Annotated in this window: 51 protein-coding genes and 2 tRNA genes (2 of these 53 running past the window's edge); 25 read left to right on the top strand and 28 right to left on the bottom strand. The window is 67.7% G+C overall.

Annotated elements, in window-relative coordinates; genetic code table 11:
• The 3 genes from uvrA to ACORQU_RS15565 all read left to right on the top strand — a co-directional run.
• Positions 1-1675, top strand: partial view of an excinuclease ABC subunit UvrA gene (gene uvrA / locus ACORQU_RS15575; RefSeq protein WP_491641989.1) — the 3' portion only. It extends 1271 nt beyond the left edge of the window; 1675 of the gene's 2946 nt are visible here — the last part of the coding sequence; its start codon lies off the left edge, out of view; it ends in the stop codon at positions 1673-1675.
• Positions 1675-2103, top strand: a complete 429-nt coding sequence (locus ACORQU_RS15570) for an acyl-CoA thioesterase (RefSeq protein WP_491641987.1) — start codon at positions 1675-1677, stop codon at positions 2101-2103. Before uvrA ends, ACORQU_RS15570 begins: the two co-directional genes overlap by 1 nt.
• Before the next feature lie 95 nt (positions 2104-2198).
• Positions 2199-2981, top strand: a complete 783-nt coding sequence (locus tag ACORQU_RS15565) for an enoyl-CoA hydratase/isomerase family protein (RefSeq protein ID WP_491641986.1) — start codon at positions 2199-2201, stop codon at positions 2979-2981.
• Here ACORQU_RS15565 and ACORQU_RS15560 read toward each other — a convergent pair.
• The 3 genes from ACORQU_RS15560 to ACORQU_RS15550 all read right to left on the bottom strand — a co-directional run bounded on the left by ACORQU_RS15560 (position 2965) and on the right by ACORQU_RS15550 (position 5456).
• Positions 2965-3831 carry a sulfurtransferase gene (locus tag ACORQU_RS15560; RefSeq protein ID WP_491641985.1) on the bottom strand — a complete coding sequence of 289 codons (867 nt, stop codon included), beginning with the start codon at positions 3829-3831 and terminating at the stop codon, positions 2965-2967. The two genes, ACORQU_RS15565 and ACORQU_RS15560, sit on opposite strands and share 17 nt — an antisense overlap.
• Positions 3828-4628, bottom strand: coding sequence for a CoA pyrophosphatase (locus ACORQU_RS15555; protein ID WP_491641984.1), 801 nt, complete (start codon positions 4626-4628; stop codon positions 3828-3830). The genes ACORQU_RS15560 and ACORQU_RS15555 overlap by 4 nt, the downstream gene beginning before the upstream one ends.
• A 96-nt stretch (positions 4629-4724) precedes the next feature.
• The gene (locus ACORQU_RS15550) at positions 4725-5456 is read right to left on the bottom strand and encodes an FKBP-type peptidyl-prolyl cis-trans isomerase (protein WP_491641983.1); all 732 of its coding nucleotides are present in this window, start codon (positions 5454-5456) and stop codon (positions 4725-4727) included.
• A 171-nt stretch (positions 5457-5627) separates the two neighbouring features.
• Between ACORQU_RS15550 and ACORQU_RS15545 the strand changes: the two genes are divergently transcribed.
• From ACORQU_RS15545 to nth, 3 genes are read left to right on the top strand one after another with little or no spacing between them, the layout of a single operon-like run.
• A complete protein-coding gene (locus ACORQU_RS15545) occupies positions 5628-6410 on the top strand; it encodes an enoyl-CoA hydratase/isomerase family protein (RefSeq protein WP_491641982.1) in 783 nt (260 codons plus the stop codon).
• A 4-nt stretch (positions 6411-6414) separates the two neighbouring features.
• Positions 6415-6789 carry a hypothetical protein gene (locus ACORQU_RS15540; protein ID WP_491641981.1) on the top strand — a complete coding sequence of 125 codons (375 nt, stop codon included), beginning with the start codon at positions 6415-6417 and terminating at the stop codon, positions 6787-6789.
• On the top strand, positions 6786-7469 hold the full coding sequence (gene nth, locus ACORQU_RS15535; protein WP_271646286.1) for an endonuclease III: 684 nt from the start codon (positions 6786-6788) through the stop codon (positions 7467-7469). Before ACORQU_RS15540 ends, nth begins: the two co-directional genes overlap by 4 nt.
• A gap of 119 nt (positions 7470-7588) precedes the next feature.
• On the opposite strand, the gene ACORQU_RS15530 is transcribed toward nth, so the two are convergent.
• The 4 genes from ACORQU_RS15530 to ACORQU_RS15515 all read right to left on the bottom strand — a co-directional run bounded on the left by ACORQU_RS15530 (position 7589) and on the right by ACORQU_RS15515 (position 11723).
• Complete coding sequence (locus ACORQU_RS15530) at positions 7589-9151, bottom strand: SulP family inorganic anion transporter (protein WP_491641980.1); 1563 nt, start codon at positions 9149-9151, stop codon at positions 7589-7591.
• A gap of 13 nt (positions 9152-9164) precedes the next feature.
• The gene (locus ACORQU_RS15525) at positions 9165-9857 is read right to left on the bottom strand and encodes a carbonic anhydrase (protein ID WP_491641979.1); all 693 of its coding nucleotides are present in this window, start codon (positions 9855-9857) and stop codon (positions 9165-9167) included.
• A 139-nt stretch (positions 9858-9996) separates the two neighbouring features.
• Positions 9997-10389, bottom strand: coding sequence for a hypothetical protein (locus tag ACORQU_RS15520; protein ID WP_491641978.1), 393 nt, complete (start codon positions 10387-10389; stop codon positions 9997-9999).
• A gap of 122 nt (positions 10390-10511) precedes the next feature.
• Positions 10512-11723 carry a porin gene (locus ACORQU_RS15515; protein ID WP_271646290.1) on the bottom strand — a complete coding sequence of 404 codons (1212 nt, stop codon included), beginning with the start codon at positions 11721-11723 and terminating at the stop codon, positions 10512-10514.
• Between the two features lie 273 nt (positions 11724-11996).
• Between ACORQU_RS15515 and pstS (ACORQU_RS15510) the strand changes: the two genes are divergently transcribed.
• The 7 genes from pstS (ACORQU_RS15510) to rnt all read left to right on the top strand — a co-directional run bounded on the left by pstS (ACORQU_RS15510) (position 11997) and on the right by rnt (position 18944).
• The gene (gene pstS, locus ACORQU_RS15510) at positions 11997-13013 is read left to right on the top strand and encodes a phosphate ABC transporter substrate-binding protein PstS (protein ID WP_491641976.1); all 1017 of its coding nucleotides are present in this window, start codon (positions 11997-11999) and stop codon (positions 13011-13013) included.
• A gap of 362 nt (positions 13014-13375) precedes the next feature.
• Positions 13376-14473: a phosphate ABC transporter substrate-binding protein PstS gene (gene pstS / locus ACORQU_RS15505; RefSeq protein ID WP_491641975.1), complete on the top strand. Its 1098-nt coding sequence runs from the start codon at positions 13376-13378 to the stop codon at positions 14471-14473.
• A 123-nt stretch (positions 14474-14596) separates the two neighbouring features.
• The gene (pstC, locus tag ACORQU_RS15500; RefSeq protein ID WP_491641974.1) at positions 14597-15562 is read left to right on the top strand and encodes a phosphate ABC transporter permease subunit PstC; all 966 of its coding nucleotides are present in this window, start codon (positions 14597-14599) and stop codon (positions 15560-15562) included.
• Positions 15562-16410 carry a phosphate ABC transporter permease PstA gene (gene pstA / locus ACORQU_RS15495; protein WP_271646293.1) on the top strand — a complete coding sequence of 283 codons (849 nt, stop codon included), beginning with the start codon at positions 15562-15564 and terminating at the stop codon, positions 16408-16410. The genes pstC and pstA overlap by 1 nt, the downstream gene beginning before the upstream one ends.
• Before the next feature lie 19 nt (positions 16411-16429).
• A complete protein-coding gene (pstB, locus tag ACORQU_RS15490) occupies positions 16430-17260 on the top strand; it encodes a phosphate ABC transporter ATP-binding protein PstB (protein WP_491641973.1) in 831 nt (276 codons plus the stop codon).
• A 134-nt stretch (positions 17261-17394) separates the two neighbouring features.
• Entirely contained in the window at positions 17395-18105 is a 711-nt protein-coding gene (gene phoU / locus ACORQU_RS15485) for a phosphate signaling complex protein PhoU (RefSeq protein ID WP_271646295.1), read from the top strand.
• Positions 18106-18296: 191 nt separating this feature from the next.
• Positions 18297-18944: a ribonuclease T gene (rnt, locus tag ACORQU_RS15480; RefSeq protein ID WP_271646296.1), complete on the top strand. Its 648-nt coding sequence runs from the start codon at positions 18297-18299 to the stop codon at positions 18942-18944.
• Between the two features lie 28 nt (positions 18945-18972).
• On the opposite strand, the gene rhtA is transcribed toward rnt, so the two are convergent.
• The gene (gene rhtA / locus ACORQU_RS15475) at positions 18973-19857 is read right to left on the bottom strand and encodes a threonine/homoserine exporter RhtA (RefSeq protein WP_491641972.1); all 885 of its coding nucleotides are present in this window, start codon (positions 19855-19857) and stop codon (positions 18973-18975) included.
• Between the two features lie 100 nt (positions 19858-19957).
• Between rhtA and ACORQU_RS15470 the strand changes: the two genes are divergently transcribed.
• Both ACORQU_RS15470 and ACORQU_RS15465 read left to right on the top strand, forming a co-directional pair.
• On the top strand, positions 19958-20500 hold the full coding sequence (locus tag ACORQU_RS15470) for a helix-turn-helix domain-containing protein (RefSeq protein WP_491641971.1): 543 nt from the start codon (positions 19958-19960) through the stop codon (positions 20498-20500).
• Between the two features lie 46 nt (positions 20501-20546).
• Entirely contained in the window at positions 20547-21050 is a 504-nt protein-coding gene (locus ACORQU_RS15465) for an O-acetyl-ADP-ribose deacetylase (protein ID WP_271646299.1), read from the top strand.
• A gap of 6 nt (positions 21051-21056) precedes the next feature.
• Here the strand turns inward: ACORQU_RS15465 and ACORQU_RS15460 are convergent, their stop codons facing one another.
• The 4 genes from ACORQU_RS15460 to rnr are packed head-to-tail and all read right to left on the bottom strand — an operon-like array spanning position 21057 to position 27957.
• Positions 21057-24095 carry a ligand-binding sensor domain-containing diguanylate cyclase gene (locus tag ACORQU_RS15460; protein ID WP_491641970.1) on the bottom strand — a complete coding sequence of 1013 codons (3039 nt, stop codon included), beginning with the start codon at positions 24093-24095 and terminating at the stop codon, positions 21057-21059.
• Between the two features lie 22 nt (positions 24096-24117).
• The gene (gene rlmB, locus ACORQU_RS15455; protein WP_491641968.1) at positions 24118-24864 is read right to left on the bottom strand and encodes a 23S rRNA (guanosine(2251)-2'-O)-methyltransferase RlmB; all 747 of its coding nucleotides are present in this window, start codon (positions 24862-24864) and stop codon (positions 24118-24120) included.
• A gap of 23 nt (positions 24865-24887) precedes the next feature.
• The gene (locus ACORQU_RS15450; RefSeq protein WP_491641967.1) at positions 24888-25361 is read right to left on the bottom strand and encodes a GFA family protein; all 474 of its coding nucleotides are present in this window, start codon (positions 25359-25361) and stop codon (positions 24888-24890) included.
• Between the two features lie 13 nt (positions 25362-25374).
• Positions 25375-27957, bottom strand: coding sequence for a ribonuclease R (gene rnr, locus ACORQU_RS15445; protein ID WP_491641966.1), 2583 nt, complete (start codon positions 27955-27957; stop codon positions 25375-25377).
• 91 nt (positions 27958-28048) lie between these two features.
• Between rnr and ACORQU_RS15440 the strand changes: the two genes are divergently transcribed.
• Positions 28049-28135, top strand: a tRNA-Leu gene (locus tag ACORQU_RS15440).
• Between the two features lie 48 nt (positions 28136-28183).
• Here the strand turns inward: ACORQU_RS15440 and ACORQU_RS15435 are convergent.
• On the bottom strand, positions 28184-29398 hold the full coding sequence (locus tag ACORQU_RS15435) for an ISL3 family transposase (RefSeq protein ID WP_491641965.1): 1215 nt from the start codon (positions 29396-29398) through the stop codon (positions 28184-28186).
• Positions 29399-29831: 433 nt separating this feature from the next.
• Between ACORQU_RS15435 and ACORQU_RS15430 the strand changes: the two genes are divergently transcribed.
• From ACORQU_RS15430 to ACORQU_RS15410, 5 genes are all read left to right on the top strand, one after another.
• A tRNA-Leu gene (locus tag ACORQU_RS15430) sits at positions 29832-29918 on the top strand.
• A gap of 153 nt (positions 29919-30071) precedes the next feature.
• Positions 30072-31901 (top strand): SLC13 family permease, encoded by a 1830-nt coding sequence (locus ACORQU_RS15425; RefSeq protein ID WP_491641964.1) that lies wholly within the window; start codon positions 30072-30074, stop codon positions 31899-31901.
• Positions 31902-31994: 93 nt separating this feature from the next.
• Positions 31995-34241, top strand: coding sequence for a DNA topoisomerase IV subunit A (gene parC / locus ACORQU_RS15420; RefSeq protein WP_491641963.1), 2247 nt, complete (start codon positions 31995-31997; stop codon positions 34239-34241).
• A gap of 51 nt (positions 34242-34292) precedes the next feature.
• On the top strand, positions 34293-34826 hold the full coding sequence (locus tag ACORQU_RS15415) for a DinB family protein (RefSeq protein WP_491641962.1): 534 nt from the start codon (positions 34293-34295) through the stop codon (positions 34824-34826).
• A complete protein-coding gene (locus ACORQU_RS15410) occupies positions 34826-35482 on the top strand; it encodes a thiopurine S-methyltransferase (protein WP_491641961.1) in 657 nt (218 codons plus the stop codon). Before ACORQU_RS15415 ends, ACORQU_RS15410 begins: the two co-directional genes overlap by 1 nt.
• A 171-nt stretch (positions 35483-35653) precedes the next feature.
• On the opposite strand, the gene bfr is transcribed toward ACORQU_RS15410, so the two are convergent.
• The gene (bfr, locus tag ACORQU_RS15405; protein ID WP_271646308.1) at positions 35654-36136 is read right to left on the bottom strand and encodes a bacterioferritin; all 483 of its coding nucleotides are present in this window, start codon (positions 36134-36136) and stop codon (positions 35654-35656) included.
• Between the two features lie 147 nt (positions 36137-36283).
• Between bfr and ACORQU_RS15400 the strand changes: the two genes are divergently transcribed.
• On the top strand, positions 36284-38725 hold the full coding sequence (locus ACORQU_RS15400) for a penicillin acylase family protein (RefSeq protein ID WP_491641960.1): 2442 nt from the start codon (positions 36284-36286) through the stop codon (positions 38723-38725).
• Here ACORQU_RS15400 and ACORQU_RS15395 read toward each other — a convergent pair.
• The 7 genes from ACORQU_RS15395 to ACORQU_RS15365 are packed head-to-tail and all read right to left on the bottom strand — an operon-like array spanning position 38722 to position 45127.
• Positions 38722-40086, bottom strand: a complete 1365-nt coding sequence (locus ACORQU_RS15395; RefSeq protein WP_491645151.1) for an ATP-binding protein — start codon at positions 40084-40086, stop codon at positions 38722-38724. The genes ACORQU_RS15400 and ACORQU_RS15395 overlap by 4 nt on opposite strands.
• Positions 40087-40103: 17 nt before the next feature.
• Positions 40104-40793, bottom strand: a complete 690-nt coding sequence (locus ACORQU_RS15390; RefSeq protein WP_491641959.1) for a response regulator — start codon at positions 40791-40793, stop codon at positions 40104-40106.
• Between the two features lie 22 nt (positions 40794-40815).
• Positions 40816-41484 carry a hypothetical protein gene (locus ACORQU_RS15385; RefSeq protein ID WP_491641958.1) on the bottom strand — a complete coding sequence of 223 codons (669 nt, stop codon included), beginning with the start codon at positions 41482-41484 and terminating at the stop codon, positions 40816-40818.
• The gene (locus tag ACORQU_RS15380) at positions 41465-42304 is read right to left on the bottom strand and encodes an SDR family oxidoreductase (protein ID WP_491645150.1); all 840 of its coding nucleotides are present in this window, start codon (positions 42302-42304) and stop codon (positions 41465-41467) included. The genes ACORQU_RS15385 and ACORQU_RS15380 overlap by 20 nt, the downstream gene beginning before the upstream one ends.
• Positions 42304-42978, bottom strand: a complete 675-nt coding sequence (locus ACORQU_RS15375) for an iron-containing redox enzyme family protein (protein WP_271646313.1) — start codon at positions 42976-42978, stop codon at positions 42304-42306. The genes ACORQU_RS15380 and ACORQU_RS15375 overlap by 1 nt, the downstream gene beginning before the upstream one ends.
• Complete coding sequence (locus ACORQU_RS15370) at positions 42975-44465, bottom strand: AMP-binding protein (protein ID WP_491641957.1); 1491 nt, start codon at positions 44463-44465, stop codon at positions 42975-42977. The genes ACORQU_RS15375 and ACORQU_RS15370 overlap by 4 nt, the downstream gene beginning before the upstream one ends.
• Positions 44462-45127, bottom strand: a complete 666-nt coding sequence (locus tag ACORQU_RS15365) for a thermostable hemolysin (protein ID WP_491641956.1) — start codon at positions 45125-45127, stop codon at positions 44462-44464. The genes ACORQU_RS15370 and ACORQU_RS15365 overlap by 4 nt, the downstream gene beginning before the upstream one ends.
• Positions 45128-45308: 181 nt before the next feature.
• Between ACORQU_RS15365 and ACORQU_RS15360 the strand changes: the two genes are divergently transcribed.
• Complete coding sequence (locus tag ACORQU_RS15360) at positions 45309-46937, top strand: histidine kinase famiy protein (protein WP_491645149.1); 1629 nt, start codon at positions 45309-45311, stop codon at positions 46935-46937.
• Between the two features lie 3 nt (positions 46938-46940).
• Here ACORQU_RS15360 and ACORQU_RS15355 read toward each other — a convergent pair whose 3' ends face one another.
• Positions 46941-47141, bottom strand: a complete 201-nt coding sequence (locus tag ACORQU_RS15355; RefSeq protein ID WP_271646317.1) for a hypothetical protein — start codon at positions 47139-47141, stop codon at positions 46941-46943.
• Between the two features lie 194 nt (positions 47142-47335).
• Between ACORQU_RS15355 and ACORQU_RS15350 the strand changes: the two genes are divergently transcribed.
• A complete protein-coding gene (locus tag ACORQU_RS15350) occupies positions 47336-47713 on the top strand; it encodes a response regulator (protein ID WP_271646319.1) in 378 nt (125 codons plus the stop codon).
• Positions 47714-47832: 119 nt separating this feature from the next.
• A complete protein-coding gene (locus ACORQU_RS15345; RefSeq protein ID WP_491641955.1) occupies positions 47833-48888 on the top strand; it encodes a right-handed parallel beta-helix repeat-containing protein in 1056 nt (351 codons plus the stop codon).
• A 70-nt stretch (positions 48889-48958) separates the two neighbouring features.
• Here ACORQU_RS15345 and asnB read toward each other — a convergent pair whose 3' ends face one another.
• The 6 genes from asnB to glnD form a co-directional block, all read right to left on the bottom strand.
• Positions 48959-50650 carry an asparagine synthase B gene (asnB, locus tag ACORQU_RS15340; protein ID WP_491641954.1) on the bottom strand — a complete coding sequence of 564 codons (1692 nt, stop codon included), beginning with the start codon at positions 50648-50650 and terminating at the stop codon, positions 48959-48961.
• A 228-nt stretch (positions 50651-50878) separates the two neighbouring features.
• Entirely contained in the window at positions 50879-52036 is a 1158-nt protein-coding gene (gene dapE / locus ACORQU_RS15335) for a succinyl-diaminopimelate desuccinylase (protein ID WP_491641952.1), read from the bottom strand.
• A 234-nt stretch (positions 52037-52270) separates the two neighbouring features.
• Positions 52271-52627: an arsenate reductase gene (locus tag ACORQU_RS15330; protein ID WP_491641951.1), complete on the bottom strand. Its 357-nt coding sequence runs from the start codon at positions 52625-52627 to the stop codon at positions 52271-52273.
• 43 nt (positions 52628-52670) lie between these two features.
• Positions 52671-53669 carry a glycoside hydrolase family 43 protein gene (locus ACORQU_RS15325; protein ID WP_491641950.1) on the bottom strand — a complete coding sequence of 333 codons (999 nt, stop codon included), beginning with the start codon at positions 53667-53669 and terminating at the stop codon, positions 52671-52673.
• Positions 53670-53832: 163 nt separating this feature from the next.
• Positions 53833-54681, bottom strand: a complete 849-nt coding sequence (gene dapD / locus ACORQU_RS15320) for a 2,3,4,5-tetrahydropyridine-2,6-dicarboxylate N-succinyltransferase (protein ID WP_491641949.1) — start codon at positions 54679-54681, stop codon at positions 53833-53835.
• A 57-nt stretch (positions 54682-54738) separates the two neighbouring features.
• Positions 54739-56809 carry the 3' portion of a [protein-PII] uridylyltransferase gene (gene glnD / locus ACORQU_RS15315; protein ID WP_491641948.1) on the bottom strand. It continues 515 nt past the right edge of the window, so only the last 2071 of its 2586 coding nucleotides appear in the window; the start codon falls outside the window, past its right edge; it ends in the stop codon at positions 54739-54741.

The raw sequence follows: 56809 nt of genomic DNA, 5'->3' as shown, positions 1-56809 counted from the left end.
CGACCGCGCGCTGCCGGAAATCGCGGTGATGCCAGTGGACCACGCCCTGGCCTTCTTCCGTGAGATGAAGCTCACCGGCTGGCGCGGCGAGATCGCCACCAAGATCGTCAAGGAAATCGGCGAGCGGCTGGGATTCCTGATCGACGTAGGCCTGGATTACCTGACCCTGGAGCGCAAGGCCGACACCCTGTCCGGCGGCGAGGCCCAGCGCATCCGTCTGGCCAGCCAGATCGGCGCCGGCTTGGTCGGGGTGATGTACGTGCTGGACGAGCCTTCCATCGGCCTGCACCAGCGCGACAACGAGCGCCTGCTCGGCACCCTGACCCGCCTGCGCGACCTGGGCAACACGGTGATCGTGGTCGAACACGACGAGGACGCGATCCGCGCGGCCGACCACGTGCTCGACATCGGCCCCGGCGCCGGCGTGCATGGCGGCGAGATCGTGGGCGAAGGCTCGGTGCAGGACCTGCTGGACGCCCCGCGTTCGCTCACCGGCCAGTACCTGTCCGGCAAGCGCCGCATCGAGGTGCCCAAGATCCGGCACAAGGCCAACCCCAAGATGGTGCTCAAGCTCACCGGGGCGCGCGGCAACAACCTCAAGGGCGTGGATCTGGAGATCGCCTCGGGGCTGTTCACCTGCATCACCGGCGTGTCCGGCTCGGGCAAGTCCACGCTGATCAACGACACCTTGTTCTCGCTGACCGCCAACGAGATCAACGGCGCTTCGCATCCGGTGGCGCCGTACGGCGAGATCACCGGGCTGGACCTGTTCGACAAGGTGGTGGACATCGACCAGTCGCCGATCGGGCGTACGCCACGCTCCAACCCGGCGACCTACACCGGACTGTTCACCCCGCTGCGTGAGCTGTTCGCGCAGGTCCCCGAGTCGCGTGCGCGCGGCTACTCACCCGGCCGTTTCAGCTTCAACGTGCGGGGCGGCCGCTGCGAGGCCTGCCAGGGCGATGGCCTGATCAAGGTGGAGATGCACTTCCTGCCCGACGTCTACGTGCCCTGCGATGTGTGCCACGGCAAGCGCTACAACCGCGAGACGCTGGAGATCCTCTACAAGGGCTTCAACATCAACGACGTGCTGGAAATGACGGTCGAGGACGCGCTCAAGCTGTTCGAGCCGGTACCCTCGATCGCGCGCAAGCTGGAAACGCTGATGGACGTGGGCCTGAGCTACGTCAAGCTCGGCCAGAGCGCCACCACGCTGTCCGGCGGCGAGGCCCAGCGGGTGAAGCTGTCCAAGGAACTCTCGCGTCGCGACACCGGGCGCACGCTGTACATCCTGGACGAACCGACCACCGGCCTGCACTTCCACGACATCGAACACCTGCTGGCAGTGCTGCACAAGCTGCGCGACGACGGCAACACCATCGTGGTGATCGAACACAACCTGGACGTGATCAAGACCGCCGACCAGGTCGTGGACCTGGGACCGGAGGGCGGCCATCGCGGCGGCACCATCGTGGCCACCGGCACGCCGGAGGAGATCGCCGCGCATCCTGACTCGTACACCGGCCACTTCCTGGCCAAGCTGCTGCCCGACACGGCCGCCAAGGCCAGCAAGCCGGCGGCCACCGCCAAGGATGAGGTCCTGCCGCCGCGCATGGCCGCCAAGAAGGCCGCGAAGGCCGCGCGGAAGTCCACCAAGAAGAAGGTTGCCTCCTGATGAGCGAATCCCCCGACACCCCAGCCGCGCACAAGGTGCTGGCCCGCATTCCGATCAGCGTGCGCTGGCGCGACATGGACGCCTACGGCCACGTCAACAACGCCAAGTACATCTCCTACCTGGAAGAAGCCCGCGTGCGCTGGATGCACGGCGTCACCGGTGGCGCCCGCATGGGCAGCGGCATCTCGCCGGTGGTGGCCAACACCCACGTCAATTACCGCCTGCCGATCGTGTGGCCCAACGACCTCGTGGTGGAGCTGTTCGTCGAGCGCCTGGGCAACTCCAGCGTGACCATCGGCCATCGCATCGTGGCCGACAACGACGACACCGTGCTGTATTCGGACGGCCACGTGGTGGTGGTGTGGATCGACACGGCCACCGGCAAGAGCGCGCCGATCCCCGAGGCCGTGCGCGCAGCCTCGAGCTGACCTGCGAGCCAGGCGGCGGGGAGCAGCCGCGCCGCACCATACGCAGCCGCACGGGCCCGTTATCATGCGGGCCTTGTTGCATGGGAGACGCCCTGATGTCCGAGCTTGTCCACGTCCAGTCCCACGGCCCGGTGCGCGAGCTGCGCCTGGCGCGCCCGCCGGTCAATGCGCTCGACGATGCGCTATGCGCGGCGCTGCTGCGGGCGCTCGCCGATGCGTTCGCCGATGACGCGGTGTCCGGCGTGGTGCTCTCGGGAAACGACAGCGTGTTTTCCGGCGGCCTGGATGTGCCGCACCTGATCTCGCATGGGCAGGACCGCGCCGCGCTGCACGCGACCTGGTCTGCCTTCTTCGACGTGGCCAAGGCCATCGCCGCCGCGCCGGTGCCGGTGGCGTTTGCTCTCACCGGCCACGCGCCGGCCGGCGGTTGCGTGCTGGCGTTGTGCGGCGACTACCGGGTGATGTGCCGCAGCGCCGACCCGGCGCGCCCATTGCAGATCGGCCTCAACGAAACCCAGGTCGGCCTGGCCGTGCCGGACGGCATCCAGCACCTGATGCGGCGCGTGATCGGCGCACACCGCGCCTCCCTGCTGCTGGTCCCCGGCGCCATGGTCAGCGCCGAACACGCCCTGCAGATCGGCCTGGTCGATGCGCTGGCCGACGATGCCGCCGCCACCGTGCAGCACGCCGTGGATTGGCTGCGGTCGCTGGCGCGCCTGCCGCAGACGCCGTTGCGCAAGACCCGTCAGGTCGCCCGTGCCGATCTGGGCATCGCGCTGGACAGCGTGGTGCTGGATGATTTCATCGACGACTGGTTCGGCCCGGACACCCAGGCTGCGCTCCAGGCGATGGCCGCAAGACTCAGGAAGTCGCGATAGGCCGGGCCGGATCGGAAATCCAGCCGCTCCACGAGCCTGGATAGAGCTTGGCGCCCGGCAGGCCGGCATGTTCGAAGGCCAGCAGCTGATGGCAGGCGGTGACGCCGGACCCGCACATCAGCACGACTTCATCGGCGCGATGCGGCCCGCGCTGCGCCAGCAGTTCCAGCAGTTCCATGCGGATGGCCTGCGCGTCGCGGAATCGCCCATCGGCCACGTTGTCCGCATAGGGACGATTCACCGCGCCCGGCACATGCCCGGCGACCCGGTCCACGTGCTCGTGCTGCCCGCTGTAGCGCTCGAACGCCCGCGCGTCGATGAGCCAGCCGGGAGACTCGGACAGGCGCGCGGTCACGGCCTGGGCATCGACGATCTGGCTGCGGTCGAACCGGCCTGGATACGCAGGGCTCGCCGGATCCGGCTCGGGCAGGTCCGCCGTCTCGGGCAAGCCCGCGCCGCGCCATGCGGCCAGTCCGCCGTCGAGCACAGCCACGCGCGCATGCCCCAGCAAGCGCAGCATCCACCACAGGCGCGCGGCGGCCATGCTGCCGTCGGTGGCGTCATAGACCACCACTTGATGCCGTGGCTCGATGCCCCACTGCCCCAGCCGCGCGGCAAAGGCCGCTTCGTCGGGAAGCGGGTGCCGTCCCTCGCCCGCCGCGACCCGCGACAGGTCGGCCAGGTCCTCGTTGAGATCGGCGTAGGCCGCATGTGGCAGGTGCGACTGCGCATAGCCGGCGCGTCCTGCGGCCGGATCGGTCAGGACGAAACGCGCATCGACGATCCGCAGGTCCGGATCATGCAGGTGCAGCGCCAGCAGCGTGGGGTCGACCAGCGTGTTCCAGTTCATCGGCTTTTCTCCAAGCGTCTGCGCAAGTTGTAGAGGATGCCAGCCGTGGCGCCCCAGATGCGCTGCTGGGCCCAGTCGTACTCCAGCACCGTCCGCGCACGTCCCTTGAACTCCAGTTCCACCGTGCGCAGGTTGCGCGGCTCCATCAGGTAGTCCAGTGGCACTTCGAACACTTCGGCCACCTCGCCCGGGTTGGGGATCGGCACGAAGGCCGGATCGATCACCGCCACCACCGGTGTCACCAGGAAGCCGCTGACCGTGGCGAAGGTGTCCAGCAGTCCCAGCGGCATGACTTGGCCTGCCTTGAGCGCGATCTCCTCGTCACTCTCGCGCAATGCCGCGGCTACCGCATCGGCATCGCCCGGATCCACGCGGCCGCCGGGAAAGCTCACCTGCCCGGCGTGGTGGCGCAACCCGTCATGCCGGCGGGTGAGCAAGACCGTGGTGCCGTGCGCGCGCGGGACCAGCCCCGCGAGCACCGCCGCAGCAGCGGGCGGTCCCGGTGGCAGGAGGTCTTCCAGCTCGCCATGATTCCAGCCATGCGTGGCCGGCGGCGTCTCCAACGGATGCAGCGCCCTGGCGAGCGCGGTGTACTCCGGCAGGCGTGATGCGAGTTCCAGTGACATGGGCGGACGTCTTCCAGGCAAGCGCTCCATCAGGGCCCTGCGGGCATCATCGCCCATCCGCGACCAGGCGGCGATTTCTTCCAGCGTGCGCAGGCATCCCGTGCACACGCCCTCATGTAGTGCGCACACACCGATGCAGGGCGACAGCTGGGTTAAAGGGGGGGATGGCATCGGCGATACGGGGGGATCGGGCGAAAAACACGCGCCTGAAACGACGATGCGCCGGACAGGCCGGCGCATCGCACGATCAAGCTTCGCGGAAGCGGATTACTTGACGCTGATCAGCTTGACGTCGAACACCACGGCCTGGTTCGGGCCGATCGGGGACTGCGGGGTGTTGCCGTAGGCCTTCTCCGGCGGCAGGGTCACTTCCCAGCGCGAACCGGCCGGCATCTGCACCAGCGCATCGCGCAGGCCCGCCAGCGGAATCTCGCTGACCTTCAGGCTGGCCGGCGGCGGCGGGGTGGTCTGGCCCTGCTGCGGGCTGAAGGTATCCACGAAGGTCCGGCCGTCGGCCAGCGAACCCTTGTACTGGATGGTCACGGTGCTGGCCTGGGTCGGCTTGGCGCCGCTGCCCGACTCCTCGACCCGGTACTGGACGCCGCCCGGCAGGGACTGCACGCCAGCCTTGGCCTTGTTCTGGGCCAGGAATGCGTCGGACTTGGACTTGTTGGCAGCCGCGGCCTGCTCGAACGCCGCCTTGGCCTTGGCCTGCTGGCGCTGCTCCATCTGCTGCACGGCGGTGCGCAGCTGGTCGACCGGGACGCTCGGCTCCTTCTTGGCATAGCCTTCCTGGAGGGCCTTCTGCACGGTAGCCAGGTCGACGGACTCACCGCTCTCGATCAGGTTGCGGCCCAGGTCGTAACCCAGGGCGTAGCTGAGCGCGTTGCGATCCGGCGCCGGGGTGGAGGCGGCAGCGGAGTTCGAGGTCTGTGCGGCAGCGGTGCCTGCGGCCAGAGTCATGGCCAGCACGCTGGCAGAGAGCAAACGCAACTTCATGTCTTACAAACCTCCAAGGGTTATTGGTGAGGGTCGCAACAGGCGGCCCAGGTTGACGCGCTAGGATAGCCCCGCCTGGACTTAACGGCCAGTGAGGCATTGCGGGCTCTGACAGGGGTTCGTGACGGAAAGTTCCGGATTTACCTTTTATTTACGAAACAAGGGCGTTCCATGGTGCATTCCCCGGTCCTGATCGACGATGCCGGCGCGGTCCGCCGCATCACCGTCAATCGTCCCGACAAGCTCAATGCGCTGAATGCGCACACGATCCAGGCCCTGACCGAGGCCTTTCTCGCGGCCGATGCCGACCCGGCCGTGCGCGTGGTCGTGCTCACTGGCGCTGGCGCGAAAGCGTTCGTCGCCGGGGCGGATATCGCCGAGATGGCCGACCTGGACGCGATGGCCGGACGCGCGTTTGGCCTGCGCGGACAGACCTTGATGCGCACGGTGGAGACCCTGTCCAAGCCGGTGATCGCGCGGATCAACGGCTTCGCCCTGGGCGGCGGCCTGGAGTTGGCGATGGCCTGCCATCTGCGCATCGCTGCCGAGACCGCCAGGGTCGGCCAGCCTGAAATCAACCTGGGCCTGATCCCCGGCTTCGGCGGCACCCAGCGCCTGCTGCGATTGAGCAGCCGCGCGGCCGCCTTGGAACTGTGCCTGCTCGGTGCGCCGATCACCGCGAGGCGCGCGCTGGCATTAGGCCTGGTCAATGACGTCGTGCCTGCCGATGAACTCGACGCTCGCGTCGATGCGCTGACCGCCCAGCTGGCCAACGCCGCGCCCCTGGCGTTGCGCGCCATCCTGGAGTGCATCGTCCACGGCGGCGAATCGGCACTGGGCGAAGGCCTGCAGTACGAGGCGGCGCAGTTCGGCCTGATGTTCGCCACCGCGGACATGCGCGAAGGCACCGCGGCGTTTGTCGGCAAGCGCAAGCCGATCTTCGAGGGGCGTTGAGGCGATGTCGCACGCTGGAGACCCCACGGCTGCCTGCACGCGGGTGCTGGCCCTGGATGCACTGCTGGCCGAGGACCGGCTCGACGACGCCATCGAGGCCGGGCTGATGGAACTGGACCTGGAAGCATCCGTGGACGCGCGCTGCCAGGACGCCCTGCCCCGCGTGGCCGCGATGCAGCGACAGTTGGCCGCGCAATGGGCGGCCCGCGCACGCTACGAGGCGCGCATCGCGCGCCTGCAGCGCCGTGCCGCCGAACGTCAGGCCCGTCGCACGCCGCCGCCGGCACCGGCACCGGCCAGCAAGCCCGCACTGCCGCCCGCCGTGGCCGCCGCGCTGGCCCGCGCCAAGGCCCGCGCCGCCGGACCCTCACGCACGTGAGCGCCACGGTCGCACGCCGCGGCCGCACGCTCACGCGCGCGGAGATCGCCGAGCTGTTCTCGCGCCTGGCCGAACTCAACCCGACCCCGACCACCGAGCTGGAATACACCACGCCGTTCGAGCTGCTGGTGGCCGTCACCCTCTCGGCGCAGGCCACGGACGTGGGCGTCAACAAGGCCACCCGCCGCCTGTTCCCGGTCGCCAACACGCCCCAGGCCATCCTCGATCTGGGCGAGGAAGGGCTGAAGCGCTACATCTCCACCATCGGCCTGTTCAACGCCAAGGCCAGGAACGTCATCGCCGCGTGCCGGATCCTGGTCGAGCAACACGGCGGCGAAGTGCCGCGTTCGCGCGAGGCCCTGGAGGCACTGCCCGGCGTCGGTCGCAAGACCGCCAACGTGGTGCTCAACACCGCTTTCGGCGAATCGACCATGGCGGTGGACACGCACATCTTCCGCGTCGCCAACCGCACCGGGCTGGCGCCTGGCAAGGACGTGCGCGCGGTCGAAGACACCCTGGTCAAGGTGATCCCGGCCAATTACCTGTACAACGCGCACCACTGGCTGATCCTGCACGGGCGCTACGTCTGCAAGGCCCGCAAGCCGGACTGTCCGCAATGCGTGATCCGCGACCTGTGCCGGTTCAAGGACAAGACGCCGGACAGCGACGCGGTGCGCTGAGCCGACCTCCGCAACGGCGGCGATGCAGCACCGCAAGGGCGCCGGACGATCGGTCCGGCGCCCCGCGCTTAGAAGACCTCCCGCAGCCCATGCGATTCGGGCAACGGGAACGCGCGGCGTCAGGCCGGCTTGAGCCCGACCCGCGAGGCGCCGGTGCCTTCGGTCCGCGTTCCGAGCGCCTGCCAGTCGACCACCAGCGCATTGCCGCGTGCGGCGGCGTTGCGGGCAAAGTCGCGCAGCAGCTCCAGACAGGCATGGTCCACGTGCCGTAGCTTGCTCACGTCCAGGTGCAGCTCACGCCCTGGCGGCACGCGCTCCAGCGTGCGCGCCATCTCCGGCACGCGCAGGAAGGTGGCCGAACCATCCAGGGCCAGCACCAGCCGGTTGCCCTCGCCTTCCGGCTCGTGCACGTCGACCTTCAGGCGCGAGGAATGCAGCGACAGGCGCAGCAGCGACAGCGCGAAGCCCACGATCACCCCGGTCAGCAGGTCGGTGGCGACGATCACCGCCGTGGTCGCCAGATAGACCGCCGCGGTCCCACGGCCGTAGGCGGCCAGCGACTTGACCTGCTTGAGGTTGATCATCTTGATGCCGGTGAACACCAGGATGCCGGCCAGGCAGGCCACCGGCGTCATCCGCAGCAGCCACGGCACCAGCATGGCGAACACCAGCAGCCAGCATGCGTGCAGGATGGCCGACATGCGCGTGGCCGCGTTGGCCTGCACATTGGCCGCGCTACGCACGATCACCCCGGTCATCGGCAAGGCACCGAGGAACCCGCACACCATGTTGCCCACGCCCTGCGCGGCCAGCTCGCGGTCGTACCGGGTCCGCACGCCGGTATGCATGCGGTCCACCGCCGCGGCCGACAGCAACGTCTCGGCACTGGCGATGAAGGCGAAGGTCAGCGCCGAGACCAGCAGCGTCGTATCCAGCAGGCCTGCGAGATCGGCCACGCTGGGCATCGCGATGGCCGACAGCAGATTGGTGGGGACGTCGACCTTCTTCACCTCCACGCCCATCAGTTGCACGGCGGCAGTGATGCCGACCACGGCCAGCAGCGCACCGGGTACGAAACGCAGCCTGGCCGGCCGCAGCTTTTCCCAGCCCAGCATGATCGCGATGGTGCCCAGGCCCACCAGCAGCGCCGCGGAGCCTGCGCCGCCGGTGAGCGCCTGGCACAGCACGGCTGGCAAGGCCGCGAAGTTCTCCAGGCCACGGGCCTTGGGACTGGCGTCCATCAACACGTGCGACTGTGAGGCCACGATCAGGATGCCGATCCCTGAAAGCATCCCGGCCACGACCGCCGGTGAGGTCATGCGGAACCAGACCCCGGCGCGGCATAGCCCGGCCACGAGCTGGATCAACCCGGCCAGCAGCACCACCGGCCCGAGCGCGGCCACCCCGTGCTGGCGCACCAGTTCGAACACCAGCACCGCCAGGCCGGCGGCGGGCCCGCTGACCTGCAGCGGCGAGCCGGCGATCATGCCGACCAGCAGGCCGCCGACGATGCCGGTGATCAGGCCCGAGGCCGGTGGCATGCCCGAGGCGATGGCGATGCCCATGCACAGCGGCAGCGCGACAAGGAAGACCACGATCGAAGCCAGCAGGTCGCGGCCGAACAGGCCCTGGGAGAAGTAGCCGGCACGCGCCGGGGGCGCGGAAGGCGTCGAAGCGCTCATGATCCGGCCTCCTTCACGCGGCAACGTCTTGGAACTGCGTGAGCAGGCCCAGACGCGCTGGCGGCGTCGCTTCCGGCGCGGCGCCGTCCACAGCCGAGAGCAGCGGCGCGAAGCGCCCCGTGGCCGCATCGAATGCGCGGATGTCGCCGGCAGCGATGTCGTAGATCCAGCCGTGGATACGCAGCGTGCCGTGGGCCAGGCGCGTAGCCACCAGCGGCTGGGTGCGCAGGTGGTCCAGCTGGGAAATGATGTTTTCCTCGGTCAGGCAGGCCAGGCAGTCGCTGGCGTGCGCATGGCCGTGCGAAGCCGCCACGTGGCGGGCGGTATCGGCATGGCGCAGCCAAGCAGCCACCGATGGCAGTCCCTCCAGCGATTCGGGCTTGAGCACGGCCTTCATCGCACCGCAGTCGGTGTGCCCGCACACCACGATATTGGACACGCCCAGCACGCCCACGGCGTACTCGATGGCCGCAGTCACACCACCGACGTGGTTGGAATACGGCGGCACGATGTTGCCGATGTTGCGCAGGACGAACAGTTCGCCCGGACCGGCGTTGAACATCAGCTCGGGCATCACCCGTGAGTCGGCGCAGGTGATGAAGAAGGTATGCGGGGTCTGGCCCGAGGCGAGGCGTTCGAAGACCTCTTGCTGTTCGGGATAGATGTGTTCGCGGAAATGGCTGAAACCTGCAAGCAAGGCTTCCATGGGGGGCACCTCTTTTGGGGGGACGCAGCGGACCACGCGGCAACGCGATGCGTGCCGGCGGCAGGAAAGTGGGAAAGCAGATGGACGACGGCGCACGACGACCGCGCCACCAGGGCGTCAGCCAGTCAAGCGGCGGGGGTCAGGCCCACGGTGGGCGCAGCAGGGTGTCGGGCAATGCGCCGGCGGCGAGGATCGCGGTGGTACGCGCATGCGTCGGATCCACGGCACAGACGGACCACACGAACGGCGGCAATGGATACCCGTCGTCGGGGATGTCTTGACCGGCCGCCCAGGCGCCGCCCTCCTCCACCGGAACGCCCAAGCCGTCTTCGGATACGCCATGCAGGTCAGCACGACCGCTTGGGACGTCCAGCTCGAATGCACGCGCCTGTCCTGGCAGCTGCAGGCATGCGAATGCCAGCAAGAGTGTCATGCAGGCAAGGCGGCAGCGGTGGACAAGGCCGACGGTCATGTCATGGACCGTAGCGAATGCGTCAATTTTGTTGCAAGTGCTGCACAGCACAAAATTCATCTTCCGGCTGGCGCGCGCAGGGACGCCTGGAACCGGGATCACATTGGAAGGCGCTAAAAACAGGCGGCGGCGGGACTTGCGTCCCACCGCCGCCTGCGGATCACGATTGGATGACGATGTCGTTAGAAGGACACATCGCCCCACACACCGAACTCCTTGGTGTGCAGATCCAGGGTGGTGTCGTTCTCGTTCTTGGTGTCCTTGTACACGGCAGCCAGCTTGAAGCCCTTGGTGATCGGGAACTCGACACCCAGGTCGAAGTACTTGTTCTCACGACTCGGGTCGACATCCTTGCTGGTGTTGGCCTTGTCGTAACGGGCGAAGGCATTGATGCCAGAAGCCGTCAGCGGAACCGCGCCCCACACCGACCAGCCATCGGCCTTGTCGTCGACCACGTTGGTCACCGCCCAGTTCTTGGCCTGGAACCACTCGGCACCCAGGCGATAGCCCGACGGCGCGGCGTAGGCGACCATGGCGTTGACGCGCTCTGCGGTCTGCGGCGGATCGACGTTCTCGGTCTCCTGGCCGCGCTTGCCGTTATAGCCACCCACGGCGATGATCATGTTGTCCATCGGCGCGAAGCCAACGCGTGCTTCCACGTCCACGCCCTTGCTACGGCTGAAGTTGCGATAGCCGCGGCCGTTGACCACCGAAACCGCGTAGTTGGCCATGCCACCGGCCAGCTCGCCGCTGGCGTGCACACCCCAGTCAGACGAGGTGCCGTAGGACAGGCGATCGGTCAGGGTGTTCTCGACATAGCGGTAGCCCCAGAACTTCTCGGCGTACGGGATCCACGGCATGTCGGTGGCACCGACGCGGAACACGAAGGCGTCGTCGAACTTGCCCTGCAGGTAGGCCTTCTTGACGAACACTTCGGTGTTGCCGATGGCCGACAGGTACTGGAAGTCGGTCGTCAGGTTGGCCGACCAGATGTCATTGAACTTGTGGTCGACCGTCAGGTAGAAGCGCTTGACGTCGAAGCCGGTGCCGGTGGCGTCGGTCTTGGAGCCGTTGTCCTTTTGATCGATGCTGGTGGCATCGAAGAACATGCGTCCGCCAATCTTGGTGTCGTTCACCAGCTTGGCCAGCTTGTCGACGGTCTTCTGGGTCTCGGCCACCGACTCAGTGGCCTTGGCCTGGACCACGTTCACATCGGACTGCGCATCGGCCTGCGCCTGCAGCGCGTCGATCTGCGCCTGCAGCTGGGCGACCTGCGCCTGCAGCTGCTGCAACTGTTCGGCCGACACCTGCTGGGCACTGGCGGAACCACTAAGGGCAAGGCCGGTCAGGCCGAGACTCGCGACGATGGCGGTTGCGAGCAGATTGGAACGCATGGGAAGGTCTCCACGAGGTTGGGTTGAATGCAGCGATGCAGACCCCGCTTCAGGAGGGGGTCGGCGTGTGAACGAAGTGAAGATTCCGTCAAGTCGATGACAGCCCGGCGTCATCTTTGTGTCAGTCAAAAGACAGCCGAGGACTGGATCCCAGACGATCTCGGCGCGTCACATTTCTGCAACGCCACTGCCGCGGAACCATCATGGAACCGTCGTGGAATAGCGCCGGGCGCCCCACATGGCGCCGTCACCTTTCCACTCGAGGACTCAACCGTGACTTCCTTTCCCAAGGCCCGCCTTGCACTGGCCTTTGCCCTGGCTTCCAGCGTGTTCGCCGCCAACGCGACCGACGTGACTGGCGCAGGCTCCAGCTTCGTGTATCCCGTGCTGTCCAAGTGGTCGGCTGCCTATGCTGAAAAGAGCGGCAACCATGTGAACTACCAGTCCATCGGTTCCAGCGGCGGCATCGCGCAGATCAAGGCGGCCACGGTCGACTTCGGCGCCTCGGACAAGCCGCTGGACGCCGCCGACCTGGCCAAGTCCGGTCTGGGCCAGTTCCCGGTGGTCATCGGCGGCATCGTGCCGGTGTTCAATGTCCCGGGCGTCGCGCCGGGCGCGATGAAGCTCGACGGCACCACCCTGGCCGCCATCTTCATGGGCTCGATCACCAAGTGGAACGACCCGGCCATCGCCGCGCTCAACCCCGGCGTGACCTTGCCCGAGCTGCGCATCACCGTCGTGCACCGCTCCGATGGTTCGGGCACCAGCTTCAACTTCACCAACTACCTGTCCAAGGTCAGCCCGGAGTGGAAGTCCAAGGTGGGCGAAGGGACCTCGGTCACCTGGCCGACCGGCATCGGTGGTAAGGGCAACGAAGGCGTGTCGGCCTACGTGCGCCAGATCAAGGGTGGCGTCGGCTATGTCGAATACGCCTACGCCCTGCAGAACAAGCTCTCCTATGCCGCCATGCGCAATGCGGCCGGCAAGGTGGTGATGCCCGACGACCAGACCTTCTCGGCCGCCGCGGCGACCGCCGACTGGGCTTCGGCCAAGGACTTCAACCTGATCATGACCAACGCCCCGGGCGCCAACGCGTGGCCGATCACCGCCACCACCTGGGCGATCATGTACAAGAAGCCCAAGAACGCCGCCCAGTCCAAGGCCGCGCTGGACTTCTTCAAGTGGTCTTTCGAGCAGGGCCAGGCCCAGGCCAAGGCGCTGGACTACGTGCCGCTGCCGGCCGAGCTGGTGCAGAAGATCGAGGCCTACTGGGCCAGCAGCATCAAGTAAGCGCCGTCGGTGGACCGGTGCCAGCGTGCACCGGTGCCTCCTTCGCGTGTCAGGCGGGCCCGGGATCACTCCCGGGCCCGCATCGTTTCCAGTCGGTCATCAGACTGTCACGATCCCGTCCGGGGCATTGGCTAGCGCGCATCCTGGAGTGGAGTCGCGTTAGCCTCACGCCACCGCAGATGCGGTCGATATTCAGGGAAATCCCGCCGAATCCCTATGGAATCAGGCGCTCCGGTGCGGTCCATGCCGCGCTTGGGAGGCGTCGCCGGTCACGTCGTCATGACCCTGTAACAAAACCATCATCCAATAGCGTCAGCTGCCGGCCAGAACCGGCATCCGTGTCCCATTGACTGGAGTTGCTGATGAACCTCAAGCCGGCCCGCGTGGCCCTGCTTTCCCTGTCCGTCGCCCTGGCCATTGCCGCCTGCGGCAAGTCCGGCGACCAGGCCAACACCACCGCCACCGCGCCCGCCGACGGTGCCGCCGCCCAGGCGCCCGCCGCTGACAACCCCAATGCCGCGCAGATCTCCGGCGCCGGCTCCTCGTTCGTCTACCCGCTGGTCTCGCGCTGGTCGGCCGACTACGCCGGCATCTCCGGCAACAAGGTCAACTACCAGTCCATCGGCTCCGGCGGCGGTATCGCCCAGATCAAGGCCGGCACCGTCGACTTCGGCGCCAGCGACAAGCCGCTGACGCCGGAAGAACTGGCCGAAGCCAACCTGGCCCAGTTCCCGGTCGCCATCGGCGGCGTGGTCCCGGTGGTCAATCTGGAAGGCGTGGACGCCGGCAAGCTGCGCCTGACCGGCCCGCTGCTGGCCGACATCTTCCTGGGCAAGGTCACCCAGTGGAACGATCCGGCCATCGTGGCGGCCAACCCCGACCTCAAGCTGCCCGATACCAAGATCAGCCTGGTCCACCGCTCCGACGGCTCGGGCACCAGCTACAACTTCACCAACTACCTGTCCAAGGTCAGCCCGGAGTGGAAGGACAAGATCGGCGAAGGCACCTCGGTGCAATGGCCGGGTGGCGTGGGCGGCAAGGGCAACGAAGGCGTGGCCTCGTACGTGAAGCAGATCAAGGGCGGCATCGGCTATGTCGAGCTGGCCTACGCGCTGCAGAGCGCCATGCCCTACACCGCCATGCAGAACGCCGCCGGGCAGTGGGTGCAGCCGAACGCCGAGACCTTCGCCGCCGCCGCCGAAAGCGCTGAGTGGGCCAATGCGAAGGACTTCGACCTGGTGATCACCAACGCGCCGGGCGAGCAGTCCTGGCCGATCACCGCCACCACCTTCGTGCTGATGCGCAAGCAGGGCGATGCCAAGCACAACGCCGATGCGCTGGCCTTCTTCAAGTGGGCCTTCGCCAACGGTCAGAAGCAGGCCGACGAGCTGCACTACGTGCCGCTGCCGCAGCCGCTGGTGGACCAGATCTCCACCTACTGGGGCACTACGTTCAAGTGATGTCTTAGGCGGCCGTGCGAACGCACGGCCGCCTGTCCGGCATGACCCGACGTTCCGCCCGCGGCGCCTTGCGCGCCCGGGTCCGCAACACCCAGGACCGATGCGTCCTTCCACGGATTTCCCATGAACGCAGCCACGCTCCCCGCCCAAGGCAGCTCACGCGACGTCCGCGACGCGCGCGCCGACCGCATCTTCCGCTGGATCCTGGTTGGCACCGTGGCCTTCGTCCTGGTGGCCCTGGCCAGCGCCGCGCTGTCCATGCTGTGGGGCGGCCGCCACGTCCTGCTCACCCAGGGCTGGCACTTCATCACCTCCACCGAATGGAATCCGGTGGAAAACCGCTACGGCGCCCTGGCCCCCATCTACGGCACGCTGGTCACCGCGGTCATCGCGATGGTCATCGCCGTGCCGGTGAGCTTCGGCATCGCCTTCTTCCTGACCGAGGTGGCACCGCGCTGGCTGCGTGGGCCGATCGGCACGGCCATCGAACTGCTGGCCGGCATCCCTTCGATCATCTACGGCATGTGGGGCCTGTTCGTGCTGGTCCCGGTGATGACCGAATACGTCACCCCCTGGCTCAACGACCACCTGGGCACCCTGCCGGTGATCGGCCCGGTGTTCCAGGGCCCGCCGCTGGGGATCGGCATTCTCACCGCCGGCTTCGTGCTGGCGATCATGGTCATCCCGTTCATCTCCTCGGTCATGCGCGAGGTGTTCCTGACCGTGCCCACCCGGCTGAAGGAATCGGCCTACGCCCTGGGCTCGACCAAGTGGGAAGTCAGCTGGGACATCGTCCTGCCCTACACCCGTTCGGCGGTGATCGGCGGCATCTTCCTGGGACTGGGCCGCGCCCTGGGCGAGACCATGGCCGTGGCCTTCGTGGTGGGCAACAGCGTGACACTCTCGGCCTCGCTATTGATGCCTGGCACCACCATCGCCGCGCTGATCGCCAACGATTTCGGCGAGGCCACCGAAACCTACCGCTCGGCCCTGCTGCTGCTGGGCTTCGTGCTGTTCGTGGTCACCTTCATCGTGCTGGCCCTGGCCCGCCTGATGCTGATGCAGATGGCCCGCAAGGAGGGCACCTGATGTCCACTGTGCTCTACACCCGCCGCCGCCTGGTCAACATCGTGGCGATCTTCGTTTCATGCGCCACGGCCGCCTTCGGCCTGCTGTTCCTGGCCTGGATCCTGTGGACGCTGCTGGCCAAGGGCCTGCCGGGCATCGACCTGAACCTGTTCACCAGGAACACCCCGCCGCCGATGCAGGAAGGCGGCCTGCTCAACGCCTTCTTCGGCAGTGCACTGATGTGCGCGCTGGCCATCGTGATCGGCGCGCCGCTGGGCGTGATGGCCGGCACCTGGCTGAGCGAGTACGGCAACGCGCGCAAGGCCGGCACGGTGGTACGCTTCGTCAACGACATCCTGCTCTCGGCCCCGTCGATCGTGCTGGGCCTGTTCGTGTACGCGATGGTGGTGTCGCTGATCGGCTTCTCGGCGCTGGCCGGCGCGATCTCGCTGGCCTTCATCGTGCTGCCGGTGGTAGTGCGCACCACCGACGAGATGCTGCGCCTGGTGCCGGCGCAGATGCGCGAGGCGGCGCTGTCGCTGGGCATCCCGCACTGGAAGGTCATCATGCAGGTGCTCTATCGCAGCGCCTCGGCCGGCATCGTCACCGGCATCCTGCTGGCCCTGGCGCGCATCTCCGGCGAGACCGCGCCGCTGCTGTTCACCGCCTTCGGCAACCAGTTCTGGAGCACCAACATCTTCCGCCCGATGGCCTCGGTCCCGGTGGTGATGAACCAGTTCGCCGGCAGCCCGTACGAGTCCTGGCAGACCCTGGCCTGGGCCGGCGCCCTGGTCCTGACCCTCTTCGTGCTGCTCGTCAGCCTTGGCGCGCGCTTCTTCCTGCTGCGCAACAGGATCTCCAATGACTGATCTTTCGACGGACCCCACCATGAACGACGTCCAGAACGCCTCGCCCGCCAAGCGCCTGACCCAGGTCACCACCGACCGTGGAGAGCTGCCACCTGCCGAGGTCAAGCTCGAGGCCCGTGGCCTGGACTTCTACTACGGCGGCTTCCATGCCCTGAAGAACATCAACCTGCAGATCCCGGAAAAGCGCGTGACCGCGCTGATCGGGCCCTCCGGCTGCGGCAAGTCCACGCTGCTGCGCGTGTTCAACCGGATCTATTCGCTGTATCCCAAGCTCAAGGGCACCGGCGAGGTCTTGCTGGACGGGGAGAACATCCTCTCGCCCAAGTACCCGATGAACCGCCTGCGCAGCAAGGTCGGCATGGTGTTCCAGAAGCCGGTGCCGTTCCCGATGACCATCTTCGAGAACGTGGCCTACGGCATCCGTCACCACGAGCGCCTGTCCAAGACCGACATGAAGGAACGCGTCGAGCTTGCGCTGCGCCAGGGTGCGCTGTGGGATGAGGTCAAGGACAAGCTGGGCCAGAGCGCGCTGGGCCTGTCCGGCGGCCAGCAGCAGCGCCTGTGCATCGCCCGCGCCGTCGCCCTGCGCCCGGACGTGCTGCTGCTGGACGAGCCGACCTCCGCGCTGGACCCGATCTCCACCAGCCGCATCGAGCAGCTGGTCGAGGAGCTCAAGCACGACTACACCATCGCCATCGTCACCCACAACATGCAGCAGGCCGCGCGCGTGAGCGACTACACCGCCTTCATGTACCTGGGCGACCTGATCGAACACGACGTCACCTCCACGATCTTCTCGCGCCCCACCAAGCAGCAGACCGAGGACTACATCACCGGTCGGTTTGGGTGAGGAACATGCTCGTCTGATGCCACATCACGCGTCAGCAGGCAAGTCATCCGCACGCGTACCAGCCTCCACCACGCCACTTCCTCGCTGTGCCGAAGATCCCGGTACGCCGACCGCCTCTCAGCAGAGACACCGCCATGAATAACCTCCCGCACGAACACATCGTCAAGAGCTATGACGAAGAGCAGCGTCGCCTGGCGCGCGAGATCCTGCACATGGGCGAGATCGCCGTGGCCCAGTTGGAAGCGGCGATGGACGTGGTCGATCGACGCGACGATCGCGCCGCCGAACGCATCATCGCCAACGACGAGGCGATCGACACGCTGGAGGACAAGGTCAGCCAGGACGTGATGCAGCTGGCGCTGCGCGGCCCGATGGCGCGCGACCTGCGCGAAATCCTCGCGGCGCTGCGCATCCCCACCGACCTGGAGCGCATCGGCGACTACGCCGCCAACGTCGCCAAGCGCTCGATGGTGCTCAATACCCTGCCCCCGGTCCCGCACGCCACCGGCCTGCGCACCCTGGGCCAGCTGGCCGTGGGCCTGGTGCGCGACGCGATGGAAGCCTATCGCGGCAACGACGCCGCCTTGGCTATCCAGGTCCGCGACCGTGACGCGGAGCTGGATGCGCAATACACCGCGCTGTTCCGCGAACTGCTGACCTACATGATGGAAGACGCGCGCAACATCACCCCGTGCACGCATCTGCTGTTCATGGCCAAGAACCTGGAACGCATCGGCGACCACGCCACCAACATCGCCGAGAACGTCTGGTTCCTGGTCCAGGGCGACGCACCGCTGCCGCCGCGCGACAAGCGCGACGAAACGCCGTTCACCGGGGCGAGCTGAGCCGGCAGCTCGCGCCTGGCACAGGCTCGACCACGATTGCGTGCTGTCCGCAGTGGCCACCGGCCTCATCACCCGCGTGATCGCCGCCGACCACTGATCTCAGCCTCGCGATGAAGTGAAACAGCGTGCGCCGTGCAAACGGCGCACTTTTTTGTGGGAGGCTGCCTGGCACGGTCTGCTAGGCTTCCTGGATGCAAGACACCCCCGCAACGCCCTCGCCCGCTCCCGTCACCCCCATGTCCCGTCGCTTTCGCGGCTTCCTGCCCGTTGTGGTGGACGTGGAGACCGGCGGCTTCGACTGGAATCGCCATGCCCTGCTGGAGATTGCCGCCGTTCCGATCGACTTGGACGCGGAGGGCCGCTTCATCCTCGGACAAACCGCCTGCGCCCATCTGGAGCCGGCCCCTGGCCTGGAAATCGACCCCAAGTCGCTAGAGGTGACCGGGATCGTCCTGGACCATCCCTTCCGCCTGGCCAAGCCAGAAAAGGAAGCGCTGGATCATGTGTTCGCCCCGATCCGCGCGGCCATGAAGCGGCACGGCTGCCAGCGCGCCATCCTGGTCGGCCACAACGCGCATTTCGACCTGAATTTCCTCAATGCCGCAGTGGCGCGCACCGAGCACAAGCGCAATCCGTTCCATCCCTTCAGCGTCTTCGACACCGTGAGCCTGGGCGGACTGGCCTACGGGCAGACGGTGCTGGCGCGCGCGGTCCAGGCCGCCGGCATGGAATGGGATTCGGCCCAGGCCCATTCGGCCGTCTACGACGCCGAGCAGACGGCGCGACTGTTCTGCACGGTCGCCAACCAGTGGCCCCAGCCGGCAACCGCCACGGCCTGAGCGCCGGGTCGACCGCCGCTCCAGCGACCTAGTCCGGCGTTGGCGACATGACCTGGGCCGCGCCCGAAAGCGTCGAACCGGCCGAGGCGACAATCACCGCCCCGATCGCCAGCCACTGCAGCCCACTCAGGCGCTCGTGCAGCAGCAGCCAGCCGCACAGCGCGGCCACCGCAGGCTCCAGGCTCATCAACATGCCGAAGGTGCGTGTGGGCAGGCGGGTCATGGCCACCATCTCCAGCGAATACGGCAGCGCCATCGACAGCACTGCCACGCCCAGCGCGACCGGTAGCAGTGCTGGCTCCAGCAACGTGGCGCCTGCGTGGGCCACGCCCCAGGGCACGGCGACCAGCGCGGCGATGGACGCACCCAGCGCCACCATGCGCGGTCCGTGGTCCGCGCCGGCCTTCTGCCCGAACACGATGTACAGCGCCCAACAGACCCCGGCCGCCAGCGCACAGCCCATGCCGACCGGATCCAGGGCCGTGTCCTTGCCCGGCCAAGGCACCAGCAGCAACAGGCCGGCGATGGCCAGCACGGCCCACACCAGATCCAGCCAGCGCCGCGACCCCAACAGCGCCAGGGCCAGCGGACCGGTGAACTCCAACGCCACCGCCAGGCCCAGCGGGATGGTCTGCAGGGCGATGTAGAAGACCGTGTTCATCGCCCCCAGGCTGATCCCGTAGCCCAGCAGCATAGGCCATGGCAGCGCGCGCCAGCGCAGCGTCCAGGGGCGGAAGACGCACCACAGCAGCAGCGTGCCCAACCCAAGGCGCAGCGCGGTCGCACCGGTGGCGCCAACCAGGGGAAACAGCCCCTTGGCCAGACTGGCACCACCCTGGATCGAGAGCATGGACGCCAGCAGCAGGAGCACCGGAAACAAGACTGACGAGGGAGCACGGGAGGAGGTGGACACGCAGGGCCTGCGGCTGGAAAGAGGGATAATTGCGCACTATATTGCGCAATATGAACAGTCTAGCGGCGTGCAATATAGTGCGCAATCTCGCGAGGTCGGCATGAGCGTGCTCGAGCATGTCGCCGGCAATCTGCGCCGCTTGCGGCTGCGCGACGACTTGAGCCAGCAGGCGCTGGCCGAGGCCGCCCAGGTCAGCCGGCGCATGCTGGTGGCGATCGAGTCGGGCGACGCCAATGTCAGCCTCAATACCCTGGACCGGCTGGCCGATGCGCTCGGCGTGCCCTTCGCCGAGTTGCTCCGGGCCGACACCGGCGGCGAACCAGCCCAGGTGGACGCGCTGGCTTGGCGCGGCCGTGATCCCGCTTCACGCGGCGTGCTGCTCTCCAGCGTGGCCGCCGCGCGCCAGGTCGAACTCTGGGACTGGACCCTGATGCCCGGCGAGCGCTATGCCTCGCAGGCCGATCCGCCCGGCTGGCGCGAACAGCTGCTGGTCCTCGCCGGCACGCTGACCCTGGAGAGCGTTGACGGCGCGCGCCAGGTCTTGGCCGGGCAGCACCTGGTGTTCGCCAGCGACCGCGGCGCCTATGCCTACCGCAACGACGGCGACACGCCGCTGCGCCTGCTGCGCAACGTGGTGTATTGAAGGTCCTTCGCACCGGCACCACACCGACGGACACACGCTTGGCGTCATGACACTCCGAGTCCACGCCCTGCACGCCGACATCACCACGCTGGCCGTCGACGCCATCGTCAATGCCGCCAACTCCAGCCTGCTGGGGGGAGGCGGCGTCGATGGCGCCATCCATCGCGCCGCCGGCCCGGGATTGCTGGACGAGTGCCGCGCGCTTGGCGGCTGTCCCACCGGGCAGGCACGCATCACCGGCGGCCATCGCCTTCCGGCACGGCATGTGATCCACACCGTCGGCCCGGTCTGGCACGGTGGCCAGCAGGGGGAGCCCGCGCTGCTGGCCGACTGCTATCGCAACAGTCTCGCACTGGCCGGCGAGTACGGATTGGGCACCCTCGCCTTTCCATGCATCAGCACGGGCGTCTACGGTTATCCGGCCGAGGCTGCCGCGCGGATCGCCGTCGAAACAGTACGGACGCACGCTCCGCAGGCCGGCCTGGAAGAGATCACGTTCTGCTGCTTTTCAGAGGCAGACCGCGGGCGCTATGCGGCGCTGCTCGCCTGAGCGGGCCTATTCACCAGCCGGCAGCGCGCGCTCGATCCGGTCGCGGCCGTTGCGCTTGGCCTGGTACAGCAGCCGATCGGCGCGCTGGTAGAGCGAGGCGACCGCCGTATCGCTGCCCGGGGTCCACTCCACCAGCCCCGCGCTGAAACGCACGTCCAAACCCTCGACCCCGCCCCAGTCGCGATGCGCATGGAACGCGGCGCGCAGCCGCTGCAGGGCCTGCTCGGCCGCCTCCAGCGTGGCCCCCGGGAACAGCAGGCAGAACTCCTCCCCGCCGGTGCGCGCCGCCATGTCCGTGCGCCGGGCCTGCGCGGCCAGCAGCGTGGCCACCTCCTTGAGCACCGCATCGCCGACCACGTGCGAATACTGGTCGTTGACCCGCTTGAAGTGGTCCACGTCCAGCAGGGCAAGGCATAACGGCGTCCCCTGGCGGCCGGCCAGCGCGATCTCGCGCGTCAGCCGCTCCTCGAAAGCACGTCGGTTGGGCAGCCCGGTCAATGCATCCTCGTGTGCCTGACGCTCGAAGGCCTCGGCGTGCAGGCGCAGCTGCTGCAGCAGGCCGGTCTTTTCCTGGTCGGCACGGCGCAGCTGCCGGGCCTGGGCCTGCAGGTCGCGCGTGCGTTCGTCCACCAGCCGGCGCAGGCGTCGGGCGCGAGCATGGAAGCGATGCACCCGGTAGCGGTACAGGCCGTAGAGCAGCAGCAGCAAGGCGGCAGCCGCCGCGGCCTGCACCCAATGGCGTTGCCACAGGAAGGGCTCGATGACGAAGGCCAGCCGCGCTTCGCGCTGGCTCCATGCGCCGTCGGGATGGGCCGCCGACACGCGCAGGGTGTAGCGTCCCGGCGGCAGGCGCACGAACTCGACGCTGCGCTGTCGGCCACGCGTGACCCAGTCGGTGTCCAGTCCCTCCAGCAGGGTCCGGTACTCGGTGCGTTCGGGCAGCAGGTAACTCAGGCCGACGAAACTCACCGTCAGCCGGTGGCCCCCTTCCAGGCGCAACGGCTGCTGGTCGCGCCAGGGCAGCGCAACCGAATCCTCCTGAACGCTATCGATCACCACCGGCGGCGCCGGACGCTCGCGGAACCAGTGCAGGCGTGTCGGGTCCACGGCCGAGATCCCGCCAGCCGTCGCGATCCACACCGTGCCGTCGGCGCGCAGCACTTCGGTCGGTCCCGAGCTGCCGTTGGCCTGCGAGTTGGCCATGCCGTCCATCTCGTTGTACTGGATCACTGCCAGCCGCGCCTGGCGGCCGTCGGCCACCGCTTCCAGGCTGGCCAGGTCGGTGCGCAACATGCCCCGATTGCTGGTGATCCACAGGTGTCCGGCCCGGTCCGGCAGCAGTTGGAACACCGCATCCACCGGCATGCCCTGTTCCAGCCCCACGCGCGCCAGCCTGCCGTCGCGCCAGCGATACAGACCGCGATCGGATGCGATCCACATCGCCCCGCCCAGGCGCGAGAAACCGAAGACCGAGCGTCCGCCGCCGAGCGCTTCGAGCGACAGCCGTTGCACCTGGTCCCCACGGAGCACGCGGGCGCCATCCAGGCTGCCGAACCACACCGCGCCGGGCTCGCTGTAAACGGCGGTGATCAGGGCTTCCTCCAAGCCGGGAAGCCGTGGGCGCACCACACGCGCGCCATCGACATAGCCCAGCCCGCGCTGGGTCGCCAGCCACACCACCCCATCAGGCCCGATGCTGATCCCGCGCACGGTGCCGGCGGGCAGCCCTTCCTGCGGCCCATAGCGGCGCACGCCGCCGTCGGTCGCCACGCGATAGAGCCCGTCGTTGGCCGTGCCCACCCATAATGCGCCGTCCCGCCCCCGGGCCAGACTCAGGACCGAAGGCGGCCGGCCCGTCGTGGTCGGCAAGGGATGCGGGCGGATCCGGCCGTTGGTGCCCACGCGGTCCAGGCCCGCCGCATGGCCGACCCACAGCGCGCCGTCGGGATCGGCCAGCACCGCGCGCACATAATCCGAGCCCAGCCCATCGCGCGCGGTGAGGTTGGTGAAGAGTGTTTCGCGCAGGCGGAACAACCCGCCATTGGCACCCACCCAGATACTGCCCTCGGCATCCTCCTTCAGGCTGGTGATGCGCCCTCCCGGCAGCGGCAGGCCGGAGGTGAGGCGCTCGAGTCCGTGATGTCCCACCCGTAACAAGCCGCTGGCCTCGGTACCCAGCCACAGATCGCCGTGGCGATCCTGCAGCATCGCGGTGATGCGCCCCACGCCAGGCAGCCGATGGGCCAGGACCAGGCGTCCGTCCTGGCGTCGATACACGCCGTCCCCGGCCACGATCCAGACCGTGCCGTCATCGGCCCGGTAAGGCCAGGCATTGCCGGGCGGCAGGCCGAACGCCTTGGAGGCGTCACGCAACGTGCCATCGGCCTGGCGGATCACCAGGCCCTCGTTGGTCCCGACCCAGACCAGGCCGTCGTCATCGATCATCATCCGCGCATAGGCGGTGCGCAGCGGCGAATCAGCCGGCGGCGGGGTGTAGAGATAGCGACCGTCCGCGGTCAGGCAGGCCAGGCCATTGCCCTCGAACAGCATCCACAGCCGTCCCTGCTGGTCCATGGCCATGGCCGGTAGCAGCACCTGTGGCACCTCGGGAGGGCGCTTCCAGATCTTCAGCTTGCCGTCGGCCGTGTAACGGCTGACGTTGCCGCGCGAATCGCTCAGCCACAGCGCGCCACTGGGATCGACATACAGTCCACCGATGCCATTGTCGGCCAGCGCCGGGGTAGTGCTGCGATCGAAGGTGACGAAATCCAGCCCGTTGTAGCGCACCAGGCCTTCCCAGGTGGCGAACCACAGGTAGCCGTCGGCGGTCTGGGCGATATCGCGGATGGAGTTGTGCGGCACGCCGTCGCGCGAGGTCCACAGGTCGATCGCGTAATCGTGCAGCGGGGGCGGCGGGGCCAGCTTGGACGCCGCCAGGCCCGGCATCGCCAGCAACAGGCCCAGCAGGGCCACGCACAGGCGCAACGACCACGGCCTCCCACGCCGCAGCCCATCCGTTTCGTGCGCGCATCCCCCGAGCCGCATCGTCTCCCCCACCGCGAGCGGCTTACGCGCTGCGCTGGCGCACCGCCTCGAACAGGGTCACGCCGGTGGCGACCGAGACATTGAGACTCTCGATGTTGCCCGGCATGGGGATCCTAACCAGCCCGTCGCAATGCTCGCGGGTCAGGCGACGCATGCCGTCGCCCTCGCCACCCAGCACCAGCGCCACGTTGCCGCGCAGGTCGATCTTGTACAGCGAGTCCTGCGCTTCACCGGCCAGGCCGTAGATCCACACACCGGCTTTCTGGATCTCGCGCAGCGCGCGCGCCAGGTTGGTCACCGCGATCACCGGGATGCGATCGGCCGCGCCGGCCGAGGTCTTGCGCACGGTGGCGTTGAGACCGACTGACTTGTCCTTGGGGATCACCACCGCGGTCACGCCAGCGGCCGCGGCGCTGCGCAGGCAGGCGCCGAGGTTGTGCGGATCCTGCACCCCATCGAGCACCAGCAGCAGCGCACGACCTTCGGCCGCTTCGATCAGGCCGCGCAGCTCGCCCTCGTCCCAGGTCCGGGCAGCGGCATAACGCGCGGCCACGCCCTGGTGGCGCACCTGGCCGCCCACGCCATCCAGCGCCTGGGTGGTGACCCGGCGCACGTCGATGCCCTTGCGCCGCGCGTTCTCTTCGATCTCGGTCAGGCGCGCGTTCTTGCTGCTGCCGTCGATCAGCACTTCGCGCACGTTGTCCGCGTCGTTTTCGATGGACGATGCGACGGCGTTGACGCCGACGATCCATTGGTTCTGTTTGCTCATGATGCTCGTGTCGTGCTGGGCGATCAGCCGCGCGCAGGCGGCCAGTGCTCGGTGTCGTGATCGGGATGCTGGAAGGATTCGATCCGCGAGAGAAACGCCAGCGAGGCAGCGTCCTCCTCGGTGCGCCGTACCGGCAGCGTATGCACGCTGTCGGTGAACGGCAGGCGTACTTCGACGCCGTACTGGATGTGCGGCGCGAACAGCGCCGGCTGGTCGAAGGCACCGGCCGCCAGGGCCAGTCCATCGGGCGCCTCATAGGTGAGCGGCGTGCCGCACTGCGCGCAGAAACCACGCGCCACCAGATTGGAGGACTGATAGCGCGTGGGCGTGCCGCGGGTCCAGGTCAGCGTGGCGCCACGCGTGGACACCAGCGGCGCGTAGTACCCGCCGAAGGCTTTCTGGCACATCCGACAATGGCAGACCGACGCATCGTCCAGCGTGCCGGAGACATGGAAACGTACCGCGCCGCACTGGCAGCCACCACTGTATTCACCCACGACGCAACCCTCTTCAGGATTTCTGTTTCTTGCGCTTGGCCGGGAAGGCGCGCGGCGCTTGGTCGCCCGCGTCCTGCCCGTCCTGGCGCTCGACCAGCCGGAAATCGATCTTGCGCTCCTCCATGCTGGCCTTCATGACCTGCACGTGGACCGCATCGCCCAGGCGGAACTCGACCCCGCGCCGCTCTCCCGACAGCGTCTTGCGGATGGGATCGAAGTGGTAATAGTCGTGCGGCAGCTGGGTGACGTGGACCAGGCCGTTGACCTTGGACTGGTTCAACTCCACGAACAGGCCAAAGCTGGTCACCCCACTGATGACGCCGTCGAAAATGCCACCGACATGCTGCTCCATCCATGCGGCCCGGTAGCGCTCGTCGACCTCGCGCTCGGCCTCGTCGGCGCGACGCGAACGCTCCGAGCACTGCAGTGACAGCGCCGCCATCTCGCGCGGCGAGTACTGGAACTTCTCCACCTTGCCGCCGGTGAGCGCGTACTTGATCGCTCGGTGTACCAGCAGGTCCGGGTAGCGCCGGATGGGCGAGGTGAAGTGCGCATACGCATCCAGCGCCAGGCCGAAATGGCCCGCGTTGTCCGGCGTATACACCGCCAGGCTCTGGCTGCGCAGCAGCACCGACTCCAGCAGCGCCACGTCTGGCCGCTGGCGGATCTTCTTGAGCAGGGCGGTGAAATCGCGTGGCTCGACCTTGCTCCAGGCCGGCATCGACAGCTTGAACTCCTTGAGGAACTCCAGCAGGTCGGCGTACTTGGACTCCGGCGGACGCTCGTGGACGCGGTACGGGGCCGGGATGCCCTTGGCCAGCAGATACCGGGCGGCCTGCACGTTGGCCGCGATCATGCATTCCTCGATCAGCTTGTGCGCGTCGTTGCGCACCTGCATGCCGGCCTGGGTGACCTCGCCGCGGTTGTCCAGGACGAAGCGCACTTCGCTGGTCTCGAACTCGATCGCCCCGCGCTTCTCGCGCGCCTTGGCCAGCAGGCCGTAGAGCTCGTGCAGGCGCTTGACGTGCGGCAACACGTCCGGACCGATCTGCGCCTGGGCTTCGGCATCGTCCTCGCCCACGGCCTTCCAGACCTGGTCGTAGGTCAGCCGTGCGTGTGAGCGCATCACCGCCTCGTAGAACTTCGCGCTGGTGACCTCACCGCTCTTGTCCACCTGCATATCGCAGACGAAACACATGCGGTCGACCTTGGGATTGAGCGAACAGATGCCGTTGGAAATGGTCTCCGGCAGCATCGGCACCACGAACCCGGGGAAATACACTGAAGTCGCCCGCAATTGGGCTTCCTCGTCCAGCGGCGTGCCGGGGCGCACGTAGTGCGAGACGTCGGCGATGGCCACCACCAGGCGATAGCCCGAGCGGTTGGCGATGCGCAAGCCCTTGCGATTGGACTCGCAGTAGACCGCGTCGTCGAAGTCCTTCGAGTCGGCGCCATCGATGGTGACCAGCGGCAGGTCGCGCAGGTCCACGCGGCCGCCGATCATCGACGGCTCGACGCTCAGCGGCACCGAGGCCGCCTGGTCCAGCACTTCCTGCGGGAATTCGTAGGGCAACTCGTGGCCGTGGATGGCGGTTTCCACCACCAGCGAGGGGGTCAGCTTGTCGCCCAGCACGGCGATGATCTTGCCGATCGGGTCGCGGCGGCCGTCCGGCGCGTGGGTCAGTTCGACCACCACCAGCTGGCCGTCGTGCGCATCGCTGCGCGCGTCCGGGGGAATCATCACGTTGCGCTGCATGCGCTTGTCGTCGGGCACCACGAAACTCACGCCCGACTCCATGGCAAAGCGCCCGATCAGCCGGTTCACCCGGCGCTCGAGCACCTCGACGATGGCCCCTTCGCGGCGACCACGGCGATCCAGCCCGGTGACGCTGGCCAGCACCCGGTCGCCATGCATGACCTTGCGCATCTCGAAGGGCGGCAGGAACAGATCATCGCCACCGGCCTCCGCGCGCAGGAAGCCGAAGCCTTCCGGATTGGCGATCACCACACCGGGCACCAGGTCCATCTGCTCGGCCGGTGCATAGCCGCCACGGCGGTTGAGCAGCAACTGGCCGTCGCGGACCATGGCCGTCAGGCGCTTGGTCAGCGCCTCGAACCGCTCCGGCGCGGTCAGGTCCAGCTTGCCGGCCACTTCCTCGGCGGTCAGCGGACCATCGCTGGCGGCCAGCACGCCCAGGATGACCTCCCGGCTCGCGATCGGTTGGGCATAACGCTCGGCCTCGCGCGCGGCATAGGGATCCTTGAAACCGGCCTTGCCGGCGCCTTCCACCGGCACCACCACGCGCGGGGCGCTCTGGCTGCGGCGATCGAAGGGACGCGGGCCATCGCCGTCACGACGTGGTCCCTGGCGTCCTGGTGCCCCGGACTTGGCGCCACCACGAGCGCCGGACCTATTACCGCCGCGACCGCTCTTGGGCGGTGCAGTCTCAGCGGCGGTCATCGATTCGGGCATCCAGGGCGGAAGCTTGGACTTGCCGGCGCCTTTGTTCCCCCCTGTGCCCTGCGCTGCCTTTTTGGAGGCCGGAGCCTTGTCGGTTGGGGGTTTACGCCCGCCTGTTCCAGTCTTTTTCGTCATTGGTGAATGGTACACCCCGGCAGGCGCCCGCCCTTCGCATGCGGTTCGCGTTGACATTCGCCAAACCGCACTGCAACATACGCGCCGCTTTGCCCAGGTGGCGGAATTGGTAGACGCACTAGCTTCAGGTGCTAGCGGGGGCAACTCCGTGGAGGTTCGAGTCCTCTCCTGGGCACCAAAGACGAAAGAAGGACCCGCGAAAGCGGGTCTTTTTTTTGGTTCTTCGCTAAATACCGGGGAAGGCTGAGCGGATCTTGAGGAAGAAGTACTCCTGGTCGCGGTAGCCGTAGGCCCTGCGCTTGATGACCTTGATGGTGTTGTTGATGCCTTCGACGATGCTGGTATTGAGCGGGTGCCGGCATCGGGACAGGATCCCGTTCAGGTAGGCCCTGAGCCGTTGTGCAAAGAGGGATAGCGAGGCGATGCCGCTGCCCAGGGCCTGCTCCAGCCAGTGATCCCAGGCCTTTCTGGCATAGCCGGGATGGCGGTAGAACCACAGGCGCTTGAGCTCGTCTCGCATCAGATAAGCGGTGAGTAGCGGCTGGTTGGCTTCCAGCAACTCGTCCAACTGCACCGTCTGGCGTCGGTCCAGGTTCTCCCGGTTGCGCAACAGCAGCCAGCGGCTGGACTTGATTACCCGGCGGGCCGGCTTGTCGCTCCGCAGCTGGTTGGCCTGGTCTACCCGCACCCGATCGATTACCTCGCGTCCGTACTTGGCCACGACATGGAACAGGTCATAGACGATCTCCGCGTTGGGACAGTTGGCCTGGATCTCCAGCTCGTAGGCGGTGGTCATGTCGATGGCCACCGCCCGGATCTGCCTGGCAACCCCCTCGGGAAGCTGCTCGAAGAAGGCCCTGGCAGTCTCGCGCGATCGGCCGTTGCCGACCCACAGGACCTGGCGACGGATCGGATCGACCACCACCGTGGCATAGCGGTGGCCTTTGTGCAGGGCGAACTCGTCCATCGCTAGATAGTGGATCTGGCTCCAGTCCGGCTCCTGGATCATCTGGCGCAGCCTAGCCTTGTCCAGCGACTTGACCGTGTGCCAGCCCAGCTGGAAGAAGCGCGCCACAGCGATGATGTTGCTGGATACAAGCAATTGGCTGACCGCCTCGGCCAACCGGTCGGTGACCCGCTGGTAACGCCCCAGCCAGGCCAGCTTCTCCAGCCGCGGCCCGCCACACTGCTCGCACCAGACCCGCCGGCGCGGCACCACCAGCCTCACCTGAAGCGCCATCAGTGGCAGGTCCCGAACCCGGCGAACGGTCGTCTCATGGACCTGGCGGCACCGGCTGCCGCACTGCTCGCAGTACATCGTGCGTCCCGATGGCTTGAGGTAGATGGTGACGGTTCGGCTCTCGCCTTCCGGCCAGACGATCCGCTCCACCCGGTAGCCTTCCCAGCCGCCCAGCCTCTCTATCGTCTTCCGGTCCAACATGACCCACCCTCGAGCCCTGAAAGTCAGTCGTCGAGGGTACCGATAGGCAGGAAAAGCTCCACGCTAATCAGCGAAGAACCTTTTTTTTGCGCTCCCGGCTGTAAGGAAGCGGAAGACGTTTCCTGTCGCGCGGCGCTTGCTCCGCGGCCGTGCGGTGAGGTCACAGGGAAAGCCCAAGCGGAGCGAGCTCCGCGCTATCCAGGCCAGGCACCGCACCGCAAGCCAGGACATCCGATCCAGTGCGCCAGGCCCGTGCGGGAGAAGACGCATCTTGCCGCGCTCCGCGCATGCCACTGGCAGGCCTCCCTCATCCCTGCCTCGAGCACGCTGGCGTGCTCAGGCAGCCATCCCGCCCGCGACACCGTCGCGCGCAGCTGCGATAAAAAACATTTGACACCCTCGACGACTGCCTCCAGAATGCGCGCCCTGAGTCGCCCAGGTGGCGGAATTGGTAGACGCACTAGCTTCAGGTGCTAGCGGGGGCAACTCCGTGGAGGTTCGAGTCCTCTCCTGGGCACCATGACTCAAGAAAAACCCCGCCACAAGCGGGGTTTTTTGTTGCCCGCAAGGACGGCACACCATGTGCCAGGCAACGCTTCACCCCAGACGCCGACACGTGGTATTTCCAATGGGCCTGCAATAACGCCTTTTCTTCCTGCGAGCCATCGACGCTGTGGAACCCCAACAGATCCTGTTCCTGGTCATCCTGGCCGTCACCCTCGGCCTGTTCGTCAGCGAGAAGCTGCGCGTGGACCTGGTGGCGATGCTGGCCATGCTGGCGCTGACCCTGACCGGCATCCTCAACCCGCGCGAAGCGCTGTCCGGTTTCTCCAGCGAACCGGCGATCATCGTGGCCGCGGTGTTCGTGCTGTCCTCCGGTCTGGCCGCCACCGGCATCACCGACCGGATCGGCCACGCGATCGGCAAGGCCGCCGGCGGCAGCGAGTGGCGCACCATCGCCGTGGTCATGCCGGCGACCGCGGCCCTGGCCGCGTTCTCGCACCACCTGATGGTCACCGCGATGATGTTGCCGATCCTGATGCGGCTGGCACGCGACCAGAAGCTGGCCGCCTCGCGCCTGCTGATGCCCATGTCGCTGGCCGCCTCATTGGGCACCACCCTGACCCTGATCAGCGCCCCGGCCTTCCTGCTGGCCAACGACCTGCTCAAGCGCTCGGGCAGCGAAGGCCTGGGCTTTTTCACCATCACGCCCATCGGTGCGGTGCTGGTCCTGCTGGGCACCAGCTACATGCTGTTGGGACGCTGGCTGGTACCCAAGCGCTCCGGCGAATCCAGCAGCGACAGCTACATGCGCCTGGAGCGCTACTACACCGAGTTGGTGGTGGACGAGGACTCCCCGTGGATCGGCAAGACCTATGGCGAGTTCCGCGAGAACTTCGACGAGCGCCTGCAGGTGGTGGACTGGCTGCGCTACGGCATGCGCCGCCGCTACCAGCGCGAGGACAGTCCGCTGCAGCGTGGCGATGTGCTGTTGGTACGCGCCTCGCCCGATGAGATCGCCTCGATCAAGGACGAGCCGGGCCTGTCGCTGCACGCGGTGGTCAAATACGGCGAGAAGCCCAAGGAGGACGAGCAACGCAAGACCGAGCTGCTGGGCGAGGAGCAACTGGTCCAGGCGGTGGTCTCGCCCAATTCCGAATTCGTCGGCCGCTCGGTGGCCAGCATCGACTTCCTGCACACCTTGGGCGTGGTGGTGGTCGGGCTATGGCGCAAGGAAGGCTGGCTGCATGGCGAGCTGTCCGAGCTGGTGCTGGAGGAAGGCGACCTGTTGGTGCTGTGGGGACGCCAGCACACCTTCGGCAAGCTGGCCCAGCACCATGGCTTTTTGATGCTGATGCCGTTCGAGGCGCAGAAGCGCACCCGCAAGCGGGCGCCGCTGGCGCTCGGGATCATGGTCGGTGCAGTGATCGCCGCGGCCACCGGCTGGCTGAGCCCGCAGATCGCGTTCCTGGCCGGCGCGGCGGCCATGGTCCTGACCCGCTGCGTGGACATCGAACACGCCTATCAGGCCATCGACGTGCGCATCTTCGTGATGATCGCCGGGGTGATCCCGCTGGGGCTGGCGATGGAAAAGACCGGGACGGCTGCCTGGCTGGCGCAACTGCTCAACGAGCACGCGCAGAACTGGAGTGCGCTGACCCTGCTATTGGTGATGTTCTCGGCGGCCGCGCTGTTGACCCAGGTGCTGTCCGATGCGGCCACCACCGTGCTGCTCACCCCCATCGCCCTGGCCATGGCCCAGAGCCTGGGCGAGACGCCCACGCCCTTCGTGATGTGCATCGCGATGGGCGCGGTGGCCTCGTTCCTGACCCCGATCGGACATCACGGCAACCTGCTGATCCTCAACCCGGGCCAGTACACCTTCGGCGACTTCCTGCGCGTGGGCGTGCCATTGACCACGCTGATCGCCATCGCCACGGCCTGGATGGCGCGCTGGCTGTGGCTGGGCGGTCCACTGCTGCCCTTCGGCTGGGGCGGCTGAAGCCCGGATCGACGATCTTTCGCCCGCGGTCGCGGGCGCTGCGACGGTGGGCCGGCTAAAATTGGTCCGGTTCACCCCTGAAGCAGTGCCCGCATGACCGAAGAGACGATCCGCCCCACCTTCCACGGCTTCGAGCAGATCCCGCTGCGCGAGTACGCTGAGCGCGCCTATCTGGACTACTCGATGTACGTGGTCCTGGACCGCGCGCTGCCCTTCATCGGCGACGGGCTCAAGCCGGTGCAGCGCCGCATCATCTATTCGATGAGCGAACTGGGGCTCAACGCGGCCGCCAAGCCGAAGAAGTCCGCGCGCACCGTCGGCGATGTCATCGGCAAGTTCCATCCGCATGGCGACAGCGCCTGCTACGAGGCGCTGGTGCTGATGGCCCAGCCGTTCTCCTATCGCTATCCGTTGATCGATGGCCAGGGCAACTTCGGCTCGTCCGACGACCCCAAGTCGTTCGCGGCCATGCGCTACACCGAGTCCAAGCTGACCCCCATCGCCGAGGTGTTGCTGGGCGAACTGACCCAGGGCACGACCGACTGGTCGCCGAACTTCGACGGCACCCTGGAAGAGCCCACCTGGCTGCCGGCACGCCTGCCGCACCTGCTGCTCAACGGCACCACCGGCATCGCCGTGGGCATGGCCACCGACGTGCCGCCGCACAACCTCAATGAGATCGTCAGCGCGCTGATCCGGCTGATCGACGACCCTGACGCGACGGTGGCCGACCTGTGCGAGCACGTGCGCGGGCCGGACTACCCGACCAGCGCGGAGATCATCACCCCGGCGTCCGACCTGCGGCAGATGTACGAGACCGGCCATGGCAGCGTGCGCGCCCGGGCGACCTTCACCCGCGAGCACGCCAACATCGTGGTGACCGCGCTGCCCTTCCAGGTCTCCCCGTCCAAGGTGATCGAGCAGATCGCCACCCAGATGCGGGCCAAGAAGCTGCCCTGGCTGGAGGACATCCGCGACGAGTCCGACCACCAGAACCCGGTGCGCGTGGTCCTGATCCCGCGCTCCAACCGGGTGGATGCCGAGCAGCTGATGGGGCATCTGTTCGCCACCACCGACCTGGAGAAGAGCTACCGGGTCAACCTCAACATCATCGGCCTGGATGGGCGCCCGCAGGTCAAGAACCTGCGCAGCTTCCTGTCCGAGTGGCTGGGGTTCCGCTACGACACGGTCACCCGCCGCCTCAAGCACCGCCTGCAGAAGGTCGAGCGCCGCCTGCACCTGTTGGAAGGCCTGCTGACCGCGTTCCTCAACCTGGACGAGGTCATCCGCATCATCCGCAGCGAGGACGAGCCCAAGCCGGCGCTGATCGCGCGTTTCGCGCTGTCCGAAGACCAGGCCGACTACATCCTGGAAACCCGCCTGCGCCAGCTGGCCCGCCTGGAAGAGATGAAGATCCGCGGCGAGCAGGACGAGCTGGCCGTCGAGCGCGAGAAGCTGCTGGCCACGTTGGAGTCCAAGGCCAAGCTCAAGAAACTGGTGAAGGACGAGCTGCTGGCCGATGCCAAGAAGTTTGGCGATGAACGCCGCTCGCCCCTGGTCGCCCGCCAGGCGGCCCAGGCGCTGGACGAGACCGAGCTGGTCGCCAGCGAAGCGATGACCGTGGTGGTGTCGGAAAAGGGCTGGGTGCGCGCGGCCAAGGGCGGCGACATCGATACGACCAAGCTGTCCTACCGTGATGGCGACGGCCTGCTGGCCGCGGTGCGCGCACGCAGCAATCACCAGGTCGCCTTCCTGGATTCGACCGGGCGCAGCTATTCCACCGCCGTGCACACCCTGCCCTCGGCACGTGGCAACGGCGAGCCGTTGACCGGGCGCTTCTCCCCGGCGGCCGGCGCGTCGTTCCAGGCCCTGGCCTCGGGTGAGAACGACACCCGCTTCGTGCTGGCCTCCTCGCACGGCTACGGCTTCGTCACCCGCTTTGAGAACCTCACCAGCCGCAACAAGGCCGGCAAGGCGATGCTCAACCTCACGCCCAATGCCAAGGTGCTGCAACCGGCCCTGGTCGCCAACCTGGAGACCGACCGCATCGTGGCGGTGACCAGCGCCGGCAACCTGCTGGCCATCGCCGCCACCGACCTGCCCGAGCTGGACAAGGGCAAGGGCAACAAACTGATCGACATCCCCAAGTCCAAGCTGGGCACCGAGCGGGTGGTCGCCATCGCCGCCATTGGTCCCGGGGCCACCCTGCAGATTCAGAGCGGCGCGCGGACCATGACGCTGTCGTTCAAGGACCTGGACGTGTACACCGGCACTCGCGCCACGCGCGGCATGCTGTTGCCGCGCGGCTGGCAGAAGGTCGATGGACTGGATGTGGCGTGATCCGTCGCGGTCTGTGATGACCGCGACGCCGTCCGCCCAGGGTCGGTGCGGATGACACCGCAAGACGCCAAGCTGATGGCCGCCTACAACCGCTGGATGAACCAGCGGATGTACGCGGCGGCCGGCACCCTGACCGAGGATGCGCTCGCGCAGGAGCGTGGCGCGTTCTTCGGCTCGATCCTGGCCACGCTCAACCACATTGCCGTGGCCGATACGATCTGGCTGCATCGCTTCTCCAGCCCTGAAAGCGCGGTCGCCCTGCGCGCGGCCCTGGTGGACTTCCCCCTGCCGACCTCGCTGCGCCAGCCGCTGGCCGGCTCCTTCGCGCAGTTGCGGCAGCATCGCGCCGCGCTGGACCAGGTCATCACCGACTGGGTCGGTACGCTGGATGCCGTCGCGCTGGCAGGATCCTTGTCCTATCGCAACACCGCCGGCACGCCGTTCACTCGCGGCTGGCATCAGCTGTTGGCGCACTTCTTCAACCACCAGACCCATCACCGTGGCCAGGCCAGCACCCTGCTCTATCAGGCGGGCGTGGATGTCGGCGTCACCGACCTGATCGCCCTGCCCGACGAGGCGCTCTGATGGATCCGGCGTTCTGGCACCAGAAGTGGCAGGCCAACCAGATTGGCTTTCATCAGGACCAGGTCCTGCCGTTGTTGCGCAAGCACTGGCCTGCCCTGGCGCTGCCGACGGGCAGCCAGGTGTTCGTGCCGCTGTGCGGCAAGTCGCTGGACCTGGCGTGGCTGGCCGCACAGGGCCATCGCGTGCTCGGCGTGGAGCTGTCGGCACTGGCGATCGAGCAGTTCTTCGACGAGCACGATCTGGTACCGCGCACGCATGACAGCCGCTACGGCACGCACTTCGTGGCCGGTGACATCGAACTGATCTGCGGTGACGCCTTCGCCCTGGACGCGCAGGCGCTGGCCGGCTGCGCGGGCGTCTATGATCGAGCCGCGCTGGTGGCCCTCCCGCAGGCGATGCGCCAGCGCTACGCCACTCAGCTTTACGGCGCCCTGCCCGCGGCCTGTCAGGGACTGCTGGTCACGCTGGAATACCCGCAGGCGCAGAAGGCCGGACCGCCGTTCTCGGTGGTGCCGGAGGAAGTCGACACGCTGTTCGCCGCGCAGTGGCGGATCGATGCGTTGGAACGGCGCGACATCCTGTCTCACGAGCCACGTTTCGCCGCGGCCGGGGTCAGTGCGCTGGAGACCGCTGTGTACCGTTTGCGGAAGCGCTGAGGAGTTCAGCCGCTTCCTGCGACATGTGGGTCAGGTCTGCGGGGATATCGCGCGAGTGCCTTATCGCCGCCGTGGCGGCTCCCACAGGTGTGGTGCACGCCTGACACGAAAGAGGCGCGACACCTTGTGATGTCGCGCCTCATCGAATCGGCTTCACCGCGAGCACGTGGCTCAGTCGGCGGACTTTCCGTCGATCTTGGAGGTCTGGTAGAGCTCCAGGCCAATGCGCTTGATCAAGCCCAATTGCTGCTCCAGCCACCAGGCGTGGTCTTCCTCGGTGTCGCGCAACTGGGCCAGCAGCATGTCGCGGCTGACGTAGTCGCGCTTGTCCTCGCACAGCTTCATGGCCGCGGCCAGGTCGGCGCGCACCTTGTATTCGGTCTGCAGGTCGGCCTCGAGCATTTCCACCACGGTCTTGCCCGGGGTGAACGGATGCGGGCGCATGTCCGGGTCGCCTTCCAGGAACAGGATGCGGCGCAGGATCGCGTCGGCGTGCTCGGTCTCCTCCTCCATCTCGTGGCCGATGCGCTCGTACAGCGCCATCAGCCCCTGATCCTCGTAACGGCGTGAATGCAGGAAGTACTGATCGCGGGCGGCCAGCTCGCCGCGCAGCAGTTCGATCAGGCAGGCGACGACTTCGGGATGACCTTTCATGGGGAGAACTCAGTGTTTGGTGCAGCGCGCATGGTGCCGCAAAGACGCGGCCGGTGTTCTAATCGGAATCACTATCACTCGCGGGTGCGGCTTTGCCGCGATGTCACCGGCCTGCGCATGCCTCCCTCTCTTTCCACACGCCCCCACATGACCCGCTGGATTGGACGGATTGCCCTGCTGCTGTTGGTCCTTGGACTGCTCGCAGCACTGACCGGATGGTGGCTGTTGCGAGGCAGCCTGGCCTCTCTTGACGGTCGCCAGACGCTGCCCGGATTGTCCGCTCAGGTCCAGATCGTGCGCGACAGGCACGGCGTGGTCACCATCGACGCGGCCAACGCCGCCGATGCGGCGCGCGCGCTGGGCTATGTGCACGCCCAGGAGCGTTACTTCGAGATGGACCTGATGCGGCGAACCTCCGCGGGCGAACTGGCCGCGCTGTTCGGATCGCGGGCGCTGCCGGTCGACCGACGCCACCGGCTGCACCGGATGCGCGCACGGGCGCAGGCCTCGCTCCCCGATTTCGCCGGCGCGCATCGGCCCGTGCTGGATGCCTATGTCGCCGGGGTCAATCGCGGGCTGACCGACCTGCGCAGCCGGCCTTGGCCTTACCTACTGCTGCGCCAAGCGCCCAAGCCATGGACGGCGGCCGACAGCGTGCTGACCGGCGATGCGATGTATTTCGACCTGCAGGACGCAGACGATACGCGCGAGCTGGGCCTGTGGGACCTGCAGCAGCACCTGCCCCCGGCGCTGTACGCGCTGCTGACCCAAACGGGCACGGCGTGGGACGCCCCGCTGCAGGGCGGGCCGCGCGATCCGGTGACGCTGCCTGAGGCCACGCAGGTGGACCTGCGCCAACTACCCTTCCCTGCAGCGCACGACAAGGTCCCGGCAGCGCCAGCGCTGGCGCCGGGCAGCAACAACTTCGCGGTCTCCGCCGCCCACACCCGGGACGGGCGCGCCATCCTCGCCGATGACATGCACCTGGCCCTGCGTGCGCCCAACCTGTGGTTCCGCGTGCGCCTGCGCTATCCCGACCCGCACGCCGCGCGCGGCCGCGTGGACGTGACCGGCTTCAGCCTGCCCGGGCTGCCGGCTGTCATCGTCGGCAGCAACACGCACGTGGTCTGGGGATTCACCAACGGCTACGCCGATACCGCCGATCTGTTCCGGGTCCATCCCTGCGCGTCCGGGGATCAGGCCACCTGCGCCCCGGTCACCGTTCGCAAGGAGCGGATCGAGGTGGCCGGCGGAGCGGACGACACGCTTGAAGTGCGCGAAACACCCTTCGGTCCCCTGGTCCGCGATCTGCCCGATGGCCAGGCGCTGGCCCTGCGCTGGGTCGGGCACCTGCCCGGAGCACTCAACCTGGGCCTGCTCGACCTGGCCGGCGCGGGCGACCTGGAAGCGGCGCTCAAGGTGGCCGACCACACCGCCGTCCCGGCGCAGAACCTGCTGCTGGCCGATGCGCATGGACGCATCGCCTGGCGCCTGCTCGGCCCGCTGCCGCAGCGTGCACCAGGCTGCGACGCCAGCCAGTTGGTGCTGCCCACCGCGTCGGCGGCATTCGACCAGACCGGGCAAGGAGCGTCCCCTTGCGCACCGTGGGCACTCTCCACCCGGTTGGCCCAACCGCTGATAGACCCGGCCGAGGGCCGCCTGTGGACGGCCAACAACCGGGTCGCCGACGGCCCCCTGCTGGCCACGCTCGGCGATGGCGGCTATGCCCTGGGCGCGCGCGCGCAGCAGATCCGCGACGACCTGCGGCGTAACGAGCAGTTGGACGAGCCGGCGCTGCTCGCGGTCCAGCTGGACGACCGCGCGGTGTTTCTGCAGCGCTGGTGGGCCCTGCTGCGAAGCGAAGCCCGCCAGGCGCCGGAAGATTCCGCACTGCGCGCACTGGCCCGCGCGGCAGCGCACTGGGATGGCGCAGCAGTGCCCGGTTCGGTGAGTTTCCGCCTGGTCCACGATTGGCGCCTGGCCGTGCAGGCGCGGGTGGAGGACGGCCTGGAAGCGCCCGCGCTGGCGGCCCTGGGGCCGACATTCGCGCGCCCGTCGCTGCCGCAACTGGAAGGCGTGACCTGGGCGCTGCTCGAACAGCGCCCGGAACATCTCCTGCCGGCCAGCCTGTCCTGCGCCGCCCTGCATCCCGCCCCGGCCGGCTGCAACGACCGGGACGGCTGGCACCGGCTACTGGAAGCGGCCGCCGACGATGTGCGCGCGCGGCTCGAACCCCCGGACAAGCCGCTGTCCACGCGCACCTGGGGGGAGCGCAACACCGCGCGCATCTGCCACCCGCTCGCCTCCGCGCTGCCGTGGCACGCCAAGCGCCTGCTGTGCATGCCGGCCGAAGCTCTGCCGGGCGCCAGCGACATGCCACGGGTCCAGGCCCCCTCCTTCGGCGCATCCGAGCGCATGGTGGTCTCGCCCGGGCACGAAGCGCAGGGCATCGTGCACATGCCGGGCGGACAGAGCGGGCATCCGCTGTCGCCGTACTGGGGGGCCGGCCATGAAGACTGGGTGCACGGCAAGCCGACGCCCTTCCTGCCCGGCCCGGCCGAGCACCGCCTGGTGCTGGAGCCGCGCTAGGCGCGCGGCAGCGAGACTTCGACGGCCAGCCCGCCCAGCGTGGACGAAGTGGACAACACGATCCCGCCGGCGTGCGCATCGACCACCTCGCGCACGATCGCCAGACCCAGGCCACTGCCTTCCTCGCCGCTGCCCAGTTCGCGGTGGAAACGATGGAACACGCGTTCGCGCGCCACTTCGGGGATGCCCGGGCCGCTGTCCTCCACGCTCAGCAGCGCCGCGCCGTCGCGTACCTGGGTGCGGATGGCGATCCGGCCGCCGGTCGGGGTGTAGCGCACGGCGTTCTCGATCAGGTTGCGCACCAGCAGCCCCAGGCCCAGCTCGTCGCCGAGGGCTTGGACGCCCCCCAGATCCGTGCTCAGTTGTTGGCGTTTGCAGTCGGCCATGGCCGCCAGTTCCTCGACCTCGACCATGACCAGCGCGTCCAGGTCCAGCAACGCGGGAGCCGACAGACCGGCGCTGCGTTCGCTTCGGCTCAACGAGAGCAGTTGCGCGACCAGGCGCTCAACCCGGCTCACGCTGGCGTCGAGCTGGGCCTGCGAATCGCGTCGTTCCTGTCCGTCCTCGGCCTGGCGCAGATTACCCGCATGGACCTTGAGTGCGCTGATCGGGGTCCGCAGCTCATGGGCCGCGTCGGCGATGAAGCGCCGCTCGCGCGCCAGGGCCGAATCCAGCCGCTGCAACAGCCCATTGACCGCCCGCACCAGGCCATGCACCTCGCGTGGCAGGTTGGACAGCTCCAGCGGCGTCATCCGCTCGGGGTCGCGTTCGCCGATCTGGTCGGACACACGCACCAGCGCGCGCGTCGCCCAGCGCACCACCACCCAGATCAGCAAGACCATCAGCGGCAGGGCCAGGGCCATCGGCAGCAACGTGCCCTCGGCGATGTCCTCGGCCAGTTCGGCGCGGATATCGGCACGCTCGGCCGACTGGAACCAGCGACCCGATGGCGAGCGTAGGGTGAACACGCGCCAGTCGTAGCCGGCCAGCCGCACATCGGCATAGCCAGGCGACAGCGCGGCGAAGGCATGCGTGGGCGCACTGTCCGAGCGCAGCAGCAGGTGGCCGTCGTGACTCCAGGCCTGGAAGGCCAGCTTGGTCTCGTAGGCATGGCCGTTCTTGAAGGCCAGCGCCTCGCCAACCCCCTGTGCCTGGCCATGCCAGCCCTTGAGCACGACCGCTTCGCCCGGATGGGCTTCCAGGTCGGCGAGCGGTTCGTCCATCAGACTCATCACCACGCGGGCCGACTGCGCCAGGCGTGCATCGAACATCTCCCCGGCCTCCTGCAGGCCGGCGTGGTAGCTGAAGACCGCCGCCAGCGCCAGCAGCACCGACAGCAGGCCCACCAGCGAGACCATCAACACGCGGCGGATGGAGTTCAAGGCGACGCTCCCCCGGCCTTGGCCGCGGCTTCCTCGTCCAAGGCGTAGCCGATGCCGCGCACGGTCCGGATCAGCCCGGGGTCGAGCTTGCGGCGGAGCTGGTGGACGTGCACGTCCACCGCGTTGCTGGCCACGTCCTCGTCCCAGCCGTACAGGTGCTGCTGGATGGTCTCGCGTCCCAAGGGGCGTCCGTGTTGCTCCATCAGCAGGCGCAGCAGGGCGAACTCGCGTCGGGTGAGGTCCAGCCCGCGACCACGCCAGGTCACCGACAGGCGCGCCGGATCCAGGTGCAGCGCCCCGGCATCCAGGGTGGGCTGGGCACGGCCGGCACTGCGCCGCAGCAGCGCGCGGATGCGAGCCTGCAGTTCGGCGGTATCGAAGGGCTTGCCCAGGTAGTCGTCGGCGCCCACGTCCAGGCCCAGGGTGCGGTCGGCGGCGCGCTCGCGGGCACTCAGCACCAGGATCGGCACGTTGCTCCCGGAGGCGCGCGCCTGGCGGATGACCTCGATCCCGTCCAGGCGTGGAAGCCCCAGGTCCAGCACGACCAGGTCAAAGCCACCGTCGCGCACCGCCATCAATGCCGCGGCGCCATCGCGGACCCAGTCCACCGCAAAGGCACCGCGCCGCAAGGCGGTGCAGATGCCCTCGCCCAGCGAGACGTCGTCTTCGACCAGCAGGATGCGCATGGTCCCAGTCTGGGCCGGGCTCTCACTGGCTGGCAAGGTGGGCGCGGACCTCCTTCAGCTTGGCGGCCGCTTCAGCCCGGCGTCCGCGATCGGCCAGCTCGCGCCCCGGCCGCGCCGGGGCATCGATCGCCTTCTGCAGAGCACTGGCCGCGCCGGGCCAGTCCTTCTGGTCGCGCAGGAAGTCCCCGTAGAAATAATTGGCGTCGATGCCGTTCGGATTGATCGCCAGGCCCTTGCGCAGCATCTCGCGCGCCTTGTCGTCATTGCCGAATCCGATCGGCCAGCCCGGGACCTGGTAGTACAGCGCGCCCAGGCTGGTATAGGCCGAACCCTCCAGTGCGTCGGGGTCCAGCTTGAGCGCGGCCTCCAGATCGCCGCGGGCCCGCTTGACCAGGGACAAGGCCCCCATGCCGCCTTTCTCGCCGGCCCAGCTGGACAGCACGATGCCTTCCCAGATCAAGGCAGCGGCATCGCGCGGCTTTGCCTGCGCGGCCTGTTCGGCCTGCTTGGCCAGGGCCTCGAAGGCGGCCTCGCGCTGCGGCTTGGGGGTCTGGTAGCTGATCTGCGCCCAGCGATCCCGGACCTGCCCGACCTCCGGCGACACGGCCTGGGCCGTCGCGGTCCCGGCCCCCACCATCAGCAGGGCGGCCAGCATCAGCCCATGGCCGGGCTTACGGGGATGAAGGTTCATGGGCGGGCTCCTGGATGAGCGAATGGGCCTGGCCGCGGGCGTGGCGCCGGATCGTGGTCAACTGCGCGCGCAGGCTGCGATCGACCAGTGCCGGAAATGCACCGTTGAGACGGGCGAAGAATTTCTCCGGCCAACCCAGCTGGCGGCGCGTATCGCCCTGCACGATGGCCTGGACCAGCTGCGCGGCGACCGCCTCGGGCGTATCGCTCGGGGTCCGCAACTCGGCATTGAGCGCATCGACCGCGGCGGTATTGAACGCGGTTCGCGTGGCGCGCGGGGACAGGTACTGGAAGCGCACCGCCCCATCGGCATGCTCGCGCGCCAGGGCCTCGAACAGGCCACGCAGGCCGAACTTGCTTGCGCTGTAGCCGGCGAAACCGGCAAAGCCAATGCTCCCGAAGGTCGAGCCCACCGCGACCACCGATGCTTCCGGCTGCGCGGACAGCAGCGGCAGGAAGTCCTGCACCAGCAGCATCGGTGCGACGAGGTTGGCCTGCATGACCGCTTCCAGCTCCACCGCGGACTGTTCTTCGAAAAGCCCGAAGGCGCTGCGCGCATGTCCCAGTACCAGCACCGCCGGCCTGGGCTGCTGCGCGCGCGCCATCTCCAGCAGGTGCGCGCGCCCAGCGGCGGTGGACAGATCGGCGGCCACGATGATCACCCGGCCCTGCGGCTGGGTGCCGGCCAGGACGGCCAGGCGTGCGGCGCTGCGACCGACCGCCATCACCGTGGCACCGGCCGCCACCAGGGCCATGCACAAGGCCGAGCCGATGCCACCGCTGGCACCGGTCAACACGACGGTCTTGCCCTTCAGGTCCATCACGCGGCCTCCGCCAAGCGCATGCCATCGCGGCGCAGGGTGCGGAAGATGTCGCCGTAGAGGACGTAGAAGCGACGCGCGGCATGGATCACCGCCTGCTTGTCGCCCGGATCGTCCAGGCGGTTCATCAGGCCTTCGAAGAAGCCGGCGTGTTCCACATCCAGGTCCCCGTGCGACAGCAGGTAACTGAAAGCATTGCGCGGCAGGCCCAGCGAGGTCTGGATGGTGTTGGCCGCGCGCGTGGCCAGCGCCACGCTGGTGCCTTCCAGCACCAGGACCATGCCGAAGAAGCCCACCGGGTTGCCGCGCGCGATGGTGTCGTAGGCATAGCTGACCATCAGCTCGGTGGCCAGCGACGGCTCCGAGGCCGCGCAGGTGGCCCGGTCGGCGCCGCAAGCGACCAGATCGTCCAGGATCCACTCCTGGTGCCCCATTTCCTCCTCGATGTACTCGCCGATGGCCGTGCGCAGCCATTCCAGCCGCGCCGGCAGGCGCGCGCCGCAGGCCATGAGCAATGGGACGGTATGGCGCACGTGGTGGTAGGCCTGCCCCAGGAAGGCGATGTAGTCCTCGCGGGCGATCTGCCCACCCAACGCGGACTGGATGATGGGCACGGAAATCAGCCCGGCACGCGCGTCCTGGGTCTGGGCGAGCAGTTCATCGTGGAAACTCATGCGGCAACTCCTGCAATGGGAACGGAAGCCGGGCGGCGGTAACTGGCGTCCACCTCGGCCTGGTAACGGGAAAGGATGGCCTCGCGGCGCGGACGGCCATTGGCCGTCAGCAGCCCTTCGGCCGCAGAGAACGGGGCGCTGGCGCGGACAAAGCGCGAAACCCGGGCGTAGTCCGGCAGGCCGGCGTTGACCTGCGCGAGCGCCCCGGCAATCACCGCGTCGTCCAGATCGGGGCGACGCGGCCACAGCACGGCCACGTTGTCGGCCTGCGCCTCGCCCCAGACCACCGCCTGGGCCAGCGCCGGGTGCTGCAGCAGCTCGCTTTCGACCCACTCCGGCGAAACGTTGCGACCGAAGGCGGTGATGAACACGTTCTTGCGCCGCCCGGTGATATGCACGAACCCGTCTGCATCCACGTGGCCCAGGTCACCCGTACGAACCGGCCCATCGGGCAGGGCCTCGCCCCCCAGATAGCCGAGCGCGCGCACGCCATCGACCAGGATCTCGCCCTCGTCGATGGACAAGCGCGCGTGCGGGAGGGGCTGGCCCACGCTCCCGGCCAGCTGCGCGCCAGGCCGGTTGAGGCAGACCACCGAGGCGCATTCGGTCAGGCCATAGCCTTCGAACACCGGCAGGCCCAGCGCCTGCGCACGCGCCAGCAGCGCCGGGCCAATGCGCCCGCCGCCGACGGCGATGTAGCGCAGGCTCGCGGGCAGCGGCGCGCCTTGTTCGGCGGCCATCACCAGGGCCAGCAGCAGCTGCGGCACCAGGATCACGCTCTCGGGCTGATAGCGATGCAGGCACTTGAGCAGGGTCGGCACGTCCAGGCCCGAGGCGCCGGTGTAGCCGATCTCGGCCAAGGACGGCAGCGCGATCTGCGCATCACCCAGCAACGTGGCGTACAGCCCGGCGACGTTTTCCAGCAGCGTGGAAAGCGGCATCAGGCAAAGGTGCCGACGCGGGCGGATCGCAGAGGACGCCTGCACCAGCGAACCGGCCACGGCCAGCAGCCCCGCCGCATCCAGGCACACGCCCTTGGGGCGGCCGGTGGTGCCGGAGGTATAGGTAATGCACGCCGTGCCATCCGGAAGCGCGAGCGCCGGCGCACCCACGCGCCAGCCATCCAGGCCGGTGTCCGCCAGTTCGGCCTTGAGGCCCTCCTGTCCTGGCGGCAGCGGCGTACCGTCGGCCACGATCACGGCCTGGGCGCCGCTGGAGGCCAGGGCATGTCCGACCTGCTCGGAGGAGAAGAATGTCGGCAACGGCACGTGCACGCCGTCGAGCAGGCGCAGGGCCAGGTCCAGCTCCAGCCAGGCCAGGCCGTTGTCCATCCGGCTGGCCACGCGCCGCAGGCCCGCTTGGTCCAGGCGGCCGGCGAGCGCCCGCACGCGCCCGGCCAGCGCCACGTCGCCCAGCGAGCCAGCGGCGGTGATCACCCGTTCGGGCGAAGTGCCCAACGCCTCCAGCAGCACCGCGCCAGCGTTCAAAGGCCACCTGCCAGGCACAGGGCGGCCGGTGCGGACACTTCGGTCTCGGGCTGCAGCCTTTGCATCAGGTAGGCGTGCCCGGTCGCCACATTGCCGCAAACCACGACCGGGTTGGCGTCGTAGTAGCGCCCCCAGTCGGTCTGGGAGCCGGCCAACCGTTCGGGCCGGGCCTCGACCAGTTCCACCGGTGAGAGCTGCAGGCGCTCGAAGGCGTTGCGCAGCTGGCGGGTGGCGGCGAACAGCACCCAGCGCACCTGGGCGCTGTTGAGCAGGCAGGTGACCTGCACGATCAGTTCGCGCGCGGTGCCCGGCGTGGCGGCCGCGAAGTTGCCCACTTCGGCCATCGCTTGGCGCCAGACGCCGTGGCAATCCAGCCGTTGGGCGATGGCGACCTCGGCCGGCAGATCCAGATACTGTTCGACGAACAGCGGCCCTTCGCTGCCCAGGCGCAGGCCGACGGCCGCCACCAGCGTGCCGGCGAGATCGTAGTAGGCCAGCAGGTGTGGCAGGAAACTGTGCAGCTGCGCGCCATAACGCTCGCGGTAGATGGCGGCGATGAACGCCTCCACGCCTGCGCGTTGCGGATCATGCGGGCCGACCAGCTGCGCATGGGCGAAACGTCCCGGCAGGGGGACGAAGACGGAAGTGGGGATCCAGGACATGCGCCGCATCCTCGGCGCGCCAAATTAAGCCTCGATTAGGCGACTGTTAGCCGTTTATTCGGATTTCGCAAAGCGATCGTTACCGCCGCTGGAACGTTAACCCGCGGTGTGGAGTGTCGATCGCCCGCCTCGCTACACTGGCGCCCCGTCTAGACAGCCGCCCGTGGCGGCCACCACGCCCTTGCCAGATCCCGCGACGCCAGGCTTTCCCTCACCCCGTATTCGCGCCGGCTCGGTCAGCGACATCAGCAACCACCGCTCGGACATCTTCTTCGCTGCGGTGGAGACGACCCGGATGCCGATGATCGTCACCGACCCGCATCACCACGACAATCCGATCGTGTTCGCCAACCGCGCTTTCTTGGAGATGACCGGCTATACGGCCGACGAGATCATCGGACACAACTGCCGTTTCCTGCAGGGCCCGGAGACCGACCGGGAGACGGTGGACGCGATCCGCGAGGCGATCGCCGAGCGCCGCGATTTCGCCACCGAGATCCTCAACTACCGCAAGGATGGCAGCTCGTTCTGGAATGCGCTGTTCACCTCGCCGGTGTTCGATGACCGGGGCGAGCTTGTGTATTTCTTCGGCTCGCAGCTGGACGTCAGCCGTCGCCGCGACGCCGAGGACGCCTTGCGCCAAGCCCAGAAGATGGAGGCGCTGGGCCAGCTCACCGGCGGCATCGCCCACGACTTCAACAACTTGCTCCAGGTCATGAGCGGCCACCTGGAGCTGATCACCCTGCTGGCCAGCCGCCCGCAGGTCGAGCAGGACAAGCTGCTGCGCAGTGCCGGACACGCGCGCGACGCCGTGGACAAGGCCGCCACGCTGACCCAGCAGCTGCTGGCGTTCTCACGCAAACAGAAGCTCCAGGGCCGCGTGCTCAACCTCAACAGCCTGGTATCGGGCATGACCGAACTGGCCGGGCGCACCCTGGGCGAAGACATCGTCCTGGAGCAGCAACTTGACCCGGCGCTGTGGAACTGCCGCATCGATGCCACCCAGGCCGAGGTCGCCCTGCTCAATGTGCTGATCAACGCCCGCGACGCGCTGCTCGGTCGCAGCGAGCGCAAGGTGGTGATCCGGACCTCCAACGTGGAAATCGGCGCGGACGACGAGGCCTCCTCACTGCACGGCCAGCTCGCGGCAGGACGCTACGCCAGCGTCGCGATCACCGACACCGGGGCCGGCATCCCTGCCGAGATCGTGGACCGGGTGATGGACCCGTTCTTCACCACCAAGGAAGTGGGCAAGGGCACAGGCCTGGGCCTGAGCATGGTCTATGGCTTCGTCAAGCAGTCCGGCGGGGTGGTGCACCTGTCTTCGGAGCCCGGCCAGGGCACCACGGTGCGCCTGTATTTTCCCTCAAGCGAAGACTCGGTCGGGCTGCTCGAAGCCGTGAACCGACGCGCCTTGGACAAGGGCGGCAACGAGCGCATCCTGATCGTGGAAGATCGCGAGGATGTGGCCGGCGTCGCGCAGATGTTCCTGGACGGCGCCGGCTATGCCACCGACGTGGCCCGCAGCGGCCAGGAGGCGATGGCGTATTTCGACGCCGATCGCGAGTACGACCTGCTATTCACCGATCTGATGATGCCCGGCGGGATGAACGGCGTGGTGCTCGCCCGCGAAGCACGCCGACGCATGCCTCGCATCAAGGTGCTGCTGACCACCGGCTATGCGGAGGCAAGCCTTGAACGTACCGATGCCGGCGGCGCGGAGTTCGACCTGATCAACAAGCCCTACACCCAGCGCGACCTGCTGCGGCGCCTGCGCATGCTGCTCGATGGCCCGACCGGCACCGGCTGAGCGTCACACGCCCAGCCAACTCGACCCTGGGATGGAATGGTGGATCAACTCCAACTGGTCCAGGGTCAAGTCTTCCGGCTCAGCGGGCAGCGGCAGACGCAGGTGTTCGCGGACCAGCCAAGTCCCCTCGTTGCGCTCCACGCGCACACCCTGGGGCAAAGCCAGGCCTCGCCCGTCGCTATCAAATAACACCAGTTCCGCCATCTTTGAGTTCCTTAATCCTTGGGCCGCTCCCATTCCCGGATCGTAGAACTGCCACGTCGGATCATCGTGAAACCGGCTTCACGCCACGGCACCGGGTTCTCGCCTTGCACGGACCTACATCCTCGCGCCGTTTTGACACCGCGTGCGCACCCACAGGACTACCGTGCGCGAAAACACAAGATCTTCGGAGCCATATGAACGACCAGCCGATCCGCGTGCTCATGGTGGATGACAACGCCGAGCTCATCAACGTCGTGCGTGAGGCCATGGACCTTCTGGGCGTCAAAGTGGATGGCGCCTTGAGCGCACAGGGCGCGATCGCCCAACTCGCCCGCGACGATGGATACGACGTGGTGTTCAGTGACGTCTTCATGCCCAACGGCATGTCGGGCGTGCAGTTGCTGCAGATGCTGGCCGTCTCCAACCCCGACATGCGTACGGTGCTGACCTCAGGCTTTCCCAAGGAGCAACTTCCGCCGCTTCCCGAAGGCGTCACGTTCGTGGCCAAGCCCTATAACTTCACCTTGCTGCTGGAAGCCTTCAGGCGCGAAGCCGGCACCCCGACCCACTGAGTGATCCGCGGCGCGGCGCCCGAAGCCTGAACATCGCCGTCGGCCGCGACGGATTTTCCATTCCGCCACGACCGGCATTCGGAGAGGATGCAGGTTCCGCCGTCTCCCTGTCGGTCCCGATGACCTTCTTCCGACTCCTCGCGTTGATGCCGCTCATAGCGGTTGCCGCCCTTCCCTATCAGGCCCATGCGGCCGAGCCCGCCGCCTGCACTGCGCGCGTGGCGCCCGGCCAGGACCTGCAACAGGCGATCGATGCGCTCCCCGAGACGGACCAAGCCGTCACGCTGTGTCTGGACAAGGGTGAATTCCCGCTCAAAGGGCTGGTGTCGATCCAACGCGACAAGCTCACCTTGCGCGGGAGTGGAAAGCAGACCGTCCTGCGTATGCGCGACGGCATACAGCAACCGCTGCTGGTCATCGGTGACTTCCTGCATCAGGCGCCCGAGCGCGTCATCCAGCATGTCGCCGTGGAAGACCTGAGCCTGGTCGGTGGCCAGGCCGACAACGAATTCATGCCCGAGCGTCCCTATCTGAGCAACAGCGCGGTGGTGGTCCGCAAGGGACGCGACATCCGCCTGAGCCGGCTCAGCGCCAGCCACTGCCGCAGCGCCTGCCTGTTGACCGAGCAGGACACCCGCGGCGTGGTGATCGATCACAACGACGTGTCCGGCGCGGCCTGGGACGGAGTGTCGTTCAACAGCACCTCGCAGGTCCTCCTGGTGGACAACGACATCCACGACAACGTGGCCGCCGGCATGACCGCCGAGCACATCACTGACAGCCAGATCCGTGACAACCGGTTCGTCGACAACGGCAGCCAGGGCATCTACCTGTCCAACTCCACTGGCAACCAGTTCTCGGGCAACACCTTCACTGGCAACCACCTGGCCGGCGTCTTCCTGACCTGCGCGATCCGCTACCGCAACGCCGACGGCAGCACCCAGTGCTGGGACAACAGCATGAGCCAGGACAACGTATTCGCAGCCAACCGCTTCGATAGGAATCCCCACACCTACACCATCGGCGTGGACAACGCGGCTAACTGCCGCAGCGACGGGTTCAAACCCAACCTTTGGCGCAGCGACAATCAGGCGGCCGTCTCCGGCGTGGACCTCGATCCGCAACGCTATGGAGATTGCGTGCGGCACGAACCGGCCCCGGCCACCTCATCCTGACCACACCGGGCCGCAGACGAGAAGGCCCGCCCATTGGCGGGCCTTCTCGTCTCGGATGTCAGACGGGGAACTACGCCAGCGCCTGCGCGTGCACGCCTGCGATTGCGCGCCCCGAGGGATCTGCCGCGTTGGCGAAGCTGGCGTCCCAGGCGATCGCCGCCGGCGACGAGCAGGCGATCGACTTGCCGCCCGGCACGGTCTCGGCTGCGGCCGGCGACGGAAAGGCCTGCTCGAACAAGGTGCGGTAGTAATAGCCTTCCTTGGTCGTCGGCGGGTTGACCGGGAAGCGCTTGTCGGCCGCGGCCAGCTCTCGGTCGGTCACCTGGGCCTCGGCGTGGGCCTTGAGACCGTCGATCCAGCCGTAGCCCACGCCGTCGCTGAACTGCTCTTTCTGCCGCCACAGGATCGAATCGGGCAGATAGCCTGCGAAGGCTTCGCGCAGCACGGCCTTCTCGATGCGCTTTTTCCCGTCCGCCCCCACCGTGATCATCTTGTGCGAGGCGTCCATGCGCATGGCCACGTCCATGAATTCGCGGTCCAGGAACGGCACGCGCGGCTCCACGCCCCAGGCCATCATCGACTTGTTGGCGCGCAGGCAGTCGTAGTTGTACAGCGCGTCCAGCTTGCGGATCAGCTCCTCATGAAACTCGCGCGCGTTTGGCGCCTTGTGGAAGTACAGGTAGCCCCCGAAGATCTCGTCGCTGCCCTCGCCGCTGAGCACCATCTTCACGCCCATGGCCTTGATCCGGCGCGCCAGCAGAAACATCGGCGTGGAGGCACGGATCGTGGTCACATCATAAGTCTCGATATGGCGGATCACCTCGGGCAGCGCGTCCAGGCCTTCCTCGAAGGTGTACTCGAACCCATGGTGCACGGTGCCGAGCGACTCGGCCGCGATCGCCGCGGCGGCCAGGTCCGGCGAACCAGCCAGGCCGATGGCGAACGAATGCAGCCGCGGCCACCATGCTTCGCTCCTGTCACCATCCTCCACGCGATGACGCGCATAGCGCGCGGCCACGGCGGCCACCAGGGACGAATCCAGGCCACCGGACAGGAGCACGCCATAGGGCACATCGGTCATCAGCTGGCGATGCACGGCACGTTCGAAGGCTTCGCGCAGTTCGGTCGGCGTGACGTCGACATCCTTGACCGCGTCGTAGTCGCGCCACGGGCGCTTGTAGTACTGCTTCAACTCGCCGGTGGCCGTGTCGTACCAATGGCCGGGCGGGAACTGCGCGACGTCCGCGCAATGCTCGGACAGCGACTTCATCTCCGAAGCCACCCGCAGGCGACCGTCCTTGTCATGGCCCCAGTAGAGCGGGCACACGCCGATGGTATCGCGCGCGATAATCGCCCGGCCCTTGGCCTTGTCCCAGAGCGCAAAGGCGAAGATCCCGTTGAGGCGGTTGAGCAGGGACTCGACCCCATCCTCGCGATACAGCGCGTTGATGACCTCGCAGTCCGAGCCGGTCTGGAACGCATACGGCTGGGTCAGCTCGGCCTTGAGTTCAGCGTGGTTGTAGATCTCCCCGTTAACCGCCAAGGCCAGATCGCCGTCCTCGCTCAACAGCGGCTGCGAACCACCGGCCGGATCGACGATGGCCAGGCGCTCGTGCACCAGGATCGCGCCATCGTCGACATACACGCCGCTCCAGTCCGGGCCACGGTGACGCTGGCGCTGTGAACATTCGAGCGATTGACGGCGCAGCGCGCCAAGATCATCGCCGGGCTGGAGACCGAAGATGCCGAAGATGGAACACATGGTGAGACTCCTGGGAAAATGTCGTGCAAGGACGGTGACGTGGGGTAAGTGGCGAAGATCGAACATAAAAAAACCCGCATCTTGCGATGCGGGCTTTTCTGGTTCCTTGGCTGTTCCGTTCTTTGCCTAGTCGCAGACCCGCATCGGCCGCGCACGATTATTCGCGCGCAGGGGATTGCGGTTGTTGTTGTTCACGGCGTTGGCGCGGCGGGACGGCATGGGGCGAACTTAACCCGGTCGTTTGCGTGTGCGCAACTGTTGCGCGAGCAACCGTTGAATCAGCGCGCGGTACAGGGCTGGCAGCTGTTCCAGGTCGGACACGCGCACATGCTCGTCGATCTGGTGGATGGTCGCGTTGACCGGGCCGACCTCGATGCACTGCGCCCCCAACGGCGCGATGAAACGCGCATCGGAGGTCCCGCCGCCGGTGCTTTCCTCCGGCGGCCCGCCGGCGAACTGGCCCAACACCTCACGCGCGACGCTGCGCAGCGTGCCTTCCGGGGTGTAGAACGGCTCGCCGCTGCGATGCCACTTGAGTACGTATTCCAGGCCGTGACGATCCAGCAGTGCGGTGATCTCGGCTTCCAGCCTCGGCGCGTCCCAGTGCGGGTTGTAGCGCAGGTTGAACAGCACCTGCAGTTCACCCGGGATCACGTTGCTCGCACCGGTCCCGGCGTGGAGGTTGGAGACCTGCAGGCTGGTCGGCGGAAAACTCTCGTAGCCGTCATCCCAGTGCCGGGAGGTCAGTTCGGCCAATGCGGCGGCGGCCTGGTGGATCGGATTGCGCGCCTTGTGCGGATACGCGACATGGCCCTGCACGCCCTTCACGGTGAGCGTGCCGGTCAGGCTGCCGCGACGGCCGACGCGCAGCAGGTCGCCGAGCTTTTCGGTGGATGAAGGCTCACCGGTGATGCACCAATCGATGCGCTGGCCGCGTTCGCGGAACACGTTGGCCACGTGACGCACGCCATCGATGGCATCGCCCTCCTCGTCGCTGGTGAGCAGCACCGCGAGGGTGCCGCTGTGATTGGGCTGCGCGGCGACGTACTGCTCGGCCGCCACCACGAACGCGGCCACGCTGCCTTTCATGTCGGCGGTGCCGCGTCCATAGAGGTTGCCCTCGCGCACCTCCGGTTTGAAGGGATCGCTGGTCCATGCATCGACCGGACCGGACGGCACCACGTCGGTATGACCAAGCAACACCAGCACCGGCGCGCCGCTGCCGTGCGTGGCCCACAGGTTGTCGACCTGGCCGAAGCGCAAGTGCTCGCACGCGAACCCGGCGGCCTGCAGGCGACCGGCGATCAGCGCCTGGCAGCCGGCGTCATCCGGCGTGACCGAGGCACGCGAGACCAGGTCGAGGGTCAGGTCGAGGACATCATGCATGGCGAACGGATCGGCTGGGCGGCCGTCAAGGATACGACGCACAGGGCGGTCTAGACCCGCCGTCGCGGTCCCGGTTGGATCGTGGGCAGGGATCAAGCCTCGCCCTTGTGATCTGTGGAGCGGAGCTTGCTCCGCTGCTCTTCGGTCAGATCTCCGGCTAGCCTCTGTAGAGCGGAGCTCGCTCCGCTGCGCTTCGGTCAGTTCCTCAAAAGCCACAGCGGAGCAAGCTCCGCGCTACACAATCCCGAAGCGCGCCTTGAAGGCGTTATCCGAAAACCCCTGGCTCACCACGCCATCTTCGGTGACCACCACGGGGCGCTTGATCAGCTGCGGATGCTCGCGCAGCAGCAGCTTCCATTCCGCCTCGCTGCCGGGCGTCTTGCGGTTGTCCGGCAACTGACGCCAGGTGGTGGAAGACTTGTTGACCAGTGCGCCGAAGCCGCCCATCTTTTCCGCCCACGCCACCAGCGTCTCCGGTGCGGGCTTGTGCTCGCGATAATCCACGAAGGTATGGGCGACACCGAAACGATCCAGCCACTTGGTGGCCTTCTTGCAGGTGTCGCAGTTCTTCAGTCCGTAGAGCGTGGTCATGGCAGCGTGTCTCACAAGGCGTTGGCTTGTGAGGACGCCGCGATCAGCGCAGCGGACGCGGCGCGACGCCCTCGTTGGTCATCTTCACCGGCAGGATGTGGCCCTGCGCGTCGAAGACCATGCGGTCGATGGCGACCTGGCGATGGTTGCCATCGGAGTCGCCCAACGGGTGACGATGGTAGACGATGTACCAGGTGTCGTCGTCCCCGCGGAAGATGGAATTGTGGCCGGCACCGGTGCCGATGGTCGGGTCCTGCTGCAGGATCTTGCCGATGCGCTTGAACGGCCCGGTCGGCGAATCGCCGATCGCGTAGGCCACCGAATAATCCGGCCCGGTCCAGCCGCCTTCGGACCACAGGTAGTAGTACTTGCCCTTGCGCTTGAACATCAGCGAGCCTTCGACGTACTCCGGTGCGGGCGTGATCTCCTTGAACACCGTACCGTCGGCCATCGGCAGCACGCCGGTGAAATCGTCCTTGAGCCTGACGATATTGGCGTGCTTCCAGCCGCCGTAGATCATGTACCAGGTCCCGTCGTCGTCCTTGAACACGAACTGGTCGATCGGCTGGGCGCCATTGTGGAACTTGCCGACCAGCGGCTTGCCCAGCAGGTCGCGATACGGACCGTCCGGCTTGTCGGCCACGGCCACGCCGATGCCGCCGACCTCGCTATCGCTCTGAATATCGTTGGCGGCGAAGAAGAAGTAGTACTTGCCGCCATTCTCCAACACCGCCGGTGCCCACAGCGCCTGCTTGGCCCAACGGATGTCCTGGATCTTCAGGATGCCCGGGTGCTTGGTCCAGGTCACCAGATCCTTGGAGGAAAACGCGTCGAAGTAGGTCTGCTGCGCATAGGGCAGCGAGCTGGTCGGATAGATCCAGTAGCTGTTGTCGAACACCGCGGCTTCCGGATCTGCATACCAGCCCGGAAAGATCGGATTACCCGAACTCGCCTTGGCCGCAGGCTGCGCAGCCTGCGCTCCGATCGCGCCCGTGGCGATCGCCACGGCCAATGCCACTGACTTCAATGCCCTGCCCCGCATGTGCCGCTCCCGACATGGATGGTCACGCCGAGTCTAAATCGATTTAGACCACCGCGGCAGCAGACCAAGGTCATAGGGCTTGTCCGCTCGCACCACTTGGACGCACACAAATACCAAGGGCCACACACGTGGCCCTTGGCTTCGCTCGCAATGTCGTCCCGCGTCAGTCGGCCAGGCCGCGCAGCAGGTCGTTGACGCTGGTCTTGCTGCGGGTCTTCTCGTCGACCTGCTTGACGATCACCGCGCAATACAGCGAGTGCGAACCGTCCTTGGACGGCAGCGAGCCGGACACCACCACGCTGCCCGGGGGCACGTAACCGTAGCTGATCTCGCCGGTGGCCCGGTTGTAGATGCGCGTGGACTGGCCCAGGAACACGCCCATGCCGATCACGCTGTGGTGGCCAACCACCACGCCTTCGACCACCTCGGAACGGGCGCCGATGAAGCAGTGGTCCTCGATGATCGTCGGGCCGGCCTGCAGCGGCTCGAGCACGCCGCCGATGCCGGCACCGCCGGACAGGTGGCAATGCTTGCCGATTTGCGCGCACGAGCCAACCGTGGCCCAGGTATCGACCATCGTGCCCTCGCCCACGTAGGCGCCGATGTTGGTGAAGCTGGGCATCAGCACCACGTCCCTGCCGAAATAGGTGCCGCGACGCGCCACCGCACCGGGCACCACGCGCACGCCACCGGCCTTGAACTGCGCTGCATCGTAGCCGGCGAAGCGGGCCTCGACCTTGTCCCAGAACGGCGCCGGCTCGGCATCGATCACACGCATGTCATTGACGCGGAAGTAGAGCAGCACGGCCTTCTTCAGCCACTGGTTGACCTGCCAGGCACCGTCCTGGCCAGGCTGGGCCACGCGCAGTTCGCCCGATTCGAGTCCATCGATGGCCGCATACACGGCCGGTCGCACGCGGTGCTTGATCTCGTCGGAGGTCAGCTCGGCGCGCCGCTCGAACGCATCCTCGATCTGTGGGCGGAGTTCGTCGATATCGACTTTGGATGACATGGAAAACGCAGGTCCTTGTGGGGAAGGGAAACAGGGAGATCGCCCGGCACGTGGTGCTCAGGCTGCGTACTCGAGACTGGCACGCAACGCCTCGCTCAAGGCCTCCCGGGCAGGCAGGTCGAGCGCGCGATCATGCTCGTCGCTGAGGTGGAAGACATCCTCGGCCCGCTCGCCAAAGGTGGCGATGCGGGCGTCATGCACGCGCAGGCGATGCACGCGCAGCACCTGCGCGATCTGGGCCAGCAGACCCGGCCGGTCGGGGGCGACCAGATCCAGCAGCGTATGGCGGCCGTCCAACGTCGGCCCGAACTCGAAACGCGGCGCGAAGCGGAAATGCCGCAGCTGTCGCGGCACGGTGCGCTGCGAGATGCGCACCTGGTCCAACGGCCTGGTCAGGGTCTGGCGCACGGCGGCGGCCACCGCCTCGGGATCGCCACTGGCGTAACTGTCCGAAGGTAGGATCTCGAAGGTATCGAAGACCGTGCCGTGCGGACCGACCAGCACGCGCGCCTGGTGCACGCCGTAGCCAGCCCGGTCCAGCGCGGCCAGGATCGCGGCGAACAGCCCGTCCTTGTCCGGCGAGTGCACGAACAACTCCAGCGCCGCGCCGTCCTCGTCGATGCGACGCACCCGGACCAGGGTCTGGCCAGCGAACACGTCCACCAACGCGGTGGCCTGCCAGGCCAGCTGTTCAGGACGGAAGCGCATGAAGCTCTCGGCCGGCATCTCGGCGAACTGGCGATCGATGGTCGACTCGCTCAGGCCCTGGGCCAGCATCAGCGCGCGCGTGGCCTCGCGGCCTTCGGACACGCGCTGGCTGACCGCGATGGGCTGCTCCAGGCCTTCGCGCAGCACCCGGCGGGTGGCGAAGTACAGGTCGGCCAGCAGCCGGTCCTTCCAGGCATTCCACAGCTTGGGGCTGGTCCCGGCGATGTCGGCGCAGGTCAGCAGGTACAGCGTGTCCAGGTGTTCGCGGTCGCCCACCAGGGTGGAGAACCGGTGGATCACCTCCGGATCGGCGATGTCCTGCTTCTGCGCGGTCACCGACATGCGCAGGTGCTGCTCCACCAGCCAGGTGACCAGGCCGGTGTCGCCCGCACTCAGGCCGTGGGCTTGGCAGAACGCGGCCGCGTCCACCGCTCCCAGTTCGGAGTGATCGCCCCCGCGCCCCTTGGCGATGTCGTGGAACAAGCCGGCCAGCAGCAGTAGCTCGGGCTTGCGCAGGCGCGGCCACACCTCGTGGGCGATCGAGAAACGCTCGTCGGCCCGCCCGCTGGAAAAAATAGCCAGGTTGCGCAGCACCATCAGCGTGTGCTGGTCGACCGTGTAGACATGGAACAGGTCGAACTGCATGCGCCCGGACACCTGGGCGAAGGCCGGCAGCCACTGTCCCAGCACGCCCAGGCGGGCCATGCGCGCCAGGCTGTCGACCGCCCGCGGCCCGCGCAGCAGACCCATGAAGGCGGCGCGCTGGTCCGGTGTTCCTTCGGGGTAGGACGGCAAGGCATACAAGGCCTCGGCCAGCGCGCGCGCGGTGCGCGAATGCAGGCCGCGTACCTGCGGCTGCGCGGCCCAGGTGGCGAACAGGGCAAAGACCTCGCCGATGTCGCGCGGCCATTGCGGATCGCGCGCGGCCAGGTAATTCCGGCACAGCTCGAAATCCGCGTCCAGCGCGCGCGGCTGCGCCTGGCCCTCGAACTGCTCCTCGAAGCGCTGCAGCAGGCGGTCGCTGATCCGGCGCACCAGCGAGGCGCTGCGATAGAAGCCCTGCATCATCTGTTCCACGGCCAGGCTGCCCGGCGCATCGACATAGCCCAGGCGCGCGGCCAGGGTCTTCTGGTAGTCGAAACGCAGGCGCTCCTCGGGCCGGCCGGCGACCAGATGCAGGCCATAGCGCAGCCGCCCCAGCACGCGCCGTTCTCGGGCCAGGGCCTGGGCCTCGTCCTGGCCAAGCTGGTCCATGCCCACCAGCGGCTCCAACTCGCTCACCCCGAAGGTGCGCAGCGCCATCCAGCCCAAGGTGTGCAGGTCGCGCAACCCGCCGGGACCGTCCTTGATGTCCGGCTCCAGGTTGTCCGAGGTATCGCCAAAACGCGCATGCCGCTGTGTCATCTCCTCGCGCTTGGCG

The organism is Pseudoxanthomonas sp. JC1303, from assembly GCF_058448525.1.
Note: the sequence above shows the minus strand (reverse complement) of the source record. Positions and strands in the feature narration are given on the sequence as shown.

Bases quoted from the DNA above. Each gene is read 5' to 3' on its own strand.
- ACORQU_RS15570 (WP_491641987.1), top strand. From the start codon at position 1,675: ATGAGCGAATCCCCCGACACCCCAGCCGCGCACAAGGTGCTGGCCCGC.
- ACORQU_RS15565 (WP_491641986.1), top strand. From the start codon at position 2,199: ATGTCCGAGCTTGTCCACGTCCAGTCCCACGGCCCGGTGCGCGAGCTG.
- ACORQU_RS15560 (WP_491641985.1), bottom strand. From the start codon at position 3,831: ATGAACTGGAACACGCTGGTCGACCCCACGCTGCTGGCGCTGCACCTG.
- ACORQU_RS15555 (WP_491641984.1), bottom strand. From the start codon at position 4,628: ATGCCATCCCCCCCTTTAACCCAGCTGTCGCCCTGCATCGGTGTGTGC.
- ACORQU_RS15550 (WP_491641983.1), bottom strand. From the start codon at position 5,456: ATGAAGTTGCGTTTGCTCTCTGCCAGCGTGCTGGCCATGACTCTGGCC.
- ACORQU_RS15545 (WP_491641982.1), top strand. From the start codon at position 5,628: ATGGTGCATTCCCCGGTCCTGATCGACGATGCCGGCGCGGTCCGCCGC.
- ACORQU_RS15540 (WP_491641981.1), top strand. From the start codon at position 6,415: ATGTCGCACGCTGGAGACCCCACGGCTGCCTGCACGCGGGTGCTGGCC.
- ACORQU_RS15530 (WP_491641980.1), bottom strand. From the start codon at position 9,151: ATGAGCGCTTCGACGCCTTCCGCGCCCCCGGCGCGTGCCGGCTACTTC.
- ACORQU_RS15525 (WP_491641979.1), bottom strand. From the start codon at position 9,857: ATGGAAGCCTTGCTTGCAGGTTTCAGCCATTTCCGCGAACACATCTAT.
- ACORQU_RS15520 (WP_491641978.1), bottom strand. From the start codon at position 10,389: ATGAATTTTGTGCTGTGCAGCACTTGCAACAAAATTGACGCATTCGCT.
- ACORQU_RS15515 (WP_271646290.1), bottom strand. From the start codon at position 11,723: ATGCGTTCCAATCTGCTCGCAACCGCCATCGTCGCGAGTCTCGGCCTG.
- pstS (WP_491641975.1), top strand. From the start codon at position 13,376: ATGAACCTCAAGCCGGCCCGCGTGGCCCTGCTTTCCCTGTCCGTCGCC.
- pstC (WP_491641974.1), top strand. From the start codon at position 14,597: ATGAACGCAGCCACGCTCCCCGCCCAAGGCAGCTCACGCGACGTCCGC.
- pstA (WP_271646293.1), top strand. From the start codon at position 15,562: ATGTCCACTGTGCTCTACACCCGCCGCCGCCTGGTCAACATCGTGGCG.
- pstB (WP_491641973.1), top strand. From the start codon at position 16,430: ATGAACGACGTCCAGAACGCCTCGCCCGCCAAGCGCCTGACCCAGGTC.
- phoU (WP_271646295.1), top strand. From the start codon at position 17,395: ATGAATAACCTCCCGCACGAACACATCGTCAAGAGCTATGACGAAGAG.
- rnt (WP_271646296.1), top strand. From the start codon at position 18,297: ATGCAAGACACCCCCGCAACGCCCTCGCCCGCTCCCGTCACCCCCATG.
- ACORQU_RS15470 (WP_491641971.1), top strand. From the start codon at position 19,958: ATGAGCGTGCTCGAGCATGTCGCCGGCAATCTGCGCCGCTTGCGGCTG.
- ACORQU_RS15465 (WP_271646299.1), top strand. From the start codon at position 20,547: ATGACACTCCGAGTCCACGCCCTGCACGCCGACATCACCACGCTGGCC.
- ACORQU_RS15460 (WP_491641970.1), bottom strand. From the start codon at position 24,095: ATGCGGCTCGGGGGATGCGCGCACGAAACGGATGGGCTGCGGCGTGGG.
- rlmB (WP_491641968.1), bottom strand. From the start codon at position 24,864: ATGAGCAAACAGAACCAATGGATCGTCGGCGTCAACGCCGTCGCATCG.
- rnr (WP_491641966.1), bottom strand. From the start codon at position 27,957: ATGACGAAAAAGACTGGAACAGGCGGGCGTAAACCCCCAACCGACAAG.
- ACORQU_RS15435 (WP_491641965.1), bottom strand. From the start codon at position 29,398: ATGTTGGACCGGAAGACGATAGAGAGGCTGGGCGGCTGGGAAGGCTAC.
- parC (WP_491641963.1), top strand. From the start codon at position 31,995: ATGACCGAAGAGACGATCCGCCCCACCTTCCACGGCTTCGAGCAGATC.
- ACORQU_RS15415 (WP_491641962.1), top strand. From the start codon at position 34,293: ATGACACCGCAAGACGCCAAGCTGATGGCCGCCTACAACCGCTGGATG.
- ACORQU_RS15410 (WP_491641961.1), top strand. From the start codon at position 34,826: ATGGATCCGGCGTTCTGGCACCAGAAGTGGCAGGCCAACCAGATTGGC.
- bfr (WP_271646308.1), bottom strand. From the start codon at position 36,136: ATGAAAGGTCATCCCGAAGTCGTCGCCTGCCTGATCGAACTGCTGCGC.
- ACORQU_RS15400 (WP_491641960.1), top strand. From the start codon at position 36,284: ATGACCCGCTGGATTGGACGGATTGCCCTGCTGCTGTTGGTCCTTGGA.
- ACORQU_RS15390 (WP_491641959.1), bottom strand. From the start codon at position 40,793: ATGCGCATCCTGCTGGTCGAAGACGACGTCTCGCTGGGCGAGGGCATC.
- ACORQU_RS15385 (WP_491641958.1), bottom strand. From the start codon at position 41,484: ATGAACCTTCATCCCCGTAAGCCCGGCCATGGGCTGATGCTGGCCGCC.
- ACORQU_RS15380 (WP_491645150.1), bottom strand. From the start codon at position 42,304: ATGGACCTGAAGGGCAAGACCGTCGTGTTGACCGGTGCCAGCGGTGGC.
- ACORQU_RS15375 (WP_271646313.1), bottom strand. From the start codon at position 42,978: ATGAGTTTCCACGATGAACTGCTCGCCCAGACCCAGGACGCGCGTGCC.
- ACORQU_RS15365 (WP_491641956.1), bottom strand. From the start codon at position 45,127: ATGTCCTGGATCCCCACTTCCGTCTTCGTCCCCCTGCCGGGACGTTTC.
- ACORQU_RS15355 (WP_271646317.1), bottom strand. From the start codon at position 47,141: ATGGCGGAACTGGTGTTATTTGATAGCGACGGGCGAGGCCTGGCTTTG.
- ACORQU_RS15350 (WP_271646319.1), top strand. From the start codon at position 47,336: ATGAACGACCAGCCGATCCGCGTGCTCATGGTGGATGACAACGCCGAG.
- ACORQU_RS15345 (WP_491641955.1), top strand. From the start codon at position 47,833: ATGACCTTCTTCCGACTCCTCGCGTTGATGCCGCTCATAGCGGTTGCC.
- asnB (WP_491641954.1), bottom strand. From the start codon at position 50,650: ATGTGTTCCATCTTCGGCATCTTCGGTCTCCAGCCCGGCGATGATCTT.
- dapE (WP_491641952.1), bottom strand. From the start codon at position 52,036: ATGCATGATGTCCTCGACCTGACCCTCGACCTGGTCTCGCGTGCCTCG.
- ACORQU_RS15330 (WP_491641951.1), bottom strand. From the start codon at position 52,627: ATGACCACGCTCTACGGACTGAAGAACTGCGACACCTGCAAGAAGGCC.
- ACORQU_RS15325 (WP_491641950.1), bottom strand. From the start codon at position 53,669: ATGCGGGGCAGGGCATTGAAGTCAGTGGCATTGGCCGTGGCGATCGCC.
- dapD (WP_491641949.1), bottom strand. From the start codon at position 54,681: ATGTCATCCAAAGTCGATATCGACGAACTCCGCCCACAGATCGAGGAT.